The 56801-nt window shown below is 52.5% G+C and carries 59 protein-coding genes and 1 pseudogene (1 of these 60 running past the window's edge); 14 read left to right on the forward strand and 46 right to left on the reverse strand.

Annotated elements, in window-relative coordinates:
* The first annotated feature begins 438 nt into the window (after positions 1–438).
* Positions 439–1527 carry a DKNYY domain-containing protein gene (locus KK062_RS10450; RefSeq protein WP_254084239.1) on the forward strand — a complete coding sequence of 363 codons (1089 nt, stop codon included), beginning with the start codon at positions 439–441 and terminating at the stop codon, positions 1525–1527.
* A 115-nt stretch (positions 1528–1642) separates the two neighbouring features.
* On the opposite strand, the gene rpsA is transcribed toward KK062_RS10450, so the two are convergent.
* From rpsA to KK062_RS10480, 6 genes are all read right to left on the reverse strand, one after another.
* The gene (rpsA, locus tag KK062_RS10455; protein ID WP_254084240.1) at positions 1643–3661 is read right to left on the reverse strand and encodes a 30S ribosomal protein S1; all 2019 of its coding nucleotides are present in this window, start codon (positions 3659–3661) and stop codon (positions 1643–1645) included.
* A 246-nt stretch (positions 3662–3907) separates the two neighbouring features.
* Complete coding sequence (locus KK062_RS10460) at positions 3908–5263, reverse strand: TolC family protein (protein WP_254084241.1); 1356 nt, start codon at positions 5261–5263, stop codon at positions 3908–3910.
* 22 nt (positions 5264–5285) lie between these two features.
* On the reverse strand, positions 5286–5972 hold the full coding sequence (locus tag KK062_RS10465) for an ABC transporter ATP-binding protein (protein WP_254084242.1): 687 nt from the start codon (positions 5970–5972) through the stop codon (positions 5286–5288).
* A 534-nt stretch (positions 5973–6506) separates the two neighbouring features.
* On the reverse strand, positions 6507–6923 hold the full coding sequence (locus KK062_RS10470; protein WP_254084243.1) for an OmpA family protein: 417 nt from the start codon (positions 6921–6923) through the stop codon (positions 6507–6509).
* 74 nt (positions 6924–6997) lie between these two features.
* Positions 6998–8575, reverse strand: coding sequence for an ATP-dependent DNA ligase (locus KK062_RS10475; RefSeq protein WP_254084244.1), 1578 nt, complete (start codon positions 8573–8575; stop codon positions 6998–7000).
* Positions 8572–9636 carry a ligase-associated DNA damage response exonuclease gene (locus KK062_RS10480; protein ID WP_254084245.1) on the reverse strand — a complete coding sequence of 355 codons (1065 nt, stop codon included), beginning with the start codon at positions 9634–9636 and terminating at the stop codon, positions 8572–8574. Before KK062_RS10480 ends, KK062_RS10475 begins: the two co-directional genes overlap by 4 nt.
* Positions 9637–9890: 254 nt before the next feature.
* Here KK062_RS10480 and KK062_RS10485 point away from each other — a divergent pair, with 254 nt between their 5' ends.
* A complete protein-coding gene (locus KK062_RS10485; RefSeq protein ID WP_254084246.1) occupies positions 9891–10841 on the forward strand; it encodes a porin family protein in 951 nt (316 codons plus the stop codon).
* Positions 10842–10860: 19 nt separating this feature from the next.
* On the opposite strand, the gene KK062_RS10490 is transcribed toward KK062_RS10485, so the two are convergent.
* On the reverse strand, positions 10861–11481 hold the full coding sequence (locus KK062_RS10490) for a nuclear transport factor 2 family protein (protein WP_254084247.1): 621 nt from the start codon (positions 11479–11481) through the stop codon (positions 10861–10863).
* 89 nt (positions 11482–11570) lie between these two features.
* Here KK062_RS10490 and KK062_RS10495 point away from each other — a divergent pair, with 89 nt between their 5' ends.
* Complete coding sequence (locus tag KK062_RS10495; RefSeq protein WP_254084248.1) at positions 11571–12722, forward strand: tetratricopeptide repeat protein; 1152 nt, start codon at positions 11571–11573, stop codon at positions 12720–12722.
* 152 nt (positions 12723–12874) lie between these two features.
* Positions 12875–13003, forward strand: a complete 129-nt coding sequence (locus KK062_RS30715; protein WP_262899196.1) for a hypothetical protein — start codon at positions 12875–12877, stop codon at positions 13001–13003.
* 80 nt (positions 13004–13083) lie between these two features.
* Here KK062_RS30715 and KK062_RS10500 read toward each other — a convergent pair whose 3' ends face one another.
* The 13 genes from KK062_RS10500 to KK062_RS10560 form a co-directional block, all read right to left on the reverse strand.
* Entirely contained in the window at positions 13084–13638 is a 555-nt protein-coding gene (locus KK062_RS10500) for a thioredoxin family protein (protein ID WP_254084249.1), read from the reverse strand.
* Between the two features lie 24 nt (positions 13639–13662).
* Entirely contained in the window at positions 13663–14238 is a 576-nt protein-coding gene (locus KK062_RS10505) for a hypothetical protein (RefSeq protein ID WP_254084250.1), read from the reverse strand.
* A complete protein-coding gene (locus KK062_RS10510) occupies positions 14222–14794 on the reverse strand; it encodes a YkgJ family cysteine cluster protein (protein ID WP_254084251.1) in 573 nt (190 codons plus the stop codon). The genes KK062_RS10505 and KK062_RS10510 overlap by 17 nt, the downstream gene beginning before the upstream one ends.
* Before the next feature lie 89 nt (positions 14795–14883).
* Positions 14884–15348 (reverse strand): nuclear transport factor 2 family protein, encoded by a 465-nt coding sequence (locus KK062_RS10515; protein ID WP_254084252.1) that lies wholly within the window; start codon positions 15346–15348, stop codon positions 14884–14886.
* 94 nt (positions 15349–15442) lie between these two features.
* Positions 15443–15934, reverse strand: a complete 492-nt coding sequence (locus tag KK062_RS10520; protein ID WP_254084253.1) for a VOC family protein — start codon at positions 15932–15934, stop codon at positions 15443–15445.
* Between the two features lie 23 nt (positions 15935–15957).
* A complete protein-coding gene (locus KK062_RS10525; protein WP_254084254.1) occupies positions 15958–16407 on the reverse strand; it encodes a GyrI-like domain-containing protein in 450 nt (149 codons plus the stop codon).
* A gap of 80 nt (positions 16408–16487) precedes the next feature.
* On the reverse strand, positions 16488–16913 hold the full coding sequence (locus KK062_RS10530) for an SRPBCC family protein (protein WP_254084255.1): 426 nt from the start codon (positions 16911–16913) through the stop codon (positions 16488–16490).
* 61 nt (positions 16914–16974) lie between these two features.
* The gene (locus KK062_RS10535; RefSeq protein WP_254084256.1) at positions 16975–18072 is read right to left on the reverse strand and encodes an alkene reductase; all 1098 of its coding nucleotides are present in this window, start codon (positions 18070–18072) and stop codon (positions 16975–16977) included.
* Positions 18073–18237: 165 nt separating this feature from the next.
* Complete coding sequence (locus KK062_RS10540; RefSeq protein ID WP_254084257.1) at positions 18238–18522, reverse strand: ArsR/SmtB family transcription factor; 285 nt, start codon at positions 18520–18522, stop codon at positions 18238–18240.
* 153 nt (positions 18523–18675) lie between these two features.
* Positions 18676–19104, reverse strand: a complete 429-nt coding sequence (locus KK062_RS10545) for a hypothetical protein (RefSeq protein WP_254084258.1) — start codon at positions 19102–19104, stop codon at positions 18676–18678.
* Positions 19104–19616, reverse strand: coding sequence for a helix-turn-helix domain-containing protein (locus KK062_RS10550; protein ID WP_254084259.1), 513 nt, complete (start codon positions 19614–19616; stop codon positions 19104–19106). Before KK062_RS10550 ends, KK062_RS10545 begins: the two co-directional genes overlap by 1 nt.
* 17 nt (positions 19617–19633) lie before the next feature.
* Positions 19634–20176: a hypothetical protein gene (locus tag KK062_RS10555; RefSeq protein WP_254084260.1), complete on the reverse strand. Its 543-nt coding sequence runs from the start codon at positions 20174–20176 to the stop codon at positions 19634–19636.
* A gap of 134 nt (positions 20177–20310) precedes the next feature.
* Positions 20311–21690, reverse strand: a complete 1380-nt coding sequence (locus KK062_RS10560) for an ATP-binding cassette domain-containing protein (RefSeq protein WP_254084261.1) — start codon at positions 21688–21690, stop codon at positions 20311–20313.
* A gap of 160 nt (positions 21691–21850) precedes the next feature.
* Between KK062_RS10560 and KK062_RS10565 the strand changes: the two genes are divergently transcribed.
* Both KK062_RS10565 and msrB read left to right on the forward strand, forming a co-directional pair.
* Complete coding sequence (locus tag KK062_RS10565; protein ID WP_254084262.1) at positions 21851–22093, forward strand: hypothetical protein; 243 nt, start codon at positions 21851–21853, stop codon at positions 22091–22093.
* Between the two features lie 26 nt (positions 22094–22119).
* Positions 22120–22674 carry a peptide-methionine (R)-S-oxide reductase MsrB gene (gene msrB, locus KK062_RS10570; RefSeq protein ID WP_254084263.1) on the forward strand — a complete coding sequence of 185 codons (555 nt, stop codon included), beginning with the start codon at positions 22120–22122 and terminating at the stop codon, positions 22672–22674.
* A 10-nt stretch (positions 22675–22684) separates the two neighbouring features.
* Here the strand turns inward: msrB and KK062_RS10575 are convergent, their stop codons facing one another.
* Positions 22685–23773, reverse strand: a complete 1089-nt coding sequence (locus tag KK062_RS10575) for a hypothetical protein (RefSeq protein WP_254084264.1) — start codon at positions 23771–23773, stop codon at positions 22685–22687.
* Positions 23774–24044: 271 nt separating this feature from the next.
* On the opposite strand from KK062_RS10575, the gene KK062_RS10580 reads away from it, so the two are divergent.
* On the forward strand, positions 24045–24689 hold the full coding sequence (locus KK062_RS10580; RefSeq protein ID WP_254084265.1) for a GyrI-like domain-containing protein: 645 nt from the start codon (positions 24045–24047) through the stop codon (positions 24687–24689).
* A 3-nt stretch (positions 24690–24692) separates the two neighbouring features.
* Here the strand turns inward: KK062_RS10580 and KK062_RS10585 are convergent, their stop codons facing one another.
* The 3 genes from KK062_RS10585 to KK062_RS10595 all read right to left on the reverse strand — a co-directional run bounded on the left by KK062_RS10585 (position 24693) and on the right by KK062_RS10595 (position 27985).
* Positions 24693–26279: a Na+/H+ antiporter gene (locus tag KK062_RS10585; protein ID WP_254084266.1), complete on the reverse strand. Its 1587-nt coding sequence runs from the start codon at positions 26277–26279 to the stop codon at positions 24693–24695.
* 99 nt (positions 26280–26378) lie between these two features.
* Positions 26379–27302, reverse strand: a complete 924-nt coding sequence (locus KK062_RS10590; RefSeq protein WP_254084267.1) for an NAD-dependent epimerase/dehydratase family protein — start codon at positions 27300–27302, stop codon at positions 26379–26381.
* Positions 27303–27328: 26 nt separating this feature from the next.
* Positions 27329–27985 (reverse strand): phosphoadenylyl-sulfate reductase, encoded by a 657-nt coding sequence (locus KK062_RS10595; protein ID WP_254084268.1) that lies wholly within the window; start codon positions 27983–27985, stop codon positions 27329–27331.
* 438 nt (positions 27986–28423) lie between these two features.
* Between KK062_RS10595 and KK062_RS10600 the strand changes: the two genes are divergently transcribed.
* The 5 genes and pseudogenes from KK062_RS10600 to KK062_RS10620 all read left to right on the forward strand — a co-directional run bounded on the left by KK062_RS10600 (position 28424) and on the right by KK062_RS10620 (position 33768).
* Positions 28424–28834, forward strand: a complete 411-nt coding sequence (locus KK062_RS10600) for a 6-pyruvoyl trahydropterin synthase family protein (protein ID WP_254084269.1) — start codon at positions 28424–28426, stop codon at positions 28832–28834.
* On the forward strand, positions 28794–29486 hold the full coding sequence (gene folE / locus KK062_RS10605) for a GTP cyclohydrolase I FolE (protein WP_254084270.1): 693 nt from the start codon (positions 28794–28796) through the stop codon (positions 29484–29486). The genes KK062_RS10600 and folE overlap by 41 nt, the downstream gene beginning before the upstream one ends.
* A gap of 86 nt (positions 29487–29572) precedes the next feature.
* Complete coding sequence (locus KK062_RS10610; RefSeq protein ID WP_254084271.1) at positions 29573–30091, forward strand: MarR family winged helix-turn-helix transcriptional regulator; 519 nt, start codon at positions 29573–29575, stop codon at positions 30089–30091.
* 25 nt (positions 30092–30116) lie between these two features.
* Positions 30117–32369 (forward strand): annotated as a pseudogene (locus tag KK062_RS10615) (aconitate hydratase); the annotation flags it as partial.
* A 577-nt stretch (positions 32370–32946) separates the two neighbouring features.
* Positions 32947–33768, forward strand: a complete 822-nt coding sequence (locus tag KK062_RS10620) for a hypothetical protein (RefSeq protein ID WP_254084272.1) — start codon at positions 32947–32949, stop codon at positions 33766–33768.
* 3 nt (positions 33769–33771) lie between these two features.
* On the opposite strand, the gene KK062_RS10625 is transcribed toward KK062_RS10620, so the two are convergent.
* From KK062_RS10625 to KK062_RS10680, 12 genes are all read right to left on the reverse strand, one after another.
* A complete protein-coding gene (locus KK062_RS10625; protein WP_254084273.1) occupies positions 33772–35004 on the reverse strand; it encodes a PepSY-associated TM helix domain-containing protein in 1233 nt (410 codons plus the stop codon).
* Between the two features lie 156 nt (positions 35005–35160).
* Positions 35161–35922, reverse strand: coding sequence for a GntR family transcriptional regulator (locus KK062_RS10630; protein ID WP_254084274.1), 762 nt, complete (start codon positions 35920–35922; stop codon positions 35161–35163).
* Positions 35923–36008: 86 nt separating this feature from the next.
* Positions 36009–36326 (reverse strand): transcriptional repressor, encoded by a 318-nt coding sequence (locus tag KK062_RS10635; protein WP_254084275.1) that lies wholly within the window; start codon positions 36324–36326, stop codon positions 36009–36011.
* 3 nt (positions 36327–36329) lie between these two features.
* A complete protein-coding gene (locus KK062_RS10640) occupies positions 36330–36629 on the reverse strand; it encodes a cupin domain-containing protein (protein WP_254084276.1) in 300 nt (99 codons plus the stop codon).
* Positions 36626–36979: a bleomycin resistance protein gene (locus tag KK062_RS10645; protein ID WP_254084277.1), complete on the reverse strand. Its 354-nt coding sequence runs from the start codon at positions 36977–36979 to the stop codon at positions 36626–36628. The genes KK062_RS10640 and KK062_RS10645 overlap by 4 nt, the downstream gene beginning before the upstream one ends.
* A 104-nt stretch (positions 36980–37083) precedes the next feature.
* Positions 37084–38508 carry an HmuY family protein gene (locus tag KK062_RS10650; RefSeq protein WP_254084278.1) on the reverse strand — a complete coding sequence of 475 codons (1425 nt, stop codon included), beginning with the start codon at positions 38506–38508 and terminating at the stop codon, positions 37084–37086.
* Positions 38509–38545: 37 nt separating this feature from the next.
* Entirely contained in the window at positions 38546–40609 is a 2064-nt protein-coding gene (locus KK062_RS10655; RefSeq protein WP_254084279.1) for a TonB-dependent receptor plug domain-containing protein, read from the reverse strand.
* Position 40610: 1 nt separating this feature from the next.
* Complete coding sequence (locus KK062_RS10660; RefSeq protein ID WP_254084280.1) at positions 40611–41705, reverse strand: hemin-degrading factor; 1095 nt, start codon at positions 41703–41705, stop codon at positions 40611–40613.
* Positions 41706–41734: 29 nt separating this feature from the next.
* Complete coding sequence (locus KK062_RS10665) at positions 41735–42541, reverse strand: heme ABC transporter ATP-binding protein (protein WP_254084281.1); 807 nt, start codon at positions 42539–42541, stop codon at positions 41735–41737.
* Positions 42541–43608, reverse strand: coding sequence for a FecCD family ABC transporter permease (locus KK062_RS10670; protein WP_254084282.1), 1068 nt, complete (start codon positions 43606–43608; stop codon positions 42541–42543). Before KK062_RS10670 ends, KK062_RS10665 begins: the two co-directional genes overlap by 1 nt.
* 6 nt (positions 43609–43614) lie before the next feature.
* Positions 43615–44472, reverse strand: a complete 858-nt coding sequence (locus KK062_RS10675; RefSeq protein WP_254084283.1) for a heme/hemin ABC transporter substrate-binding protein — start codon at positions 44470–44472, stop codon at positions 43615–43617.
* Between the two features lie 179 nt (positions 44473–44651).
* Positions 44652–45302, reverse strand: coding sequence for a LuxR C-terminal-related transcriptional regulator (locus tag KK062_RS10680; protein WP_254084284.1), 651 nt, complete (start codon positions 45300–45302; stop codon positions 44652–44654).
* Between the two features lie 414 nt (positions 45303–45716).
* Here KK062_RS10680 and KK062_RS10685 point away from each other — a divergent pair, with 414 nt between their 5' ends.
* Positions 45717–46082, forward strand: a complete 366-nt coding sequence (locus KK062_RS10685) for a hypothetical protein (RefSeq protein WP_254084285.1) — start codon at positions 45717–45719, stop codon at positions 46080–46082.
* A gap of 121 nt (positions 46083–46203) precedes the next feature.
* Positions 46204–46731, forward strand: coding sequence for a ferritin (locus tag KK062_RS10690; RefSeq protein WP_254084286.1), 528 nt, complete (start codon positions 46204–46206; stop codon positions 46729–46731).
* 52 nt (positions 46732–46783) lie between these two features.
* On the opposite strand, the gene KK062_RS10695 is transcribed toward KK062_RS10690, so the two are convergent.
* The 10 genes from KK062_RS10695 to KK062_RS10740 form a co-directional block, all read right to left on the reverse strand.
* Entirely contained in the window at positions 46784–48373 is a 1590-nt protein-coding gene (locus KK062_RS10695) for a class I SAM-dependent methyltransferase (protein ID WP_254084287.1), read from the reverse strand.
* 17 nt (positions 48374–48390) lie between these two features.
* A complete protein-coding gene (locus KK062_RS10700) occupies positions 48391–49317 on the reverse strand; it encodes a ribose-phosphate diphosphokinase (protein ID WP_254084288.1) in 927 nt (308 codons plus the stop codon).
* Positions 49318–49329: 12 nt separating this feature from the next.
* Positions 49330–50739, reverse strand: a complete 1410-nt coding sequence (locus KK062_RS10705; RefSeq protein ID WP_254084289.1) for a nicotinate phosphoribosyltransferase — start codon at positions 50737–50739, stop codon at positions 49330–49332.
* 29 nt (positions 50740–50768) lie between these two features.
* Entirely contained in the window at positions 50769–51665 is an 897-nt protein-coding gene (locus KK062_RS10710; protein WP_254084290.1) for an NUDIX domain-containing protein, read from the reverse strand.
* A gap of 154 nt (positions 51666–51819) precedes the next feature.
* Positions 51820–52503, reverse strand: coding sequence for an NUDIX hydrolase (locus tag KK062_RS10715; protein WP_254084291.1), 684 nt, complete (start codon positions 52501–52503; stop codon positions 51820–51822).
* A gap of 54 nt (positions 52504–52557) precedes the next feature.
* Positions 52558–52911 (reverse strand): DUF6958 family protein, encoded by a 354-nt coding sequence (locus KK062_RS10720; RefSeq protein WP_254084292.1) that lies wholly within the window; start codon positions 52909–52911, stop codon positions 52558–52560.
* A gap of 261 nt (positions 52912–53172) precedes the next feature.
* Positions 53173–54900, reverse strand: a complete 1728-nt coding sequence (locus KK062_RS10725) for a methyl-accepting chemotaxis protein (protein WP_254084293.1) — start codon at positions 54898–54900, stop codon at positions 53173–53175.
* Positions 54901–54913: 13 nt separating this feature from the next.
* Positions 54914–56200, reverse strand: coding sequence for an alginate export family protein (locus tag KK062_RS10730; RefSeq protein ID WP_254084294.1), 1287 nt, complete (start codon positions 56198–56200; stop codon positions 54914–54916).
* Between the two features lie 14 nt (positions 56201–56214).
* Positions 56215–56490, reverse strand: a complete 276-nt coding sequence (locus KK062_RS10735) for a hypothetical protein (protein WP_254084295.1) — start codon at positions 56488–56490, stop codon at positions 56215–56217.
* Positions 56491–56528: 38 nt separating this feature from the next.
* Positions 56529–56801: the 3' portion of a chemotaxis protein CheD gene (locus tag KK062_RS10740; protein WP_254084296.1), read on the reverse strand. Its footprint extends 210 nt past the window's final position; only the last 273 of its 483 coding nucleotides appear in the window; its start codon lies off the right edge, out of view; its stop codon occupies positions 56529–56531.

Below are 56801 nucleotides of genomic sequence, written 5' to 3' on the forward strand. Positions count from 1 at the left end.
TTTCCTCCTACAGCGGTTCGAATCCGCTCGGGACCTCCTTAAAAGGCTGACTTATTAAAGTCGGCCTTTTCTGTTTCCAAACGGAGCTTTTGCAGAGCTCTGGCTCTGCTTAATAATTTTTCCTCCTACAGCGGTTCGAATCCGCTCGGGACCTCCTTAAAAGGCTGACTTATTAAAGTCGGCCTTTTCTGTTTCTAAACGGAGCTTTCAGAGCTCTGGCTCTGCTTAATAATTTTTCCTCCTACAGCGGTTCGAATCTGCCTGGCGGCAGACGGGTCCGCTCGGAACCTAAAAAACCCTCATACTCAACGAGTTGATGGTTTTTCATTTCTATCCATTTCCTATTGGACGCGATCGGTTACATTTCGGGGCTCACTGAAATTCAATAAACGCTCATTCCGGGCAACCCCTGGGTTAAAAGCCCCCTTCTACAGATCTATGAACAGCTCTATCAATATTATCGTCACGGTTCTTCTTATTTTCTGGGGTGGTGTTCTCATGATGTCGCCTATGATGATCGTCGCCGAGGGAATACGCGACAATCGCGGATCGCTGTTGTTTGTTATGGCCATCCTGGGGTACCCTATTGTAGTATTCGGCGTCATTAAGATCCTGGGACTGCCGTATTTTGGCATGAATGTAACGGGATGGCTGACCGCAGTAACGGCAGTCTGGCTGATTGTGATCCTGCTGTACGGTCTGCCGGGAATGTTTTGGAATGCCGGACGGGGCATATCCAATAATGGGTATTTTGCTTCCGTCGATGCCGTGTACCACGACGGTAAACGCATGCGTCATGCCGATGCCCGATCATTCAAGCTCCTGACCGACAACCGGTATGCGATTGATAAAACCACGGTTTTTTACCATGGCGATCCCGTACGAGAAGCCGACCCTGCATCCTTCGAGCCTGTCGCGGAAGCACAACCGGATACTTCCCGGATTGTTGCCGACACCGGCACGCGAATATTCTGGCGGGATAAAAATCATATTTACTACAACGGCAAGCTGATTCCCGGGTGTGATCCTGCAAGCTTCGAGCTGATGGCCGGACTGTATAGCAGAGACGCTTCACACGTCTATTACTCCGACCAGGTACTGGCGGGCGTCGATCCCCGTACGTTCCGATTTTTAGGAGAAGGTATTGCTACGGACGGAAAAGTGCTTTATATCTACCATAAACGATCGGAGACCCCTGTAGACCTTTCCAGCTTTACCGTGATAGAAGGCGAATACGAACGTTTCTGCCGCGACAACAACGGTGTGTATATGCTCTTTGTATTGCAGGATGAACCATTGGTACGTGCAGCAGGCGCTGATCCGGCGACCTTCACGACATTGGAGCGCAGCTACGGCAAGGATAAAGATCATGTCTATTTCTTCGGAAATTACCAGGGTAAGGGCCAACAATTTGTGCTGCTCGAAGGCGCCAACCCGGCGACCTTCACCATTGGCTATGACGCCGCGACAAAATCAGAAGCGCGCGACGGCAGTCGGTCTTATCTGTACGGAGAGCGTGTAGACTAATGCCGGCTTCACCCGAGCCGCCACGTGTTTTTATGCACTATACCATGTGATGCTATAAACAAAAAAAGGTGGCCCTTTTGGAGCCACCTTTTCGGTATACGTTGTTAGCGTAAGCTTATTCAGCTTTGCCTTCGCCGCCTTGCATTTTTTCTTTCAAGGCGCTCAGCGCTTCGAGGTCGCCCAGCGTAGACTTTTCGTTCTGCTGGTTGATCGACTGGATCGAAGCACCTTTTGTCGGGGCTTTCTTGTTGCCACCGCCTTGGGCACCTTGTTTGCCACCGGCTACAGGGCGTTCTTCCTCTGCAGACCAGGTTGCTTTGTGCGATAATACGATTCTTCTGTCATCTTTCGAGAACTCGAGCACTTTGAAGTCCAGTGACTCGCCAACCTCTGCCTTAGAGTTATCTTCTTTGGCCAGGTTCTTAATAGCGGCAAAGCCTTCGATACCGTACGGTAACTCGAGCACTGCGCCTTTGTCGTTCTTGTTGATGATTGTGCCTTTGTGAACTGAGCCAATCGTAAATACTGTCTCGAATGTATCCCAAGGGTTTTCTTCCAGGTGCTTGTGGCTGAGGGCCAACCGGCGGTTAGCAGCATCGAGCTCGAGCACTTGTACTTCCATGGTCTCACTTACCTTCACGAACTCAGAAGGATGTTTGATCTTCTTGGTCCAGCTCAGGTCAGATACGTGCACGAGGCCGTCGATACCTTCTTCCAGCTCGATGAACAAGCCGAAGTTGGTCAGGTTGCGCACGATGCCTTTATGCTTGGTGCCTACAGCGTACTTCGTCAGTACGTCCTGGCGTGTCCAAGGATCTTCGGTGAGTTGCTTGATGCCGAGTGACATCTTGCGTTCTTCGCGGTCGAGGGTCAGGACTACTGCTTCAACCTCGTCGCCAACTTTCATGAAGTCTTGCGGGTTGCGCAGGTGTTGTGACCAGCTCATTTCGCTTACGTGGATCAGACCTTCCACGCCGGGCTGCAGCTCGAGGAATGCGCCGTAGTCGGCTACGTTCACGATCTTGCCTTTCACTTTCGAGCCTACTTGAATTTCGGCCGGCAGTGCATCCCAAGGGTGAGGCGTGAGTTGCTTCATGCCCAGGGAAATACGTTTCTTGTCTTCGTCGAAATCCAGCACTACTACTTTTACCGTCTGGTCGAGCTTCAACACCTCTTCCGGGTGGTTGATGCGACCCCAGCTGATATCGGTAATGTGGAGCAGACCGTCTACACCACCCAGGTCGATGAATACACCGAAGTTTGTCATGTTCTTGATGACACCTTCGAGTACCTGACCTTTTTCGAGGTTGGTGAGGATCGCTGCCTTCTGTTGCTCGAGATCTTTCTCGATCAATACTTTGTGCGATACTACTACGTTGTCGTTGGTGTAGTTGATTTTCACAACTTTCACCTCGATGTTCTTATTTACATAGATATCGAAATCGCGAATAGGCTTCACGTCGATTTGCGAACCAGGCAAGAAGGCCTCGATGCCGAATACGTCGACGATCAGACCACCTTTGGTTCTGCGTTTTACAAAACCTTCGATCACCTGGTCTTTGTCCAGGGCGGTTTGTACATATTCCCAACCCTTCACGAGCTTCGCTTTTCTGCGGCTCAGTACGAGCTGACCCATGGCGTTTTCACGCTCTTCGATGAAGAGGTCAACAACATCACCAATTTTCAGGTTGGTCATTTCTTTGAATTCAGCCAGCGGCACGAGACCGTCCGACTTGAAGCCGATGTTCAGGATTACGTCGCGGTCGTTGATCCCTACGACTACACCTTGTACTACTTCACCTGTGTCCACAGAGGTCACGGTGCCAGAGTACATTTGTACCATTTCCTCGCGCTTCTCTTTCGAGTATCCTTCACCAAAGCCTTTAGAAGCAAATGCTTCGAAGTCGAATTGGCCGGGGATCTGCTTTTCGTATTTTGCTTTCTTCAGTTCGGAAAGCGGGATGGCGTCGGTACCGATATCCTCGCGTTGCGCAGAGCGGAGGTCTGCCATCGGATCTTCGTCATCAGAGTCGACTTTTGATCCTTTTGCTTTAGATGTTCCTTTCGAAGCGTCGCTGGAAGCTCCTGCAGGTTTTCTGGGGCGATCACCACCCGGGCGTTGTACTTTTGACATGCGTTTGCCCTGTTTACATGCATCCGGCGGGCGGGCGGACACACTTTTGTTTGTTTACTCTCTTCAAGCGACCGCCTGAAAGACCCGCTCTTTTGAGCAGGGCTGCAAAGATACGAAAAGGCTGAATAACAGCAAAATACATTGCCTACCGCCGTTTTAAGTAGCCGGCCCATTCGTAGGTATCAAAACATAAAGCCCCTTTCGGAATACCGAAAGGGGCTTTTATCCAACAGTATCACTGCGCTGTTACGGAATATCCTCGAATTTGAGCGTTCCAATGGCGAAGTCCAACAGAATCTTTTGGAAGGAAATTGTAAACTTCGACTGCGCAAAATCTCCCTGCGCTTTCACATAGTTCTGGTTTGCCTGGGTGTACTGCACGAGATCGGTGATACCCAGGTCATAGCGTTCTTTTTCCAGGTTATAGGACAACTCCGCGGCATGCAGCTGTACCTCGGCTGCCTGATACGCTGCAATGGCATCCTGGAAATTCAGATAAGCCCTGAGCACATCATTCTTCACCGTGTTTTCAATATTGCTCCGCGCCAGCTTCGCATTGTTATGTGCAACCCTGGATCGAACTACGCTCAGGCGATTGCTGAGGTTATTAAAGATCGGAATGTTCAGTTGAAGACCGTATTGCAGTTGGGTGTTGTCAGTAAAAAACTGGTCTTGAAAACCACGCGCGGCAGAACCTTGCAGCTTGTTATAGGCAGAGCCATAAGAGCCGAAAGCCACGAGGTTGGGATAATAGCTTCCCCGGGTTGCCCGTACTGAGTGATGGGCAGCGCTCTCGGTGTATAGCGCTCCCTGATAATCAGCACGATTTGTCATGGCCGTGGCATACAGTTGGTTCAGTTCCTGGTCCAGCGAAGCAGTAAAATTTGCGTCCCACTGCGGGTCCTCGAGCTCAAAGTCGCCGGTTGCATCGATGAGCATGGTTTGTGCCAGTAGTGCTTTGTCATTTCGCAGTGTTACCCGCGCACGCAGAAACGTAAGCTCTGCGCCTTTCGCCAACGCGTCCTGTGTAATCTGATCCACCTCGGCCTTAGCCCCCAATTCCACCTGCCCTTTTATCTGATCGAGCTGAGCTTTGAGCAACTCTATGTTTCGCTCTGCAATCTTCATCAGTTCCTGGTCAAGCAGAACCTGAAGATACTGTGAGGACACGTCGCTGATCACCTGTTGCTCGGTACGTTTCACGACGCTCGTTTGGGCCCGCAGCAAGTCGCTCGACTGACGAATGGTATTAATCCGGTTAAAGCTGTTGAAGAGCATAAGGTTGGCGTCGATACTTCCATAAATGTTATCGCGAATACCGTTTTCAACCTTACCTTCGTTCTGGTTGAACGAATTACCGTCGATTCGCAAGGCTGTCACCGTGCCACTAACCGTCGGTGCCAGGCGCGCGACACTATTGGTCCTGACCGCCTGACTTAGCTGAAGGTTGTTTTTTTCCTGGTTCAGCAGGAAATTGTTTTTGATAGCAATCTTCACTGCTTCCTTGTACGACAACCTGGTTGGCACCTGCGTCGACGCCTCCTGCGCCTGGGCTGTAATCACCAGGCAGCTAAACCAACATATTGCAACGATCCTCTTCATGTTCTTGTATAGTTCTTAAGCGTTATGCTCCTACCATCACCTTCTCGTCCGACACGATGGTACCGTCGGCTACTTTCACGATACGTTTGCCGTAGCGCGCGTTCTCTTCCGAGTGTGTTACCTGGATGATGGTGATGCCTTCTTCATTGAGCTTTTGGAATATTTCCATGATCTGCTTGCCCTGGTCGGAGTGCAGGTTACCCGTCGGCTCATCGGCCAACAGTAACTTGGGTTGTCCGACGATGGCCCGCGCGATGCCGACCAGCTGTTGCTGGCCACCGCTGAGCTGCTCGGGGAACAGGTCTTTCTTGGCGACCATGTTAAACCGGTCCAGCATTTCGGCCACCATGCTTTTTCGCTGGCTGCCGCTCACGCCTTTGTACAATAGCGGCGTCTCGATGTTTTCGTAAACCGTCAGCTCGTCGATGAGGTGATAGGCCTGGAAAATAAAGCCGATGTAGTTTTTATGCATGTCGGATTTTTGTTTCTCCTTCATGCGGTGTACGGGCTCGTCAAAGAAAAAGTACTCACCTGCAGAGGGCTCGTCGAGCATGCCGATGATGTTCATCAGCGTGGACTTCCCGGCGCCGCTGGGGCCCATGAGGGTGAGGAATTCTCCTTGTTGTACATCCAGGTTGACGCTCTTCAGAATGAAGGTGCGCTGGAAACGTGAGTCCACGTACTTGTCGATGTCGAGTAGTTTGATCATAGTGTTGTATAAAAGGTCAGAACATGTTAGAGCGGGATGATTCCACGGGCTCCTGGGCGCTATGACCGGTGTCTGGTCTTTGCCAACAATGGTGCCAATGGACTTTTTAGCGGAAGATGCACAAAAAAGGGATGTTTTCAGCATGAAGTGCGTCCGCTTGTGCAAAATGGTGTCCTAAATCGGACGGTGGACATGAACACTGTTCGTGCGTTGACGGGGAGGCGCTGGGATGGGTCTGATAGGCTGTATGTATGCCTTTAGTAGGCTGTAAGTACGGCTTTGATACGGGTATGACCTCTGCGGGGGCTCGCCAGTCGGAAGACTGGCATCATGGTAGGCACAAGTCGCCCTCCCTTCGGTCGGAAGACTGCGCCAGATCCATATGGTTAGGGCGGGTTCGCCCCGGTTGTTCCGCGAGATGACCCCGCGCTGTCCCGGTGCTTTAGCACGGGCTCATCTCGGACTATACTCGGGCTTTACTCGGAGTATACTCGGAGACATCCTCGCTTTTGGCGGGTTGCCCGGCGCCTATTTTCAATAAATAATGGGATACAGAATTACATCCACCCGCCGATTTAACTGCATGCCGTTGTAAGTCTCGTTGCTATACACGGGATTGTCAAGCCCCCAGTTTTTGACATTGATCTTGTAGGATGGGATATTTTTCTGTAGCAGCAGTTGCAGCACCGCCTCGCCCCGCATTTCAGAAAGCCATTCATTGAACGCCCGGCCGCCGATCGGATCGGTGTGGCTGATCAGCTGCAGGTGGTATTTTTCCAGCAAATCGGGGATTGAATCGAGCCAGTGGTATAGGGCGTCTGCCTGGAACTCGTCGATCTCGTAGCTGCCTCCTCCAAAGTAGATACTTCTGCGCAGCTCGTCGCGTGTTTGCTGGGCAATGGCCGGCAGCAGCGGCAACAGAAGCAGCACGGTGAGGAGCAGGCGAGCCATGGGATTATAACGTTGGGTGTCCTAATTTAATCCATCCGGCAACCGAAATACAGCCCGATCCATGCAAACGGCAATTAACGCTCGTCCAGCAGCAAGCGGAGGCTTTCGAGGGTGTCGGCCTCCGCGGCGGGCTTGTCCTGGCGCCAACGGCGAATGCGGGGAAAACGCAGGGCGATGCCCGATTTGTGCCGCGTGGATTTTGCAATGCCTTCGAAGGCAATTTCAAATACCAGCTCCGGCTTTACGCTTCGTACGGGGCCAAAACGCTCCAGTGTATTTTGTTTGATCCACCGGTCTACCGCGCGGATCTCGTCGTCGGTCAGGCCGCTGTAGGCTTTTGTGAAGGGTACGAGCTGACCTTGGTCCCATACGGCAAATGTATAGTCCGTGTAAAGGTTTGCGCGCCGGCCGGCACCGTGCATGGCGTAGATCATTACCGCGTCCACGGTCAGCGGGTCGATCTTCCACTTCCACCAGTCGCCGCGACGGCGGCCGGTGCGGTAGGACGACGTTTTGCGTTTGAGCATGATGCCTTCGCTTACCAATTCGCGGGCGCGTTGGCGTTCTGCTGCCAGGGCTTCCCATGTATCGACTGTTACCAGCGCCGACAGGCGTAGCGTGGGATGTGGTTGTGCGCAGATCGTTTCGAGTATGGCACGGCGATCGTGCATGGGGCGCTCCCGCAGGTCGGTACCCTCCCACTCCAACACGTCGTAGGCTACAAAGGCAACGGGCACTTCACGCAGCAGTTTGGTGCTAAGCGTTTTCCGGCCGATGCGTGTCTGCAGGTGGTTGAACGACAACGGACGGTCTTCGTGAAACGGTAAGATCTCGCCGTCGAGTACGGTGCCGTCGGGCAGCAGGTCGAGCATGACAGTATATTCGGGGTACTTGTCTGTTACAAGCTCTTCGCCGCGTGACCAGACAAAGAGCTGGCGGTCGCGTACGATGATCTGTCCGCGGATGCCGTCCCACTTGTGCTCGGCGTACCATTCTTCCGGTGCACCCAGGGTGGCGACGTCGTCCTCTAACGCGTAGGCCAGGTAAAACGGGTACGGTCGGGAGATGTCGTGCTGTTCTTCTTCCAGCAGCTGGGTGAAGGTGTTTTGATCGGGCGTCCAGTTGCCCATGAGCTTGTGGGCCAGTACGGTTTCGCGCGTGCCGGTATGTTTGGCCAATGCTTTCACCATCAGCTGTTGGGATACGCCCATGCGAAAGCCGCCGGTAATAAGTTTATTGAACACAAAGCGCTCGGTGTGATCGAGGCGGCTCCAGGCGTCGTAGATCTGTGCTTGTTTTTCTTCGATCGTGAGCGGTTCCAGCGCGCGGATGAACTCAATCCAATGGGTCAGTGATTCATCGGACGCGGTGCGCGGTGGTGGGAGTAGCAACGTGATGGTTTCGGCCAGGTCGCCGACGACGTGGTACGATTCTTCAAACAACCACAGGGGTAAGCCCGCTTGTGCCGAGGCCCATGTCGCGAGCAATGTTGTGTTGACGGTGCGCTTCGGGCGGCGGTGCGACAACAATGCCATGGCCCATAGCTTGTCCGCATCGGGTGCCTGGCGAAAGTAGTTTACCAGGGCATCGATCTTGCCAAGTGTTTTGGTGGTCTGGTCCAGCGCGGTAAACAGGTTGGCGAAGTTTTTCATGCCGTGGTCCCCCCCGTATTCTCCTGTTCCTCGATGGGATCGGGATTGGTCTTCTCCTCTCCTTCTACCATCTCACTCAGCTCGCCTTCGTAGTGTGTCTTCACGGCATGCGCTTCCAGCCCCTGCTCGCGCAGCCATTGGGTATAGATTTCGGTATAGCCATGGGTGACGTATACCCGCTCGGCGCCGGTCTCGCGCACGGTGGTATTCAGACTCTCCCAATCTGCGTGGTCGGACAGCGCAAAGCCGCGGTCGGCGCCGCGTCGGCGGCGTGCGCCCCGCAGGCTCATCCAGCCTGAGGCAATACCCAGCGAGTAGGGTAAAAACCGGCGAATCCACGGAGAGCCTACTGCCGACGGGGGGCAAATTACCAGGGAACCTTCGAAGTCCTGCTTTTTGTGTTGCGTCGTCACCCTTTGCGTTTTGGGCAAGACCATGCCCTGGGCGCGGAATATGTCGAGTATATTATCTACGGAGCCATGTAAAAACACGTTGCCAATGGTTGTGTCGATGTTCTTAATGATGCGCTGGCTCTTGCCGAGCGTGTAGCCCGCGATGACAGACACTTTGCCTTCTGCACGGTTTTGCCGCCACCACCCGTTGATATCGTCCATGATGGTCTGCTGCGGCTTCCACCGGTACACCGGTAATCCAAACGTTGATTCGGTAATGAACGTATGACAACGCACGAGCTCGAACGGCTCGGACACACCGTCGTTTTCGAGCTTATAGTCGCCGGTGAACACCCACACCTCGCCTTGATGCTCTACCCGGATCTGTGCCGAGCCGGGAATATGGCCGGCGGGGTGAAATGTAAAGTGTACGCCGTTAATCACCACAGGTTCGCCATACCGTACGGTCTGCAGGTTATTTTCCAGGCGCAGGCGGTAGCGGATCACGGGGGCAGCGGATTCTGTGCACAGATAGTGTGTATGGCCCGGTCGGGCGTGGTCTGCGTGGCCGTGGGTAATGAGTGCGCGGTCTACGGGCTTCCAGGGGTCGAGGTAGACGCCGGCGGGTGGGCAATAGATTCCGCGGTCCGTGAATTCCAGTAAGGGCATGCGTGTGGGTTTGTTTTGGGAAATCTAGTTAAAAACGCGTACCCGGAGGGGAGAAGAGTGTGAGTGTGAGAGCGAAGAAAGAAGAAAAAAAGAGGAGTGTGAGGGCGCGAGCGAAGAAAAAAACGGAATAAGGCTCGCACCGGTGTCTGCGTGACCTTGTAAATCAGCGAACTAGCGTATATACCCCCTGTATAAAACATTTTGTGGCTGATATTAAAATAATTAGTATACTAGCCGTTGTTATCTACTCTACCATGCTACGTTATTCTTTGTTTGTTAGCCTGATTGTGTTCGGCACAGTCGTTTCTACGCTCGCCCAACGTATTGTTGTACAGCCTAAAATGGGCGTGACGCTATCGACGATCACAAACCATGCGGGCGTTTTTGATGTCCGTCCGGGGTATTACAATCCGACGCCCATCGCGGGAGTGTTAATGCCGCACAGTGCCGCGCCCACGCCGGGCACACCGTACGGATACATTACTGGGACATCCTATAGCGGCATGCCACCTACGCAGCTGGGTTTGGAGATTCCGACGCTTGATAATACGGCTTTCCAGGAGGTGCCCCGGCAGGAGACGAAAGTTAAAACTGGTTTTACGATTGGTGTGGCTGTCAACATTGCGTTTTCAGAACGTTTTTCATTGCAGCCCGAGCTTAGCTATATCCGGAAAGGCGCACAAACTCATTATTCAACCAACAGCATACAAAGTAATCCGGAGTCGTCATCAGAAACAGTCTCCCAGTCGTGGGGGGACGGCAAAGTAACGCTGGAATACCTGGAGCTACCGATCCTGGCACGCTATAACTTCCCTTCGCAAAGTAAAATTATAACATTCTTTGTCGTGGCAGGGCCCGCCTTTAGCATGGGCGTTGGTGGCCAGGTGCGTTCTGATGCTGGCTATTCCTATTACACTCGCGCTACTGACTATACTCTGGTTGGGCCGTGGAATATTGGTGAAGGCACTTCCACGCGCCGCGGCTCGGTGGAGTTCGAAGACGGCATCTTCTCGAAAAATGGCCAGGATCTTCCTATCAATAAGAAATATGATGTCGGCGCTCAAATCGGCGGCGGCGTGACGCTCATCAAATATCTCGTGATAGATGTTCGGTATAGCCGCGGTTTTGTCAGCGTCTACGATCGCTACTCCAACGCGCGCAATCAGACACTCCAGGTGTCCCTGGGCGTGCCGCTTATCTTTTAGCTTATTGACGCGGACTTTATTACCAGCCAGTACGACCGCTATTCCAACGCTTATAACCAAACGCTCCGGGTAGTGGCAGGCTTTCTGCTGGCGTTGAATTAAGATCATACGACTTTTTTATACCGAGGTCCAGATGACCTCTGATGTGTTTGCGCTCGGTCTCTTTGGGGATGTTGCAGCCGGTTTTGCGCCGCGTGTCCGCCAGGTGAAAGATCTTCCAGGCGCCGTATTTGTCGCGGAACAGTTGAAATGCATCTACACCGCAGTGGCTAAAGGTGTCGCCGGCATAAAAGGCATAATCACACCAGGCTTGGGAAAAGTCGCCATCCAGTTGCACTTTCAGGTTCCAGACCTCTTCATACCATACTTGCGGGTGAGGTGTACCGACGGCTTTCAGAAAGTCGTCGAGGGAGGACTCGCGGCGTAGTGCCGGGGCGTCGTTTTTGTCGCGGTAGACGGTGGCCATGGTGACTTCCGGCGCGAAGGCGGCGTGTACCATGGCACTGTCGCCTTTTTCCATGCCGGTAAACAGTTGCGTTATGACGGCTTTGATGGCAGCTTCGTCGGCGGATTGGCTCCGGGCGGTGCCTGCAACGGCTAACAACAGGCAGGTAACGATCAGGATTCTGAATTTCATCATCGTGGGTTTTAGATATAGGCGAAGATCGTGAAAATGACGTTTATAACCACTCCCAAATATTTACTACTTTTAGCCGTATTTTACTGCTTATGTTCCACAAGATTTTGCTGGCCCTGGTCGTCGTTACCTGTATGTTTTCTTCCACTCCTGCGTTTACTGCAGGCCCTGACAGCCTCCTGGCCATTTTAGATACCGTACCCCGCAACGAGGCTAAAGTAAAAACGCTGAACGAGTTGTTTCGCGCACACTTGCAAACCAATCCTGTCAAGGCAGTGGGCTTTGCCCGCGAGGCCCTGAACCTGGCCACGGAGATCAACGACCGCAAGGGTCTGGCCGCGGCCTACAACAACCTGGGCGTGGCCTATAAAACCCAGGGCGCCCTGGATAAGGCCCTCGAGTATTACCTCACCTCCCTGCACTTGTACGAGGCGCTGCAAAACAAAGAAGGCATCGCCACGACGCGCAACAACATCGCGACGATCTATTCGATGAAGAAGGATTACGGCCAGGCTATGAAATACCTGCAGGAGTCCTACAAGCTTTTTATCGAGTTGCAGGACGAAGACAAGATCATCGGCTCCATGAACAACCTGGGCAACCTGCACAGCGAGATTCAGCTGTATGAAAAGGCGATGGACTATTTCTCGCAGGCATACCAGCTAAGCGAAAAGAAAGGCCAGGCCTTTGCCGATCCCCTCACCAACATCGGCAATCTATACTTCCGTCAGAATAACTATCAACGTGCCGTCGAGAATTATGAAAAGGCACTCCAGCTCGAGCGCCAGAACAACAACACGTTGGGCGCCCTGAACATTCTCATCAACCTCGGCATTACGTACACCAAGGCCAAACAACCCAAGCCCGCGCAGGTGTACCTGGACGAGGCGGCCAGACTCTGCCAGGAACTGCAGGCCTTCTCGTACTTACCGTCCATTTACAAGACGACATCTGAAAACTATAGCAACCAGGGCAAGTGGAAAGAAGCGTACGATACGTATGTGAAGTACGACGAGGCCCGGGAAAAGATCTATGGCGAAGAGAGCAGCCGCAAGATCGCCCAGATGGAGATGCTGATAGACTTCCAGGAAAAAGAAAAAGAGCTCGACTTGCTGAAGTCGGAGGATGAGATCACGCGGTTGGAGCTGCGCAGCACGCAGTTGGTGGTGGTGCTGATCATTCTGGGGGTGCTGACGGTGTTAGGCGGGCTGAATTTGTTCCTGCGCAAAAAGATGCTGAAGTAGGTATGGTGTAGCCGTTGCGAGGGAAACGATTGCACCTGACAGATAACACAGAAGTACCAAAACAGCGAAATTTTACAGTTTTTTTAACGCTAAATCCTTTTACGGTTTACACGCATGCCATACCTTTGTTTCTGTAAACAACCACTAGAACCATGTTTCAACAGTTTATTGGAGACGGAGCAAACATTTTTATCGCCATTGTAGCAGTGCTGGTAGGCTTTGCCACAGCGTTGGGCTATGTTGATTTCCTGAAGGTTAAAAAGGACGAGAAGAAAGACTAATTGCACATCAATCGCTATAAAGAAAAAGCCTTGATGCTGCTGCACCAAGGCTTTTTTATTTAGCCGTTGTCTATCTCTTATTAATATGGCGACTGGTAGCTCTTTTCCCAGTCTTTCCACGTCATACCTTTCTTGTGTTGATTTTCGCCAAAGTACTGGGCGATCATGTGAAACTCGGGCGCCTTACGGTAGCCGGGTACAGGTTGGATCATATTAAAGTTCTCATCCAGAAATACCACAGTAGGATAGCTTAGCTGATTGTTCAGCAACGCGGCGGCCAGCTCGTGGTAGCCACTGCGGCCGCTGGCCACGTACTTGTATGTAGTTCCGTTTAAGACCACGTCTTCCTTCTGCTCGCCATTAAATTTTACGGGATAGAATTTTTCATTCAGCAGCTGGGCTACCTTGGGGTCGCTGAACGTTTCGCGATCCATTACTTTGCACCATCCGCACCAGTCGGTGTAGACGTCGACAAAGATGGGGCGTTTTTCCTTTTCGGCTTTCTTTATAGCCTCCGCTAGCGTGAGCCATTGTACGTCGCCTTCGGCCGGTTTGGCGGGGCGATCGATCATTGTCATAGCCGTTACTGCCAGCACACCGGCGAGGGCCATTGCAGAAAATAGTAGTCGTTTCATAACGTTAGAGATCTGGTACAAAAATCAGCGTACCCGGCGAGGGGCACCCTTCAGGTTAAAGTAATCGCGGTTTAGATTGAATACCAGGGAGAAGCGATTGCGGTAGATGGTGGTGATCTCCTTGTCGGACAGGGGTATCTGGTATCCATAGAACAGGTCTGCAAACCCCAGGATAGTCAATCCGATCTTGGGTGTCGCTACCAACGAGCGGCGGTTGCTTCCTTCGCTGTCGTAGTTGTGGTCGATGAAGTAGGTCAGGTCTACTGCCGTGCCGATGATGCCTGCCGTAAACTCGTAGCCCAGCTTGGGGCCGAGCAGCAGGTTGTTATCATCGACAAAGACATCGACGGTGCAATAGGCGCCCTTGGTAAATAGTGTCAGGGGATGTTTGTAGATGCTCTGCCATTGTACGCCACCTTCAAAGAAGGCCCGGTCCTGGGCGCCGACACCGATCTTTGGAATGATGCGCGAACGGGTCCAGAAGCGATCAAAAGGTCCGGTACGGGCAGAATCGCTCTGCGCATAGGTGCTTGTCGCTGTTATGATAAGCAATACGGCTCCCAAAAATCTTACGGCCAATGCTTTATTCCCTGTACGCATAATAATGCAATATAACCTCAATTGCCCTCTTTATGGCTTCGTTTATCGGGAAAAATTCGCGAGTCAACTCAAAATCAATACCGTGCAACTGCATGTAGTATTGGTTCATGACCGGCAGGCCTCCCTCCTCGCCTACTGTTTGCTGCGCCGCCTCGTATTGAGCGGCTTGTTCTGTTTTGATAACCTGACAGGTGACCAGCTCTTTTCGTCCGTACTTGTTAGTTCGGGCGGAGTAGCCAAACAGCCTGCAGATAAGTCCGCGATGTTTGTATTCCGAGCACAGCCCGGCACCTGCCTGCGTTGGGTTCAAAATAACACAAAGCGACGTATCGCGGTCGCGGAGTGTATCATACCAATCGTGTGCCAGGTTTTGCTGGTAGAGATGGTAGGCAAAGGGCAGGAATTCCAAGGGGGTGGCCTCGATGTCGGCCTTGTAACAACACTTGCCGCATCCCCAGGCGCAATGCAGTCCCGACCAGGCCTGGAAAGAGGCTATTTCCTGGTCGAGCTTTTCAAACACACCCTCTACAGCAGTAATTTTTTCCTCTAAGCTCACAGTACAAAGGTACAGCTTATCGGCGAACGAATTTACGTGGGCCGGTCGGGTAACAAGTTTTTAACAGGATATGGGGAAAGAATGGTGCGTTATCGCCTGGCGGCCAGGAAGGCATCGAGACCGCGTCGTGCCGTCTGGCGTACCTTGTTGCGCACCATCGGACTCCACCCCAGCAGCCATCCGGCGGCGCCTAATGCCTGACGCGACCAGCGCCAGAAATCAAAGCGGTCGGTGTGCCGGTAGATCTTGCCGTCGCGGAATTCAAAGGTAGCCTGTACGATGTTGTGTACCAGGCGTCCGGTCCTGGAGAAAGTATAGCATGCTTCCCAGGTGCAGCTGCCCCGGTTGCCGGTTGTTTGGATCGTGTGGGCTTTCACCGCCAGGTCGCGTGAAGCCGTTAGCAGCATTTGCCACATGGCCTTTACTTCGGCCGTATCGAGCTGTTGAAAGACGGGGTCGTAGAAGGTCGCTTGCGGATGGTACAGTGCCTGCATGGCGGCGTAGTCCTTCCGGTTAAAAGCAGTATAGAAGTCGCGGATGATGGCCTCGTGCATGGTCGTCGGTGAAAGGTGGAAAGCTAGCGGCTATTACCGACTTGTCCAAGCACGGGCTTCCTGCCTACCGGCTTTCCTCCACCTCATGCCGAGGCTACTGACCGGCCGGTTTTGTATACTTTACCAGGTCGATGCCAACCCCGTTGGGGTCGACAATGGCAAAGTGCCGGTCGCCCCACGGCTCGTCGCGCAGGGCAATGGCAATGGGCACACCCAACGCTTTGATGCGGTTATATTCAGCATCGACATCGGTCACCTCGATCGTAAAGAAGATACCTTTCCCTGCAAAGGCTGGTTGAAAGAGTGGTTGCTGCGAGGCATGGCCGGGTAACATAAATGCCACTTCTGCCTGGTGGCCGGGCGTGTGCATCAGCAAATAGAATTCGTTCTCGAACGTCACGCCGAAGTTTAACACGCGGGTATAGAAGTCGCGCGATTCTTTGAGCTTAGGAGTAATGATACCGGCATTCAGTTTCATAGGGTGCGTGTTTTTAGGTTGCGTCTGTGCTGAGGAGGTATAAGCCACCAGCATGCCGGCGATGCCGATGACAATACCAATGATGATGATGAGCTTTTTCATGGTCATAGGGTGAGGTTAGTTTACAAGGGTTATGCAATGCCGATTTGGATCTCCGAAGTATTGCCTTCGGGGTGGGCCATGTCGACGTTAATGTATAGCTCGCGATTGACAGCCAAGGGTGACAGCTTATGCTCGGTGATGTATTCCATCATCTTACCGTAGCTCTGGGGCATCCGATCCCACGGACCTTCGTGCACGTAAGAGACACAGCGGAACGGGCTTGTGCGTTTATATTGAAATTGCCCGTCGTATTCTTTCGGGATCTCCCGCACCGGTAAGGCTATCTCCAGCGTAAAGGGTTTTGTCACATCGGTAAAACCGATGTAGTGCCAATGCACCGGGCCGGCAACGAAGTGGCCACGCGCCACGGCTTCGGCAAAAAGCTGTTGCCCGACGGGTAAGAACTGTTGCAGCTCGCCGAGGGTAGTTTCCACCCGGTGGAACAGAAAGTTAATGGGATGTACTTCTTTGACTTGCATAGGGATCTTTGGTTTTTGTTGTGACAAAGCAACATCGCGGTCCTGACAGCAGTGTGTCAGGAGCATCTCTGCTGCTGAAATTAATTTTCGGTTTCGAGAATTTGTTTGAGGCGCGGCAGATCGTATGCTGCCAGCAATTTGCCGGCATACCAGGGCGCCATCAGGCTCCAGGGCCCATTGAACGATACCGATACGCGCAGCAGCGTTCGCTCACCGCGCGGTTCGAATTCCATATTGTAGGTGGGTTGGAGCCAGGCGTTGCGGCGTGTAACGGAACGCCTGTGATATGGCGTGTGCTCTGTGACTTCGTAGGTGACGGGGCGTGCACGGCCGGGCTGTAAACACGTGTAACGTGCGCCGGTACAGTAGTGATCGATGGCCGTCCACTCGGCCTGGTCTACCTGGGCTTGCCAGGTGGCGTTGTTATGGATATCGCATACATAATTGAACAAGGCCCGGATCGGCCAGTCAATTTCAATCTGTTGTTCGACGGTCTGCTTCTTCATACACCGTAAGGTTTGGTACGAAGAAACAGACCGCGAGTGACAGCCCTATGGCAGCAGGATTTCAGGCATTCACAAGTTCCTGATCAAATACGGGGTAGTCGATCAGTCCTTTTGCGCCCGGTGTGTATAATGTGCGGGCATCGACCATAATGTTCAACGGCAACTTCTTACGCAGGCGTGGCACCAGGTCGGGATTGCTAATGAACGGTTTGCCAAAGGCCACCAGGTCGGCAAAGCCCGACGCCAGGTCTTCTTCGGCTTGAAAGACTGTATACCCGCCGGCCAGGATCAGTGTCCCCTTGAACTGCTCGCGGATCATGCGCCACACGGGTAGCGGTCCGCCTGCAGGTGTTATGTCTACGTTGGCCAAGTGCAAGTAGCCAATGTTGAGATCATTCAGGCGTGCCGCCAGATACGTGTACGTTTCGTCCACCTCCGCATACGGGGCCATGTCGTTTTCTGTGCCATGGGGCGACAACCGTACGCCTACTTTATCGGCGCCAATCGCATCGCTGATCTCTTGCGTCAGCTCTAACAAAAAGCGACTGCGGTTTTCGATGTTGCCACCGTATAGATCCGTGCGCTGATTGGTATGCGGCGACAGGAATTGTTCGGGCAGGTAGCCACCCGCGGCGTGTAGCTCCACCCCGTCAAAGCCTGCGTCGATCGCATTTTGAGCAGCCCGCACATACTCATATTTTGTTTGCTGCACTTCGATGGCCGTCATGGCATACGGCACGGTGTGTGCCTGCGGGCCTTTCTGATCGGTCATTATCTGACCGGCAGCACCCACGGCAGACGGCGCCACCACTTTCGCTCCGCGGGGCAGGTTTAGCGCGTGCGCAATGCGGCCGGTGTGCATTAGTTGCATAAAGATCTTGCCGCCTGCTTCGCGCACACCGTAGGTCACTTTTTTCCAGGCATTTACCTGGTCGTTGGTGTAGATGCCCGGCATGCGCGGATAGCCCAGGCCATTGGACGACGGCGATACACCTTCGGTAATGATGAGTCCCGCCGACGCACGCTGCTTGTAATACGCGGCCATGAGGTCGTTGGGTATATTGTTAATGGCCCGGTGGCGTGCCATGGGAGCCATGGTAAATCGGTTTTCCAGGGAGATGTTTCCAAGTCTGTAGGGCGTAAAGGCTGTTCTGGTCATGCTCGGCGAACGTTTATATGATACATTTAAATACTTCGATGCGTTGGGTTGAAAAAAATCCCCATTCCGGGGTTGTAATGCTTTAGACGCACGCCAGGGCTTTTTAGTTCATAGACACATTGAAATATTTCAATATATTCTCTCAAAAAAAATCCCTCTGGGATTTTAGGCGAACTTCAGCAGGGTCACGGCACTGGTGTATTCCTTTAATACGGCGTCGTTTAGGGTGTATTTTTGGTTTCTTCCCTCCTTTTCGGCGTCGATCAGACCCGCTTCGATGAGTACTTTAAGGTGGTGGCTTACGGAAGGCTGTGCCAGGGGGCTTTCTTCCTGGATCTCCGAACAAAAACCGCAACCACCCTTTTTGGCGATGTGCTGCAGGATCTTGAGGCGGTTGGCATCTCCGAGCGCCTTGGAGATCTTTTCGATTTGCTTGGTATTCAGCGACATACTCGTTTTTGACAGATGCACCCGTCTTATTGACAAATGCAAATGTATTGATTCATTTTAAATACATAAAGCAGTCGGCAAAAGTTCAGGGGGAGTATTTCACGCCACGCCAGGATCGTTGGCTGATAAACCGGTTATAAAAAGGCCGGCTGCTTATTGGGTCAGGTCAACCGTGAAATCCTCTTTCACGGTATCCGTTAGGTTTATCGTGGGCAATAGGTATTGGTTAAAACGGGAGCTTTCAGTTTTTGTATGTAAAACGCCGCGGGTAGTACCCACCGAGATGGTTAGAAGATGCACCATAAAGCCTTTTTCGATCACCATCTTGTTGCCATTTTTAAACTGGTCCCAGGAATCTTCTTTCATTTTAAAATGACATCCTACCTCAATAACCAGAAACGGTTTATCGCTGTGTTGAAATCGAAATTGAGAAAACGCGGATATGACTTTATCTTTTTGAATAAGCGCAAATCTAAATTCACCTACTAACGCTACTTCCTTCTCGGGGAAGTAATAGTCGTCAATCATTGCAAATTGTTCCGTCGTTATTTTAGCAATTGAAAATTCAACACTTTTGTCCATCAGGCTACCATTTCTTCAGGTGATTCAACATCAGCATTTTTATAGACACCAAATACTTTCTCGCTATTGCTGTATACGATAATCCTGGAGGTCTGGATCTCTTTTTTCGTTTGAGATTCCAGGGCATTTCCTATTCCATAGCTCATATATACTATCTCCAACTGTTGACCTTCCCAAACAATTGTTCCGAGTTCCCTGACGAACGTATTATAGCGGGATATAGCCAAAAATAGATCTACGGACAACGCATCTTCTAATGCTGAAATTGTCTCCAAAGACAGATTCTCAGATCCCTTCACTATTTTACTAATGTATTGAGGGGAAACATTCATTCTTTCTGCCAGTTCCTTCTGCGTCATATTTTTTTCTCGCAAGGTGCGCAACACCTTCAATGCAACTTTAAAGGAAACATCTTTCCAACGTTCTTCCTTTTTTCGTTGCTCTGCTTTTTCAATCCATTTAGATGGCTCTGAAGCAGTCAGGCTATCTAATTTTTTCAGGTTGCCTGTCATAACGTTGAATTCAATCTTTACAAATCCAATTCTTTAGCGCCTTCAACATCGACAATGCCCTCTTCCTCAAAAAAGGAAAAACATCGTTGCATCTTTTGAAGCTCGCGACTTGTATGCACCCGATCTTGCATCGCTTTTGTAAGCTTTATAGCACCCCCTGTTACATAATAGCGATGTGCAATCCTGATGGCATAAATTCTAAACCAGCTTTTGTAACATAGCCCATAAACTTTTTGCCTTGGGAAAGGCCACCGGTCTTCATTTTCACTCAAAGGCCTGAAAACGTTATGCAATGGTTGATGTTGATGCTGCACTACATCCCTCAAAAGCTTTTCCAGTCGTTTTGCTTCTGCCTTTGTTATTAAAATCGCTTGCTCAACGGTGGGGATAGGATCAAAAAAGCCGCTTTGAAGATCATTTTTGTTTGCCTCAAAGAATTGCTCCAGGAACTCAGGATCCTGACAGGCATCAAACAGTCGCTCGAATTCGTCTGCCCCATCACTGTCGTCTCGATAATTAAACGCATACAACCGATCCTCAAAGATACACACAATATTCATTATATCAACCTATAGGTTTATAACAACGTACTTCAGTTCACAACTTTATTTAGCCAAGATAGCAATGGCCCAGGAAAAACATTTACCCATGTCACACCAAAAAATCGGGTTTTTCCCAACATTTAAGCGTCAAATTACAAGCTCAGTCGCTGTTGCGTCCAGCGTGCGATGTCCTCTTCATAATGGGTAATGAGCACCAGCGTTGTGTCGGCGTGCAGATGCTCCTGCAGGTAGGCATTCAGACGCTCTTTATTGATGGGATCGAGAAACTGGTAGGGCTCATCGAGCAGTAACAGCTCCCGGCCGGATACCAGGCTGCTGATAATGAGCATGATCTGCAACTGACCCGAGGAGAGTGTTTTTACCGGGCGGTCGATAAAGCCCTGGGCTTGAAAATGTTCGATGGTATGGGCCAGGGCTTGTTGGTTCAGCTGCCGATGTTGCTGCGCAATCCAGGTGCGGGCTGTTTCGGGGCGGTACTGCGGGGCTAAATAGCTGATCAGCTCCGGGCCGAAGTAGTTAATGCGGTTTTTAATGTCCCAGATAGACTCGCCGCTGCCGCGCCGTTGGCCAAACAAGAAGACGGGCTGGCTGTAGGCCATGGGGTGGTCGGCAAAGATAAGACTGAACAACGTCGTTTTGCCCGAGCCGTTACGGCCGGTCAACGCCCAGCGCTCGCCCCGCCGGATGGTCCAATAAAAGTCTTCGAGTATGGTGCGGCTGCCGTACCGGATGGCGATGCCCTTCATTTCTACGATGGGTGTCCCGTCTTGCAACGGCTTTGCCGTCGTGTATACCGAGGGTGCCGGCGAGGGTGCTGCCTGTATCGTTTCAACGGACTTTACGGCTCCATCGGCCAGCACAAGGCGTCGGTTGATCGACTCGGGCAAGTGGTGGCTGTGGTCGGTCATAATGAGGGTGATACCATGGTGGCGGGCCAGGTGATCCAGGAAGGCGGCGAGGTCGACACGGCTGGCATGGTCCAGGCCTTCAAAGGGATAGTCAAACAGCAAGACGCTGGGCAGCCCGCGCACCAGGTTCTGCAGAATCATGACTTTTTTCAACTGTCCGTTCGACAGCCGCGTCACCTCGACGTCCAACAGTGTCGCCACGTTGAACGTGGCCGGCATGTCCAGGGTATTAAATGCGCCGGCCTCCACACCGAGGATGTCTTTGACGCGAGGTACGCGCTCGTCACCCATGGAGTAATAACGCTGCTGGTAGAACATTCCATGCTGGTGCAGAAAGACTTGCAGCGCGTGCGCGGGGATGTAGTGTATATGTTTCTTGCGCAGAGCAGACCGTTCGTCCCAGGTGGCGCCCTGGACAAAGTCGTATACCACTTCGCCGGCGGTGGCGTGCACATTTCCCGCCAGCAGGTCGAGCAGCCAGGTTTTGCCGCTGCCATTGGCCCCGGTGATAACCCAATGTTCGCCGGCGGCGATGCGCCAGGTTATGTCCTTTAGCAACGGTGCTTCCACCCGCTGCACACGCACGTGCTTCAACTCGATCATGCCGCAAGAAAACAAAAAGTATACAGCCGGCCGGTGCCGATGCTGTAACAATTCCTTACGAACACCTGTATTTCCGATTGTGTAAAAGGGATTTTTCCCCCTGGTATCATATTCTCAAAAAATAGTACCTTGCTGTATAATGCCGTTATCGGAATGTTTTATGGAACAAGAAAAACTAGAATTTTTTAAGCTGGACGAGATCGACCGTAAGGTGTTGTTGTGGCTATTGTCGCACGTCCCAAAAAAATCTGTTATCGCCTGGCTGGAGTACACCGCCGTTCAATACAAGCAGGAAAATTCTATCGAGCTGGACCTTGACAAGATCCGCGCCGAAATCGAAGAGTCTATGGGGAACCAGGAGTCTGCCGGGAATCAAAAACCAAACGAGCGTGTTTTAACGTAGATCCAGTACGTTTAAACCAGCACGCTATGCACACTTTTGCTTTTGTTCTGCTTACGGCTACCACGCTGGTAGCCTGTCACTCCGCCTCCGAGCGCCCGGAAACCTCCACCGCCGTATTGACATCGGCGGCCACATTACAAGACACCACGGGCAAAGTCGTCCGCACCGACGCCGAGTGGAAGGCTATACTCACGCCCGAGCAGTACAGCGTACTGCGCAAGAAGGGAACCGACATGCCGTTTACGGGCAAGTATACCAACACCCGTGAAAAAGGCACATATTACTGCTCTGGCTGCGGGCAAGCACTCTTTTCGTCAGATATGAAGTTTCCGTCCGAGTGCGGCTGGCCCAGTTTTGACCGCGAGCTTGCCGGCGACCGCATTACTACGATTGTAGACCGTACCCACGGGATGGTACGTACCGAAATTTTGTGTGCACGTTGTGGTTCACACCTGGGCCACTTGTTTGACGATGGGCCGACCATTACCGGCCAGCGTTATTGCGTGAACTCTACCTCCCTGGAATTCAGGAAGGCCGACGAATCCAAAGACAAAGAAGCTGCCAAATCGAAAAAACCCTAACGTTCAAGATCTACTCGCGGGCGGCTTCGAGGCCGCCTTCGGGTGAGTATGTAAAGGTATAGCTGCGCAGTGCCGCCAGCGGCGCTCTTCCCTCCTGGGACGCCTCCATTTCGTATTGCACGGTCAGCTCGATGGTGTATTCGTCTTCTTCCTGGTGAAGCCAATCCATGCGCACGATGTGGCTGGAGGTAATCTCCCGCGACGATAACGGCATGGGAATGGTCCAGCTTTCGGCCACTAACGTATTGCCATCGCCCATCGGGCTGTGCAGCATAAACAATGTATAGTCGGCTACACCCGACATGCCCAGGGCCAGGTATATTTTCTGACCGCCTACCGTTTTTTCATCGAGGTAGTCTTTATCGAGCGGATCGACGAAGATGGCCTTTTCGATGGCCGCCAGCACCGGCTTGCCGGTCTCGACAGTCACAATCGACTCCGCATACTCCAATGGAACTTCTTCGGTATAATTTCCTTCCTGGCCATTCACCCGGTTCAGGTTGCTCAGAATGAGCGCAAAGGCGCCGGATTCGGTCACCCGGCAGGTGGCTTTATATTCCATTTCTTCCTCCATTCCCAAGCCCGCGACTTCCTTCATACCAAACTCCGCCGGGCTCTCGATCCAGTATGCCCGGTGATGATGTTCATCGTCGACACCTATCATGAGGTTGTCAATCAGTCTACCGTGGTGGTCTACGGTAAATAAAACGTCATATTGGTCGGGGTTATCGTCGTCACCGTTAAGCTCTTCGCGCAGTATATAAAGCGCGTAGCGTGTGGTGCTGTCGATCCGCATGATAAAGGTATTGGCATGTTTCGGGGAAGAATAGTATACGAGGGTGTCGTGCTGAAGCGGCATCATGGGCGCATAGGCCGGATCTATGGCAACCGGAAGTTTCCATGGGCCTTTGTCAAACAAACTCGTCAGGCAGGAATGTTGATCGTTGGCGCTTGCCTCATCCGTGAATTCGACTTCTTCGCCGTGGACGGGCCACACGAGCGCCGGATAACGCGTCTCGGAAAGACAACGGGCCTGCCATTCGCAGGCACATAACAGCATAGCGGCCAAGACCACCCATACCGGCAGAGGTCCATTCATACGTTTAGGTTTCGACACTAAGATAGAAGTTATCGCGTTTTTTTAACTTCCTCTCAGACCTTTTTTATTTGTGTTCGTTACCGGCAACACTTCATCCAACTCCCCCTTTATGGGGGATTGATAATTATATATTCCAGGCGTGCGAAACACGAAAATTGCCTGGCGTAGAAAAAAAACGATTTCTGATCTGTTTTTTACAACTTCTGCTGACATAGGGTTGACGGCCAAGTGTCGCACTTTTGGGTACACCTTATTAACTGATAAGAACCCGATGACAATCACTTCTACGAAAACTTCCTCCAAGCTCGACCTGGTCAAGCACTATAAGTCGTATTATTCGGCCAGCAATACACCCGAGGTGCTCACGCTGGAAGAAGCGCATTATCTTTCACTGACCGGCCAGGGCGACCCTAACGGCGCAGACTTCAAAGCCGGTATACAAGCTCTGTTTCCCGTGGCCTATGGTATCAAGTTTCTGTGTAAATCACGTGGAAAGGATTTTACGGTACCCAAGCTGGAAGCCCAATGGTGGTTCGACAAACGTTACGCCGGTCTGTCCATGGCCGAAGCGCCGCGGCAAATACCGCGCGCAGACTGGCAGTGGCGCTTGCTGATTCGCTTGCCTGACTTTGTCAGCGCCGAAGTCGTGGCGTCTGTGCGCAAAGCGGTATTGGATAAAAAGAAGGTGGCGCTGATTGGTGACGTGAGCTGCGTTACCCTGACGGAAGGCAAGGTAGTACAAATGCTACACCATGGTCCGTTTGATCGCGAGCCCGAAAGCCTGCAAATCATGCAGGAGTTTATGACCCTCCATAACTTAAAGCATGCCGGGCATCACCACGAAATTTACTTGTCTGACTTTAACAAGGTCGCCCCTGCAAAACTGAAAACGATCTTGCGCGAGCCGGTTCAATAATGCTTACGCCAGGTCGCGATCGAGAATGAGACGGGTCTCTTCCAGGTCGAGCTCGTATTCCATCTTGCGTAACACCTCGTCGCTGATATTGCCGTCGCGTCGCAGCCGAATGATGTCGCGCCGCTCCTTCTCCAACAGCTCCTGCTGAATGCGGTGGAATTCACGAATCTGATCTTCGCTCATGCGGCGCTGGGGTTCGTCCTTACGTAACCGCTCGATGCGGATCTCGTATTTCGACTTCACCTGACTGAGTACCTCGTCGCTCAATTCCAGGGCATAGTTTTCTTCGATGTGCTCAATGACCGATGCGGCAATCGCCAGGCGTGCGCGTTGCTCGTCCTCATAGTCTTTTCCATCGGCCTTGAGGCCAAACACCTTGATCATCGGCCGCAACGTCAGGCCCTGCAATACCAGCGTGGAGAAGATCACGCAAAAGGTGAGGAAAATGATCAGGTTGCGATGGGGAAAGGCCACGCCGTTGCCAATCGTTAACGGCAGCGCCAGGGCGGCGGCCAGCGACACAACGCCACGCATACCAGACCAGGCAATGACGGTGGTCAGGCGCACATCGGGCTTCTCTTCCCGTGCACGGAGTTTTTTGGAAAGCATACGCGGAATGTAGGTGCTGGGGTATACCCAGATAATGCGGCCGACGATTACGGCCACGCTAATCACCACGGCATACTTCCACGCCCAGAATGCATAGTCGCCCATCGACCTGATGATCTCCGGCAGCTGTAAGCCGATCAGAATAAAAATGATACCATTCAGAATAAACAGCACGGTATTCCACGAGCTGTTGGCCTGCATGCGTGTTTGCTGGGAGAAGATCTCACTGGAGCTGCGTCCTAACATCAATCCGGCTGTTACCACCGACAGTACGCCCGACACGTGCACGGCTTCCGCCAGCAGGTATGCTACGAAGGGTGCGAGGAATGTCAGTACGGTGTCGTTCGTAGGATTGCTGGGGGTGATGTTGTGGATCCATTTAAAGAGCCATCCCAGTGCAAGGCCTAACCCAATCCCACCCGCGGCCACCAGCAAAAACTGAAAGCCGGCTTCCCACAGGCTAAACGCGCCCGTGGCGACGGCGACGGTGGCATAGCGATAGGCGATCAGACCGGTGGCGTCGTTCACCAGGCTTTCACCTTCCAGGATCGTAACCACGCGTTTGGGAATGGCGAGGCCTTTGGTGGCGGCAGTGGCCGCTACGGCATCTGGTGGTGAAATAATAGCGCCCAGCACAAAACCTTCCGCCCAGCCAAAGCCGGGGATAAACGTATGCGCTACCCAGGCCACGGCACAGGTGGTGAAGATCACGCAGCCGATGGCCAGCAGTGTAATGGGTCGCTTGGCCGCTTTAAACTCAGGCCATGAAGTATTCCAGGCAGCGGCAAACAGCACCGGCGGAAGGAAGATCAGAAACGCCACGTCGGGGTCGAGCGACAGGACCGGCAGTCCGGGCACAAGGCCGATGCCGATGCCGGCGAGCACCAATAGAATAGGATACGGTACCCGGATCTTATCGGTCACTTCCGCCAGGGCGGTGACGACGGCAAGCAAAATGATGACGGTAGCGATGTTTTGCATGCTGGAGAATACGTTTTCTTACCGAACTGTCCATCCTACGGTTAAAAACAGCCGTGGAGGGACCAATCCGGTACCTTAGATAAAAAATTTGTATTGAATTTAAAAGCTGAATTTCGACAGAAATTCTTCCAGCTCGGCTTTTAAGGGTTTTTCTTCACCAATTCCCAGGGTTGCGTTGACCTGGGCGTTTGCCTGAATGTTCAGCTCATGCAGCCGCAGGTGCTGGTTGATAAAGATAAACTCCAGCGGGGGCACCAGTTCTTTCAGGGCGTCGACGATGTCAAACACCCGCAAGGTGCGGTCTACCAGGTTATAGGTGCCACTGGCCAACTGTGTCGATGCCAGGTTGGCCAGGGCATGGGCGACCTTGTCGATGTGTATGAATGTACGCGACTGCTTGCCGTCGCCCTGCACCGTAACACGTTTATCGAAGTTGGCCTCGAATACAAATTTATTAATGACCGAATCAAACCGCATGCTTTTGCTATAACCATACACATTGCCGCAGCGCATGATATACGTGTCCATGCGCGATGCCAGCCGGCGCACGTGCTCTTCGCCACGAATTTTGGAGACGGCATAGAGTGAATGTGGTGCGGGGGCGGCGCTTTCGTCTACCGGCTGGCCCGTCGACGGGCCATAGATGCCTGTGCTGCTGGTATAGACAAAACGTTTGACGGCACTTTCCTCTACGGCGTATACCAGCTCGGCAGTGCCCCAGTGGTTCACTTGCTCGTATACATGCGCATCGGTATTGGCCAGCGGTGTAGTGACCTTCGCGGCCAGGTGGTATACGACGTCGACGCCCTTCAACACTTTGCGCAGCCCGCGTGAATCGAGCAGCTCGCCTTTGACAAACGATACCTTGGAGTGATTCTGTAACCGCAGGCCGAGGAATACATTGTAGTTGGGTCTGCTCAGGTTGTCGTAAACAATAACTTTCTCAACTTCGGGCTTGGTTATGAGGGCACTGATCAACTCCGTGCCGATATACCCGGCACCGCCGGTAATTAATACTTTCATTAGGCTAGATACTGTGGTGATAGAGGTTATTTGCTGATCAGGTCTGTGTGCAGGCCGCATTCTACTTTGTTCATGCCGAACCAACGCGCCTCGCGCTCCTGCATTTCAGGATCTAATTTACGGGTACAAGGCTCACACCCAATGCTGACATATCCTTTTTCTTCCAGGGGGTGTTTGGGCAGCTTGTGTTCTTTCTGATACTGCCAGATCATCTTGGCATTCCAGTCCAGCATGGGATGGAAGCGTACACAACCGTGCCTGGCGGGCTGCTCTACTTTCATTGCGGCACGCACCGCACTTTGGTCGGCACGTACGCCGTTAATCCACACATCGTGTGCCATCAGGATGGCGTCTGTGGGCTGAGTCTTGTTGAGGTAGCAGCAATGATCCGGATCAGAGGTAAAGAGCAGGCGCCCTTCGGAGTCGCGCTGCATGAACTTGGGCACGTCGGACTTCAAGTCAACGATGTTGAGGCCGAACTGCTCGCCGATGTAGTCACGAAACGATACCGTTTCGGGGAAATGGAAGCCGGTGTTAATGAAATAAACCGGTATGTTTTTATCGATGCGGCTCAGAATGTGCAGCAGCACGAGGCTGTGCGACTGAAACGATGATGTGGTGAACAACTTCTTTCCGTCTGCCTGATACGCCTCGATCCTGGTTTTTATATCCTCAAAGTTCATGGCATTCTATCCGTTCAAATAATCCATTTAACTATTTAACAATCAATTCATCAACTGAATAGTAGTGAATAAAAGCTTCATGATTATATTCACTGTCAGTTACGAACCCTAACCCCCACGCGTCTTGAATTCGAAATATCGTGTTCTTTTGGCACTATTGCTCAGTTTACTGGCAATTTGTGGCCAGGCTGTATTTGGTCAAACCATCAATCCCACCCAAATAGTTCATCCTGACACCGCGCATCATGTCGCGCATACACTTCCCTCGCAGCCCTAACAAGTGATCGCTTCGCGGGCGGGAGACCGCTTACGTCTGTGCTTGTTTACAAGCAATAGGGTATACTATAAAGTGCTACAGGAAGCGCGTAGCCAGGGCGATAGGGTATGTTTTACACATCCGATTGAACCATTCTTCGGGAATCCTGTTTACCTTTACGCATGAAGATAAAGGTATCGCGCAAAGAACACTTTAACGCAGCACACCGTCTTTTCAACGCGGCCTGGTCAGATGAACAAAATCAACGGGTCTTCGGCAAATGCAACAACCCGAACTATCACGGTCATAACTACGAGCTGGTAGTAAGCCTGGTGGGTGAGCCCGACCCTGACACCGGTTACGTATATGACCTGAAAGAGCTGAGCGACCTGATCCAGGAACATGTGCTGCGCAAGTTTGATCACCGCAACCTCAACCTGGACCTAGCCGAGTTTAAGGGCGTTAATCCCACCGCTGAAAATATTGCCCTCGTTATCTGGAAGATTCTGCGTGCCCAAATAGATTCTAAATTTGATCTGAAAATTACCTTGTATGAGACCGAACGAAACTTCGTTGAATTCCCAGCCGAATAAGGCAGGCGACGACGACATTGGCGACGACCACGTGGCATCTTCTTCTTTTGAAACGCCGATGCGCGCCGATGCCTTCGACCTGGACGACGAAGAGAAGATCGGGCGTATCGAAGAACACTTCCGCGAGATCATGAACATCCTCGGCCTCGACCTGACTGACGACAGCCTGCAAGGCACGCCGCGTCGCGTCGCCAAGATGTATGTCAAAGAGGTCTTTGCCGGTCTCAACCCCAAGAACCGACCGCATGCCCGGCTCTTTGAAAACAAGTATAACTACGACCAAATGCTGGTCGAAAAAGATATTACATTCTACTCGCACTGCGAGCATCACTTTGTGCCCATTTATGGCAAGGCTCATGTGGCCTACTTCTCGCAAGGCAAAGTGATCGGACTCTCGAAGATCAACCGTATTGTGCAATACTTTTCCAAGCGGCCACAGGTGCAGGAGCGCTTAACGGTACAGATCGGCAAGGAGATCGAGCGTGTGCTGCACACCCAGGATGTGGGCGTGGTGATCGATGCCAACCACATGTGTGTGGCTTCCCGGGGCGTGGGCGACACCAACAGCAAGACCGGCACGGCCTACTTTTCGGGCAAATTCAAGGACGAAAACATAAAAAGAGAGTTTCTAAATTACATTAATAGCAAGTGATCGCACCCCGATTATTCGGGTAACATGCACGTCATAATAAATAAATGGCTAATTTGGCACCGCAAACCAGATCGGCTATTTGGCTTATGTCCCTTGAACAAGACATCCATCAAAAGGACTTCCGAAGCGAATATCACAAGGCTGTTCTTAATTTGATGTATACTCATAACTACCTGTTGGACGGTATGAATGGCGTGTTCAAAAAACATGACATCACCCGGCAGCAGTACAACGTACTGCGTATCCTGCGCGGCCAACATCCCGGGCATGCATCGATCAACCTCATCAAAGACCGGATGATCGACAAGATGCCCGACACCTCCCGCATTGTTGAACGCCTCCGCCTGAAGGGATATCTTACACGTGTATACTGTGCCACGGACAAGCGTAGCGTAGAGGTGACGATCACGCAGGAAGGCCTCGATGCGCTGACGCGAATGCAGGACGAGGTCATCGCCATCGAAAATCTGTTGAACACTCTTACCGAAGACGAAACCCGTCAACTGAATATGTTGTTAGAGAAGGCGCGGACCCCTAATACACCTCCGCAAACGAGTGCAGCAGCCTCTGATGCCCCCTCTGACAAGAAAATATTATTACTTTAGCGTCTCTTTTTAACCTTTTAACAATATGGTATTCGATTTAGACATGATCAAAGCCTTGTACGACAAGATGCCTTCGCGCATTACCAAGGCCCGAAAAGTTGTAAACCGCCCGCTCACCCTCTCCGAAAAGATACTCTACTCCCACCTTCACGACGATCAAAAGTTGGAAAATTTCGGACGGGGCAAGTCGTACGTAGACTTTGCGCCAGACCGTGTAGCCATGCAAGATGCCACCGCCCAAATGGCACTGTTGCAATTTATGTCTGCCGGCCGGCCAAAAGTAGCGGTTCCCTCCACGGTACACTGTGATCACCTAATCGTCGCGAAAACAGGCGCGGCAGAAGACCTTACTATTGCTAATACTGAAAGCGCGGAAGTATTCAATTTCCTTTCGTCTGTCTCTACTAAATATGGCATCGGCTTTTGGCGGCCGGGCGCGGGTATCATTCACCAGGTGGTATTGGAAAACTATGCCTTCCCGGGCGGTATGATGATCGGTACCGACTCTCACACGGTAAACGCCGGCGGCCTTGGCATGGTGGCGATCGGTGTAGGCGGTGCGGATGCCGTAGACGTTATGTCGGGCATGGCCTGGGAATTGAAATTCCCCAAGCTGATCGGTATAAAACTGACCGGTAAACTGAGCGGCTGGGCTTCTGCCAAAGATATTATTCTGAAAGTGGCCGGTATCCTGACCGTAAAAGGCGGTACGGGTGCGATCGTCGAGTACTTCGGCGAAGGCGCCACATCCCTGAGCTGTACGGGTAAAGGTACAATCTGTAACATGGGTGCTGAGATCGGTGCTACGACGTCTACGTTCGGATACGACGAGTCGATGGAGCGCTACCTCATCTCTACCGGCCGTTCTGAAGTCGCCAAACTGGCCAATAAAGTAAAAGAACACCTCACTGCCGACGCAGAAGTATATGCCAACCCTGAGCAATACTTCGACCAGGTGGTAGAGATCAACCTGTCGGAGCTTGAGCCGCACCTTAACGGTCCGTTTACGCCCGACCTGGCTACCCCCATTTCGAAGATCAAAGAAGAAGCAGCCAAGAACGGCTGGCCTACCAAAGTAGAAGTAGGTCTGATCGGTTCTTGTACCAACTCTTCGTATGAAGATATTTCCCGCGCGGCCAGCCTGGCCCGTCAGGTGGCGGCCAAAGGCCTGAGGACGAAAGCTGAGTTCACCATCACACCGGGTTCGGAAGTGGTACGCTATACCATCGACCGCGATGGCTTTATCGATGCCTTCGACAAGATCGGCGCCAAAGTATTTGCTAACGCCTGTGGTCCTTGCATCGGCATGTGGAACCGCGTGGGTGCGGAGAAAAAAGAGAAGAACACGATCGTTCACTCCTTCAACCGTAACTTCCAGTCGCGTAACGACGGCAACCCCAACACGTTTGCGTTCGTAGCGTCGCCCGAGCTGACAACGGCACTGGCCATTGCCGGTGACCTGACCTTTAACCCGGCTACCGATTACCTCACCAACGAGCGTGGCGAGCAAGTGAAGCTGGACCCTCCTACCGGTGACGAGCTGCCGAAGAGAGGCTTCGACGCAGAAGATCCGGGCTTTACCGCGCCGGCAAAAGACGGCAGCAAAGTAGTAGTGAAAGTAAGCGATACGTCTGATCGCCTGCAGCTGCTGGCTCCGTTCAAGGCTTGGGAAGGTACCGACCTGAAAGGTCTGCGCCTGCTGATCAAAGCAAAAGGCAAGTGTACAACCGACCACATCTCGATGGCCGGCAAGTGGCTGAAATACCGCGGTCACCTCGACAACATCTCGAACAACTTGCTGATCGGCGCTACCAATTTCTACAACGAGAAGACTAACAGCGTGAAGAACGCCCTCACTGGTTCTTACGACGAAGTACCCAACGTACAACGTGCTTACAAAGCACAAGGCCTGGGCTCGATCGTAGTCGGCGACGAAAACTATGGCGAAGGCTCATCCCGCGAGCACGCTGCCATGGAGCCGCGCCACCTGGGCGTGCGCGCCATCCTGGTGAAGTCGTTTGCCCGTATCCACGAAACCAACCTGAAGAAGCAAGGTATGCTTGGACTTACCTTCGCGAACAAGGAAGACTATAACAAGATCAAGGAAGACGACACGTTCGATATCGTGGGTCTGACGTCGTTTGCTCCGGAGGTGCCGCTCACGCTGGTGATCCGTCACAGCGATGGCACCGAAGAGTCGATCCAGGTGAACCATACCTACAACGCCGGCCAGATCGAGTGGTTCAAAGCTGGTTCAGCCCTGAACCTGATGGCGGCGAAGTTTGCGAAAGAAGCAAAGACTGCGGCTCCGAAAAAAGCGGCAGCTCCTGCGAAGAAGGCAGCTCCTGCGAAAGCGGTAAAAGCCGTTGCCAAAGTGGTAAAAGGCGTAAAGAAAGTTGTTAAGACTGTCGCTAAGGTTGTGAAGGGTGTAGTGAAGGCTGCGCCTAAAAAGGCCGTCAAGACGGTAGCGAAGAAAGCTGCACCGAAGAAAGCGGTGAAAGCCGTTGCCAAAAAGGTAGCGAAAAAGGCCGCGCCGAAGAAGGCGGTAAAGGCCGTTGCTAAGAAGGTGGTGAAGAAAACCGCTCCTAAAAAAGTGGTAAAGAAAGTAGCCCCGAAAAAAGTAGTCGCTAAAAAGGCTGTTAAAAGCGCCCCAAAAAAAGCGGCTAAGAAAGTAGCGAAGAAGAAGAAGCGGTAATCCCGTTTATCCTTTTGATATGAAGCGGCTGTCCCACCAGGGCAGTCGCTTTTGTTTTATAGACACTTCTTGAAAAGATCATTTAGGATACTAATCTTACGTAGACAACCCTTTGTGCAAGGGATTTATTTTCTTTATCGTGTATACTATAGTTGACCCTATGCCATTCCGTATCTTCTCCTTCCTGCTTTTGCTGATCATTCCCACGGCGTGTAACCTCTTTGCTCCCGGCATCGAACAAACGTGGCACATCGTCAAGATGGAGCTAGCAGAAAACGATCATGAAAGCGAGACGATCTACTACGATGCGTTCCTTTCCTTCTATGACGACGGCAGCACGTCGTTCTTCAACAAGTACGAGCACGAAGACGAAGAGCCTACGGTTGCGCATCAACCGCTTTACCGCGCGGGCCAATGGCGTCGCCACGGCAAGGAGCTTGTCATTACGTTGAGGAACACTGAGAACAGTACAAAATTTATGATCAACAGTATAGACAGTAAGTGGCTGGTGCTCGAGATCGTCGACGGACCGAAAGAGACACTCGGCACGATCTTAAAATGCCAGGTTTCCGAGGAGTATAAAAGTAAATCGTTCGACCTGCTGGCGCCGCAATCTAACCAGTGGCGGACAAAGCCCGATCATAAGGAGGCCCGGGCCGAGCTCAATACACGTGTATTGGCCCATGTAGATTTCCTCCTTTCCTACTTTCAAATGATCAACGACAATGACCAGGGTTACTTCGAGCCACGCGTTCTGCAGACGCCGTTCCAGTTCTTCTCCAACGGTATCGGTCTGCGCGATGACTTTGAGAAAGACGAGCCGTGGGTATCTGGTTTCTACGACGACGATAATGCCGAGCAAGGGGGCAAAATGTTGATCAACGGACTGCGAAGCATCGAGGACTATCCGGGTGGCGGCAAGAACTTTACAGAAGGGTATCAGAAGGCCCTGCTGTTGATTAAAGAATACCTGGAGAAATAAACGCTATTTATTGGCTGCGACGACAGGTCTGCGCATCACAGGCGCCGGACGTTTGACGGCGGCAGGCTTACATGCAGGTTGTATGTTTGCTTCGTCTTCCAGCTCACTGCCTTTCTTCTTGCGGCGACCCCACCAGATATAGAACCCGGTAACGGGCAGACTGGCGCATAGGAGGCTGGCGCAGAAGGCCAGTATTTTGCCGGGTAAGCCCAGCACGGCGCCGACGTGAATGTCGTAGTTCATCCGCATGAGCTTGTCGGCCGCGGCAGCGTCTTTAAACCGGCCATAGACATGGTCTACGGAAAGCTCTTTCAACGTATACTGATCGAAGTAGATGTTATCGTTTTGCCAGTACGTGCCGTCGTCGGGGTTCACACCGACGGCAATGGGTGACGAGGCTGTTTCAGGGCTATGTACTTCCAGCACGGCGGCATTTGGATATTCAGCTGTCATCCGGCGCCAGATCTTATCCATGACGGGCTCGTCAAACGACGCCACCTGCGTGGTGTCAGACACCGGCTCCGTATACATAACCGACTTTTTACCACCGGTTACAGCATAGAGTCCTTCGGCAAACCAGGTAAAGCCCCACACCAATCCGGTGATGGCAAAAATGATCGCGATCCACGATACGTAGAAGCCCAGCACGTTGTGCAGGTCGTAGTTCTTCCGGCGCCAGCGCGCGCTCCACTTGATGCTAAACCGTTGTTTGGCAGCAGCCTTGTTCCGCGGCCACCACAGGACGATGCCCGAGATGAGCATAAAGAAAAATACCAGCGTAGCGGATGCCACAATGGGCTGACCGATTTCGTTGGGCAGCCAGAGGTAAAAATGTCCGTCGAGAATGAACGGGAAAAAACCCGCTTCTTCGTCTGATAGCTTCAGTATTTCACCTGTATACGGATTGAGGTATGCTACATAATAATCTACCGGGTCCGGGTGATAAAAGATCACTTCCGCAGCCTTTCCGGGCTTCCCATATAACACGGCATGCAGATGTTTGCCGGGCAGGGCTGCCATGGCAATGTCTTTCAACCGTGACGGCGGTAAATAGGCCTTGTTTTGCACCTCCACAAACCGGTGGCCTTCGGTGAGGTTGCGGATCTCCGCCTGGAAGGCATAGAGGCAGCCGGTTACGGCAATGATAAAAACGATGATGCCCGAAGTAAGGCCTAACCACAAGTGAAGCTTGCCGATGACTTTTTTGAACAGTGTCGAAAGCTTCTTTTCTGCCATATTCCGCGGTCTAAATACTGAATAACCGCAAAGCTAGGTTGGGAACGTGTATTGTCCTATCACCCTGGAGGGTTAAAAATGTCTACCCTTAAAAGGGTAGACGGAGCGTGAGCGTGAATACAGACGGTTTTTTCGCTCTCACACTCACCCTGGCTCTCAGCGCCGGATGTCGATTTCATAGGTGAAGCTGTCGCCGCGATAGTAGCCGAGGTTGTATTCCACCGGCCGGTTGCCCGGATCGCACACGATGCGTTTTCGGAACAGCACGGCGTCACCTTTCTTCAGACCCAGTTTTTTGGCAATTTCTGTTTTTGCCGATACCGCACTGATTTTCTCCCTGGAGATGGTGGGAATGGTGTGATAATCATGTTCCATGATCTCGTACAAGTGTCGGGAAAAGTCTTCTTTGCCGGTGAACCCCACGCGCGGGTGGAAGTATGAGATGAAGTATACAAACGGACCGTTGCCGGTGCCCCGCAGGCGCTCCAGCCGCAGCACGCGTTTATCTTGCTCAATGCCGAGACTCAGGGCTACTTCTTCGTCCGCGTTGACCCAGGAGACCTTGATGCTATGGTTGATGGACTCTACGCCCTGGTTGTGCATCTCGTCGCTGAAGCTCAACCAATTATCCAGGCGTGTGCTGACGGTCTTCTTGACGACGGTTGTACCAACCCCTTTCTTCCGCACCAAGAGGTTTTCGTGTTGCAGTTTGTTGGTTGCCTGACGGATCGTATTACGCGAAATGCCCAGCCGCTTGGCCAGCTCTACTTCTTTGGGCAGTAGCTTTCCATTTTGAAAATGCGGGCTTTCAATCAATTTCCGCAGCTCGTTCTCTACTTGAATGTGCAACGGTATAGGGCTGCTGTGGTCGATCTTAAAATCGCCGGGATCTTTCTCGGATTTATCCTTTACGGCCATGGTACATGAGGGTCACAAGCCGCAAATTAGACATGTGTGAACATAAAAACAACGTTACGCGTGAGGTATCGTAATGATTATGGATTTTAAGGCTGCCCACGTGTTAAAAGTGTGATGCTCTGGCATTGCAAATGGTATATCTGAAGCTTCCGCTGTGGGTCATGGCTGATTATCAGCAGTCCCACGCGCACCAGCACCGCCAGGGTATTGTATACTGTCGACCGGCTGACACACCGGCCCTGGTTACACAGACGCAGGTATACCGATTCGGCGTCGAAGGAGCCATGGCCGTTGAGGATTTCTTCCAGAATACGCTTTTTCTTTGCCGTCAGGGTAATATCCTGACTGGCCAGTGTGCTTTCGGCCAACGCTACAAAATACTGGGCGGACTTTTCACTCAGCATATCTTATTCGTCTGCAAAGGTTGTAACAACGGACGGCCCCATGACCGAGATCACTTCAAAGCTCGTCATTGCGCGCAAGCCATACGGCTGCCCGGCCGGCACCACCAGCGTCTTGCCACGCGATAATTCGTGATCGGTACCATTGAGGTGTATAATCAAGCGGCCTTTCTTGACTATCATGAACTGCTCCCCCGTGGCATACCGCGTACGCAACCGTTGGCGTTCAGCACCCGCCAGCTGCACAACCTTAAAGAGGTCATTCTGATACAGCGCCCGCTCTTCAATGTGCAACGGCATGTTCATTGGACGCCAAAAGAAGGTTGACCAAATTTCAACACGTTACCGTCGGGATCGCCCACGTAGAATTCTTTCACACCCCAGGGCCGATCCTCCAGGTGGAGACGCACAATGCCCTTCCGCTCACAATGCTCATACAGTTCCTCAATATCTCCCGACACGCGAAAGTACAGGCTGGAGTTTTGTGGAATAGCCGGATCGGTGCAATGCCACAAATGGATTTCAATATCATCGCGTTTGAGGATGATCAGGTCTTCGTACTGACGATGCAATACAAAGTCCAGCTTGCGTTCATAAAAGTCGCGCGAGCGCGCCAGGTCGAGCGACGGAAGCTGTGGGATAGCTTGGCGGATCATAACATTATTATCAGAATAACAGAAAAAAGAGAGCGGTCTTAGGCTTGTTACCTACAGCAGCCGGGACAGCTGTTGTCCCGGCCCGTGTAGGTTTAAAAGAACTATTATCCCTTCACAACAAGTTTGTATTCAATCAACGGCTTACCACGCGTGCCACCATCTGCCGCGTGGAAGTTTATAAACCGTAGCTTGTAAACGTTTTCATACGTATCCTTTACCACATAGTACCGGTCAGTCCGTACACCGACCACATCGGTGCTGCCCGGAGGCGCAGACGTTACGCGCCAGCCAGAGCCGATCACATCGCGTTGGCCATCAAACTTCAGGCTTGCTACATGGCTGGCCGCGAATTGGTCGTATGATACTGTGGTTTCCAGCACCTGCACGGCTGATACACCGCCGCGACTGTTGATGAACACCAGATCCGAATAGGCATACGGAATACCCTGCGGTGCTTTGTAGATGCTATACGTCCACTCGATGTCCCACTTCTCGCGTGCAGGTGCCACGTTTACAACGCCACCCGTGGTAAACGACACGTACGTAAAGTCATTCGTAGCGGACTTCGTTATTTCGATCTCGGTAAACTCACTTGACGTCAGCGGAGCGTATTGCACTTTGTAGCCCGCTCCGTTGCGGAGCACACGAAGTTTGATGAGGTTCTCCGGCGCATCAACAATGCCAAAACCACCTGTGCGGTTGATCACATATACTTTGTTATCCGCTTCGGTAGCCGAGATTTCTTTAATGGCGGTTTTAGTCAGGTCACCGGTTACATCGTCAATGATATCGAACGTGCCGGCACCCTGACCCAGGGCCAGGCCTTCTGTGTTAACATTCTCTGCTGTAACGTCAACTAAATCCGTCGCATCGACAGCGATCACCGACGCCGCGGTGGTGTTGTTAATAATAACCCAGAACTCGTCACCACTATAAAAACCGAGATCCCATGACTTGCGGGCTACACCCGTCTGCTGGTTGCTGCTAAAATCTACAAACACCGAGTTACCTGCGCTCGAGCCCAGCTCATCGCTAATGATGCCGTTCAGCGTCATCTGCTGTCCTTCCGATACGATGGGCGAGAACGACACCGTCACGGTCGACTTCTCTCCTATCACCGCGTTTTGTGCTGCGGTGCCAACAGTGAAGATGATGGAAGCATCACCGTCCAGAAACACGTCGCTCTTGCGCAGCACCTTAAACGACACTGTGCTGGAAGCCGTCGGTACCGATACCGTCAGCTTACCATCCGTCGCAGCCGGTTCAGTCGTGAAGTGGGTGCCATACTGTACGCCCGTAGCGACAAAGCTCACGGTAAAGTCGGTGGCCACATCTACGGCACGCGACAGGTTTAGTTTTATTTCGGCTTCTTCCTGGCCATCTTCCAGACCTAATGTAGTGGCCTCGAAGTCTGCCTCGTTGGCCGGAAGTGGGGGATCATCATCGCTACATGCGTTGATCACAAGCACTAAGAGTACAATACTACACGCGGTAGCAGCCAACTTCAGAAATCTGTTCAAGCTATTCATAAGAATTTAGATTATGTAAAAATTATAGGTGCTCATGTTATTTGGTAAGGTGAAAGTACAGGGACAGGAAGTAGGAGCGGCCGTAGCTCATCGGTACATCTCCCCCACCGCTGTGCGCGTTGCCAACATCCAGGGACGTATTGCGCAGCGTCGTCACGTCCAGCAGGTTTCGTACTCCCAGTGTCAGGTCCAGCATCCGGTTGATTCGTTGGGCCACGGTGAAATCCGCCCATTGAAAGTTTTCGCGGGTGGCCAGGCGTGTGATGGGCTCGGTGCTTCCTTCCGGCGTAACGGTCTCGTAGTTGGAGCTCTTGCCGGTGTATTTGTAGTACAGGCTCACCGTAGTAGCCGGCTTGCTCCAGGTATAGGCCACGTTGGTACGCACCTCTGGCGACCAGAGCAACTCCAGATCACCTTCCGCAGCCTTCACCGGGTCAGACACGCCGATATACGAAAAGCCCAGGGAAACCTGCAGACCACCGTACTGGTAGTTGTTGTCCAGTGTTGTACCGATTGTACGCGACTTTGTAATGTTCTCATACCGCGAAATCCTACCCGATGGCACCGATGGGTCGGCCACCGTAGCGAGAATGATCTGATCTTTAAAGGTGTTGTAGAAACCGGCCAGTGTTGAATTCAACTGAGACTTGTTTCCCGTGTACGCCTGCCAGGCCAGCGAGCCGATAAAGCTGTTAGAGTACTCGGCCTTCAGATTCTCATTGCCGTAGACGTCGTGGCTGGCGTCGTGAAAGCTGAAGTATAATTCACGCAACGCCGGCGAGCGAAAGCCATACGCATAGGCCCATCGTAGATCCAGTCGCGACGAGAGCTGAAACTTGGTGTTCACGGAAGGTACTACAGGTGGGGCATCGTATGCCGAGTTGTGAATAAACCGTACGCCGGGCCGAATGTTCAGGGACGACGTAGGCTTGAACTCCGCCGTGGCAAAAACAGCATAGTCGTTTATCTCTCGTTCGCGGTCTATGCGGTCGCCGGCACCTTTGCTGAGGTTGATGTCATAGCCGGGTTGCAGAGAGATGCGATCCGACAACCGGTATAGGAACGTGCCGCGGCTCATGGCCATGCTAAAGTTCGTCTCGTCTTGTGTACCCGCCCCGGGTGAGAGCCAGGTTGCGCCCGTCGCCATGTCGTACAGCACCGTGCGGGTGCGGCGCGAATAATCCTGGTAGCTGGCCACGCCGTTGTATACCAGTCGCTCAGTGAGGTTCCAATCCGCTTGCACCTGGTGATTGTACCGATGCGTGATATATTCCTTGTCGACGGCCTGCCCCACCCGCGGGTTATACGTCCCCAGGCTGTTTATGGTCTCGTCTGTATAGTTCAATCTATAGCGCAGCGTGAGCTTGCCGGTGGAAAATCCTACGTTGCCCATGCCGAGCCACTGCTCTTTGGGGTGCCACCGCATGGGCTGTGCCGGCAGGTCGCTGGGATAGTGTCCTTCGTTCCAGCCACCGGAGTTGTTACGCGTGACCGAACCACCCGCCGACCATTTACCACGTTGCCAATGGGCGCCCACACTTTCATTATGCACACCTTTGTCGGTAAAAGGATCGTACTCGTCCCCCGCGGTCTCTTCCAGCACGCGTGCTTCGAGGTTCCAATGGCCATCGTATTTTTTAGTAATGATGTTGAGCACACCGGCCAGGGCGTCGGTGCCATACATCACCGACATTGGTCCCTCCACGATCTCGATGTGATCCACGGTATTGATATCGATCTGATTCAGGGCTTCGCGGCTTTCGCCGCGCTCCAGTAACGGCACACCGTCCAGCAGAATCTTCACAGCCTGTCCACCCATGCCCATCAACCGGATATCGCTCGTACCCAGGGCCAGGTCGTTCGTAAAACGAACTCCCAGCTCCGTCGCGAGCACACTCTGCAGATCGGTAGCGCCTCGTCGCACGATCTGTGCGTATGAGATGGTGCGCACCTGGTATACGGACTGCCGGATCGACTGCGGCTCGAACTGGCCAGTGACTACCACGTTCTGCAGCTGCGTCGTACGAAGCGAATCCTGTGCGTATAGCAACGGCCCTTGCCAGGCCAGCAATACACTGGCGATTGCCAATCGGTATTTCATATTACAGGGCTGGTAAGTTTTCGACGATGCTGCGCCACTCGAGCTTTTCGGGTATGCCCGGTTTGCGCAAGCCAAAGAATTGGGCAACCAGGTTGCGCTGTTTGTTAAACAGCTCCACCGACGTAACAAACCCTTCCGTTGTATTTTTCTTTACAACCCATGCCGTATCCACCAGGTCCATGCGCAGGTGCATGTTGAAGTCGGGATCGAGTACATTCAGCCACGGCTCGGGACCATTGTGGCCGCGTTCCAGCAACCGAATGGTGCGCACCTTGCCCTGGTGTATCTGCAAGTTGCCGCGGTTGCCGGCGAAGATCATGATGGGAAGCTTTTGCGCGGCGGCCTGTTCCAGAATGACCTGGGGTGTAGCCTTGGCATTAAGCTGGTAGGTATATTTTCCCCGTGCGACTTCCAGCGCATGGTAGCGGTCCACTTTGTGACGACGCAGCATGCCAAAGAATTCGTGCGTGTCTTTCAACTCACTCCACTCTTGCAGAAAAGCCGCTTCGTTTTCGGGTCCTTGCAGTACTTCTGCTGCGTAGACCGACACCGGTTGCTCCGGGCTTTGGTCGGGCGAACGGAAGTCTTCGATCAGGCGCGCATAGGCTTCTTCATCGCTCTTCTCTTGCAGGTATATTTTGGTGATGGCTTCGCCCGAGCGATCAAACACCTGAATGCTCTTCAGCACCCGGTCGGTTTTCTCTTCGGTGGCGGCGAAGGCTACGTGCCAGGCGTGGAAGAACACACGGCTTTCGATGGGACCAATGACCGTCGCCATCGACCGTGGACCGGCATCAATAATATCGATCTCCTGAAAGAGTCCTTTATGTTCCAGGATACAGGCGTCGTTGCGTGTAAGCGACATGACACGACCGAGTGTCGTAAACCGTCGCAGCAGCTCCGGCCAGGGCCCTTGCAAGCGCACTACCTGCGGACCGATCTTCGTGGCGAGCAGCTCGGCCTCGCTGGCTCCCAAGGCCCGGGCTGCTTCCCGAATGCGAATACCGGGCTTCGTTTGTTGCAGTGATTCCCAGGCTTCGGCCAGCGCGTTTGCGCCAGCAGCTGCAGATGTTTTAGTTTGAGTTGAAGTTTCCACGTGTTATTCTTTTTGTCTTGCGTTATAGATTATTTACCCACCGCGATAAACCGTTCAGCAGGATCGCTGGCCGGAATGATATACGGGTGGCCGGTGACCGGGTCGCGGTATAAATTGACGCGACATCGGAACGTTTCTTCAATATTACTTTTTGTAAATACCTCGCCGGCGGGGCCGTTTGCTACCACCTGGCCATCGCGTAGAAAGTATAGCGTGTCGGCATACTGCACCGCCTGGTTGAGGTCGTGCACGATCGCCATTACGCCGATGTTGCGACGGCAGACCGTACGGGCCAGGTGAAAGATGTATTGCTGTTGGGCAATGTCCAGGCTGCTGGTGGGCTCATCGAGTAGAATGTACCGCGGGTATACCGTTTCGTCCCACATCTGCGCCAGCACACGCGCCAGTTGTACGCGTTGTTTCTCTCCGCCCGACAGGGTTTGATATTGACGATCGCGAAAAGCCAGCGTACCGGTTACGGTCATGACCGCTTCACAAACGGCCCTGTCTTCTGTGGGCAATGCCCGGCGGCCGTGACGGCCCAGGGCTACTACCTGCTCCACGGTAAAGGTAAATTGAACGGTAGTGCTCTGCGGCAACACGGCACGTACATGCGCCAGCTCACGCGGTGTATATGAACCAATATCCTGTCCATTAATACTCACTGTTCCCTGGCTGGAGCGGTGCTCGTGCGCCATAACCTTCAGCAGTGTGCTTTTGCCGGCACCATTCGGGCCAACAATCGCCGTAAAGGCACCGGGCATCACCTGCAGGGATATACCATCCAGGATCGTTTTTCCCTGGGTGCGAAACGCTATTTGATTGGCTTCGTACATTATAGCTCGTGTCTCTTTTTTGCGTTTAATAAAAGGGCCACAAAGAAGGGTGCGCCGATCAACGCCGTCACGACACCAATCGGCAGTTCTGACGGGCTGACTACCGTGCGTGCGATAACATCGGCCAGCACCAACAGCAACGCACCGCCCAACACCGAGGCCGGTAACACCAGCCGGTTATCCGCCTGAAACGACAGCCGGATAACGTGAGGAACTACGAGTCCGATAAAGCCGATCATGCCCGCCAGCGATACACTTACACCCACCGCCAGTGCGGCAAAAAGTATGATTAGTTTTTTAGTGCGTTCTACATCTACACCGATGTGATAAGCCTCGGCCTCTCCCAGCGCGAGCGCATTCAGCGAGCGTGCAAAGAAGAGCAGCGCCCCCGTTGATCCGATCAGAAAGGGCGCCGCGAAGCCTAGCTTTTGCCATGTAGCGCCACCCAGATCACCGAGTGTCCAAAAGGTAAATGTGCGCAGTTGATTGTCGTCGGCATAGAAGATTGCCAGGCCGATGACCGCTTCCGCGAGCGCATTCAGCGCAACGCCTGTCAGGATCAACACCGCCACATTGGTGCGCCCCAGCTCGCTGCTCAGGCGTAACACCAGGAAGGTAGCCGAAAGCCCGCCCGCAAAGGCAACGATGGGCAAGAGCGAATCATACACCCACGCCGCGAGGTATAGCGACAACGGACCACCAAAAACAATAAGCACGACCACCGCGGCCGCTGAGCCACCCGATACACCGATCAGGCTGGGCTCTACCAAAGGATTCCGGAAGAGTCCCTGTAATGCCGCGCCGCTCACGCCCAACGCACCACCGATCAGAATTGTCATGACAATGCGCGGTATCCGGATCGACGACAATACCACGGTATGCATTTCATCCACCGCCGTGCTGTGAAAAAGACCAAGCTTCTGCAGCAGGATCACCACCACATCGCCGGCCGGTATCGATACGGCGCCAATGGTGAGCGAGAATATAGTCGCCACCAATAAGCTGCCACCGAGGCCCGCCAGGACAACCGTGGTACGATAATCGCGCAAAGTCACTGCACCGTTCATGCTTCGTTATTTGGTTTGTAGCTCGGGGTGCAGTAATACAACCAATGCCTTCACGGCTTCACCGAAGCGCGGGCCAAAGTTGGTCAACATCAAACTGTCGAGGGAGACGATCTGTTTCTTCTTGCCAGCCGTCGTTTGTGCGATACCGGGCACTTTTAGCACGCCTTCAACACCCCCCAGGCTTTGTACACCGGCGTCGATCATCACCAGGTAGTCAGGGTTAGCTGCAATGAGCGCCTCTGTATTTAGCGGCTTATATCCTTCTATATCTTTCACCGCGCTGGTCGCGCCGGCATAGGGCAATATCTCACCAAAGGTGTTGGTACCTGCTACACTGACTGTCGCGGTGCCTCTATTGTAAATACAAATCGCCGTCGGTGTTGCCGTCGCGCGTTTCAACATCGCTTTCGCCTCGGCCAGCTCACCTTCGATCTTGGCAATCAACTTTTTACCTTCGGCCTCGCGGTGCAGCGCCGTCGCGATCTGTTGTATGAACTTGCGCGTATCGTCAAAAGTATATTTTCGGTCTACGACCACGAGCTTCACGCCACTGCCGGCAAGTTGTTGCAGCACTGCATCGTCTACATAATCTTTCTCCGCTATAATTAAGGTCGGCTTCAATCCCAAAATACCTTCAGCGTTAATGCTGCTGCGGTAACCAATGGAAGGCAACTTCTGAATCTCTGCCGGGTACAGGCTCGTACGATCCGAAGCAATGATCTTATCACAATCTCCCAGGGCGCATACCGTCTCGGTTAACGCACTGCCTGCGGTAATAATGCGAAGCTGCTGTGCAGAAGAAGAGAACGATATACCTATAATAAGGAGAAATAGAACAATGCGGTAGGCGCTAGATTTACTCATTCTGTTTAGATTAATTCTAAACAAAAGTAGAACAGCATGTCATCCCGCGTCAATCGCTTGCAGCGGGCATTTTTGATTTACCTTGTGGGGGTTAGTGTGTATGCGGCGGGTGTATCACCTGGGAGCTATATATCTTCATACATCCAGGCTAGGCGCATACCTTCTACAGGTGATGACTGTTACCTCGGTTTAATGAGACCGAAGTCAATTGCATAGATCACAAACTCCGTGGGCGACTTAATGCTGAGCTTGCGGATGATACTCTTGCGATGTGTTTGCACTGTATGCGGGCTCAGGTGCAAATCGTCTGCAATTTTCTGGGTGGAGTTACCCATGGCCAACAACTTGAGGATTTCGGTTTCGCGGGTGGTGAGAACATTGACGGCTGCCTGTGGTATCTCGGCACCGAAATGTTTCTCCATAATGATATCGAGTATCTTGTGGCAATAGAACTTCTCGCCCCGGGACACTGACTGGATCGCCATCATGATCTCTTCACGGCTACACTCTTTTGTCAAATAGCCTTTTACCCCTGATTGTAGCACGTCGAGAATGTTGCTCTTATTATCATCCGATGAAATGATGAGCACCTGTGTCTGCGGAGAAATGTTCTTTACAGCATGAATATCCTGCCGGGTAATAAAGCCACTCAGGTTGTAATCAGCAATGAGTAAGTCGGGGGTGTGTTTACGAAGCAGGGGTTCCAGCAGCTCACGTTTCGTTACCTCATCAATGATGTTGGCATTGTCGTTGGCACCAAGAAATTGCGTGAGTCCTGCGGCGGTTAGAGGCTGGTTGTCGGCTAATAGAATACGAATGGGATCCCTCATGGACGTGGTTTGTTAGTAACCAACCTATTTAGACTAATTCCAAACAAAAGTAGACACGAATTCGTTCAGAATCAAGGTTTCTTTCACTAAAAGAGGGTACTAGCTTCCATGACGAGAGAAGGAAGAAGGCAGCAAAGCGCTTTGCAACGCCCTAAAATCAGGGAAAAGTGTATCAACCGATCAACGGCCGATCCTGGCCTGCAGGGTTACGTAGATTCCCCCATCGGCGGGGATGATCCCCGGCCCGGAGTAGCTCTCAGCGACGAGGGCTCGGATAGCCTAAAAGGAGGCCGGTTTTCCGGTTGTTGTTTTTAATGAATTGACTAACAGATAGATGTGTAATTATCCTTATTTAGATTTTTTCTACGGAAAGGTGTATTGGAATACAAACTTGTCGCTACATTTGCTCTCGAAATGCACGCTTTGGAAAATCAGGTGACCGATACGCTCTTACTTACGCTCTCACGCGCCGGAAGCAGATTTGCGTTGGTGGTGGGCGAGAAAACGTTTCAGCAGAACATCTGTGAGTTCATGCTCACGTTTTCGTCCATGCAAGGGAAAAACATGGATGAGTACCTGAACAACCTGGCAACCGAGTTCGATCAGGTGCGTGTGCCCCTTTCCGGCTGCGGCAGATCCGTTACACTGTCACTTTCTGATTTTGCCCGGCTTCGTTCGCTGTACGGGCAGCAGATGTTTGATCTCAAGTTGGAAGATATGCTCATGCGCCAGGGAATCTCCACGCACGAAACTGCCCTCCGGCAGACAGTCTGTATATAGACTTGTTTTAAATAATACTCATTTCGCGTCGTTTCTTAGATCGTGTTATCTAACGCGGTATTTTTGTTTAATGAACACTGAGTCCTGCTATTTAGGCGACCTGTGATAAACAAAAAAGAACATGCAAACTACTTCAATACTCCGTCAGAAAACCTCTCTTCAGGAGAGTGTTTTGGACATCCTGAATCAACAAATGGGTGTAGAAGCCCATTCATCAGCCTTATATCTTTCCATGTCGGCCTGGTGTTATGCGCAAGGTCTTCGCGGCTGTGGCGAATTCTTCAGAAAGCAATCTGACGAAGAGCGCGAGCACATGATGAAGATCTTCCACTACATTACCCATGCTGGGGCATTGGCGCTATCGCCGGAAGTCGGCAAGGTAGAACGCAATTTTGAAGATCTGCGCTCGGTCCTGGTAGCAGCACTCGACCAGGAAATCCAGATCACTGAGAACTTCAATAAGATGACCGAGCACTGTCAGAAAGCTCGTGATTTTCAAACAGCACGGTTCCTTCAATGGTACCTGGATGAGCAATTAGAGGAAGAGCGTCAGGCACGCCGTTGCATCGAAATATTCGACCTCATGAATGCGAAAGATGCATTGTATGATATCGATCGCGAAATCCACGATCTCAAAAAAGGCGAGTAAATTCGATTTACCATCGTACTCTATAGAAGAGGCTGCCCCACAGGGCAGCCTCTTATTTTTTCTCCGCCAGCAGCAGCATGTTGGTGACCGGATAGGCCAGCGGCATCAGCTCCCCTCCGTGCACTGTGAATAGCGCTACTTTGCCCACAAGCCTGTTGTCGACAATCCATTCGTTGACATAAGCCTTTGAAGCCGGCACCACGGTAAAGCCCACTTCTTCCAACGCGTGCTTCCAATCGGCAAAGCTCCAGAACGTAAACGTCTCGTGCATCTCGCTCTCCCAGTTGTCGGTATAATCCTTGCGGCTCATGAACTCGCACGCATCACCGAGCGACAGTCGAACATAACGCGCTCCTTGGTGCTCCACGTCCTCATACGCCAGCGTGTATCCTTCTTTTCTCCGGAAGTCCCGGGCAAAGCGACGGAAGCGTGCTGCGGTAGAAAGTCCCTCGAGGTGCTGCGCCAGCGCTTCCCGCGTTTCAGCGGCTTTGAAAACATCATCATCGCTTCCGTCCGTTTCATTTAACTTCATCAACACCGACTGGTGTTTGTTTTCCGGGCCTACTACGTCGCGGTTTATCCAGACGCCACCCGAACGAAGCTCCGCGTAGCGATTGCGAATAAAGACAAGCAGGTCGGCACGGCTGCCGTAGGATTCGATCTCGTGCGTAAGCGACGACGTATGGATCGTGTCCATCGAGTTCGGCTCGAAGGCCAGGCCCGTCACGGCGTTGCGTTGGGAGAAGAATACAAAAGGATTCTTAAACTCACCGTTGTGTTTTCGTTGTTGGCAGATGTCAAAAAGGTGGCGCGCTACTTCGATGCCGTAGAAGTCCGACTCGCGCAGCCGCACGTCATCGCACGCAAGCTTAATCCATGAACCTACGGCACAGCCAATGTCGCCTACACGCCCCGGACGGATGTACGGTGCGGTATCGGTATACTTCAATGCGGCGATGGTGTCCATCTGGCGCACGTAGGTGTTGTAGTCGCGAGTGGTGGTGATATCACCGTCGTCACCAATCATGGTATCGCGGAATAGCAACTGCACCTTGCTCGCCAGGCGATACTGTTGCCACAGTGCGCGTGACGAAGGATGCATGTGATCGTGTATATAGCGGTCATCCTCCCACGCACCGCTTGTGGCAATCTTTTCAACAACGTCCCACGGCAGGGCGGTATTGTGTTGCCAGGTGCGGCGGTCGGTCAGCTCGGCCGGCAAGATGGGAAAGCCGAGCGGCTCATACATTTCCAATACAGGCGTTGAACAGATTACCGCGGTATTGCCTGCGTGCAGGTCCAGCTGGCCGTCGCTTTCGTGACGAATGCGTTTTAAGGTGTAGGTGGCGAAGTTGCTCAGGCTGCCCACGTCGTCGATGCCATAGATATATACCGGCACACCCAGCGTGGCCGTGAACTCGCGAATGGCCAGTGCGCGCAAATAAAACGGCAGCGGATTGCGGCGGGTATTGCTGTGGTTGGCCGACGTCACGGCGAACACGATCGCGTCGATGTCACCGGCGGGCAACGCCTTTCCGTGGATGTCACGCGCGGTGTGCAGACCGTTGGACAACAGACCCAATAGGTAATGAAACTGGAAGTTGGTCAGGAGCTGGTGGCGTCCGGGAAAGAGCAGGTACATGCTCAAAGATAACGCTTTTAGCCCATCTGGCTAAGGCTTTTGTTGGTCACCAGGTGCTCGATGGCGCGGGCCAGCAGCTCGGCGCACGTCACGATCTCGACCTTCGGGTGATCCAGCTCGGCCACAACGGTGTCGGCCATGTACAGTTTCTCCAACCGCGAGTTCGTGAGGTTGTCCAGTGCAGGGCCGCTCAACACACCGTGCGTACAGTATGCACGGACCGACCGGGCGCCGTGCTCCATCAGCAGATCAGCCGCCTTACACAACGTACCGGCCGTATCCACCAGATCGTCCACGATAATGATGTTCTTGCCCGTCACGTCGCCAATGATCTCCATGTGCGCTACCTGGTTGGCTTTGAGGCGCTCTTTGTTGATCACCACCATGTCGGCGTCCACGTGCTTTTTGTATTGCTTGATGCGCTTGATGCCGCCAAAGTCGGGGCTGCACAGACAAAGGTCGGGCAGGTTGAGGCTTTTGATGTGGCCCACAAACAGCTTGAGCGACGAGAGCGGGTCAAGCGGTATTTTGTAAAAGCCCTCGATGGCGTTGGTGTGCAGGTCGAGGGTAATGATGCGGTCAGCGCCCATTTGCTGGATGATGTCGGCAATGATGCGCGAGGAGATGGAGGTGCGCTGGTTGTCCCGCCGCTCCTGGCGGCTGTGCGGCAGGTACGGCAACACCAGCACGACCTCGCGGGCCGAAGAACGACGGGCAGCATCAACGGTCAGCAGCAGCTCAAAGATGTTCTCATACGGCATGTTGATCTTGGCGATGAGAAAGACGGTCTGGCCCCGGACGCTTTCGTTGAAGCGTACAAAGAGCTCGCCGTCCGAAAATTTCTCGCAGTGGATGTGGTGCAGCGGCATGCCCAGGTGGGAGGCAATGCGTTCGCTGAGAACCCGTGCGGTCGAGGTACTGTAGATCTTGATGTTGTTTTCCATAAAAGCGTCGTACTAGGCTTGGTTGCGTATGGATGCAAAGGTATACTCTTTCTTGATCTCTCCATTCTCGAAGACCGTTTCTAAAATGTCGGGCAGCCCTGCCTCCGCTCCTTCCGCCACCGTGCGGAAGCCGGCGCTGTCGCGCACAAGCTTCAAACGGCCTGCTTTGGAAGTTTTGAACGACTGCACCAGGTTGCCGTTTTCGTCCATCTCCTTCGGTGACTTCTGCACCATGACCGGACGACCGTCTACTTCTGCATATGAGCACTTCAAGGCAAACTTCTGGGTATCGCGATTCACCTTTTGCAGCAACGCACCGCCCATACCCAACACCAGGTTCTCGGCCGATATGCCGTCTTTCTTTAGTGCTTCATAGATGGTCTGGATAGAATCGTAGTCTACACCGTCACCCTGTATAACACGGATCTGCGGCGGCAGCACCCGGTAGCCCTTGCTGTTTACGGTAAAGCCAAACTTTTCAAACATGAGCTGGAAGATCGTCTTCAGGGTCATGACGGGGTCGCCGCTGTCAGGACGCACTACCAACCGGCCGTTGCGCGCCAGGATGCGGTCTTTAAATACACCACCCCACAGGTTGCTCACGGCGTGAAACACGTCGTAGGAGTCCGATACACACGCGAGTATACCTTCGGGATATGCGTTCAGCACATGGTCAAAAACTTTCTCTTCGCCACCCTGGCCGAGCAATGTCATGATGGAGTGCTCTGTCGCCGGTACCGACAGACCGTATACTTTGTCGGCTTTGTAATACTGCTGGGCGAACACCGATGCATACACCGTGTCGCTCCCCCTGAAGCTGAGCAAATGTGCCGAACCGCCAAGCCCCGCACTCTCCACAGAGCTCACACCGCGAAAACCAAAGTCGTTCAGAACGAAGTCAATGCCACCGTGTGCTGCTGCATCAACGGTATCATCGTAGTAACGTTTTACGACCTTGCGCACCTGGTGTGACAGTGTGGCCACTGTGCTGGGGTACCATACCTGCATCAGCAGCGTTTCCAGGAAGTTCGTTAACCAGTAGCAATTCGGGTCGGTGTTTTCAATCGTCATTAACACCTGGCGCACGGGCACGGCCATACCTTCGGGCACGGCCTTGATGCGCACGGGCAACCGGCCGCCGTGTTTGTTTAGTATGTAGTCAAAATTCTCGCGCTTAAAAACACCCTTACGGCCAAAGACCTGCTCCATGAGCTGTTCAGCAGCGTCTACATCTGCACGGGTAAACGTCTCACCTTGCAGGTATTCTTTCAGAAAATATTGCAGTCCATAAAAGACGGTTTCATCAAACATGCCGCCGCGGCTTTCCAGGTAGGAGTATATTTTTTCAGTGCCGGGATAATATAAGGCGTGATGGGAATATTTATACGCGTCAGCCAGTAGAAGGAGATTGTTCGTTTTCATACCGATGGTATTTTAAAAGTGAGCGTCTATTATTTGTAGTAGGTGTTGAGTACGGCGGTCAGCTGCGGTGTGTGCTCGGGGGCCGTCTGCCCGTTGGCCATGAGCGCGGCAATGTCTGCCAACGTAAACCAGGCCACTTCGGCAATATCGTCGCTGCCGATCGGCGTGCCGTCGAGGAAGTCTGCGGCAAAGAGCGTGGTAATGATCTTGTCTTCGTCGCGTCTATACCGCCAGTCATCCATGCGGAAGGAAGCCATGTATTGTAAGGCAGAGATTTCCAGTTCACCACATTCTTCGCGCAGCTCACGCGCTGCAGCCTCCTCGTAGCTGGCATCCGTCGGATCGCAGAAACCACCCGGCACGCGCCATTTATTGTCGATGTCTTTCCGCCCCAGCAGCAATTCCGTACGACTGTTCCGGAACAGGGCCACGTCTACGGTAGGGTATACTTTCGAATACGTGTTAGCATACGCGTAGATAATGCCCGTGCGGAACTCCTGCGAATCGAGTACTTTATCGCTGATCTTCTCGCGGATGAGCGTCGAATTATGGCCGCCGGTTTCCGGTAGCTCCACCGTTTCATGCCCACCACTGTAATAAGTCTTAAAGCTGTCGCGGCTGCCGTAGAGCATAAACTGCCCTCCGGGAAAGGCCGACGCCAGCAGCGTGTCGAGCTGTTGCGACCACCGCGTGTCCAGCGGGTGGTCCGACAGCGGCAGCACGACGACGTCGGGAAATTCTTTTTTGATCATCCGCTCGCGCGTAGGAAAATCGAGTGGATTACGGCGGCTACCACGTACTGGCGATACGCCCAGCACGATGACCACCTGGTTGTGCCGCTCCTGCACCGAGGTGATCAGCGCCTTGTGGCCTTCGTGCAGGTAAGGCGACTGGAAGCGGGCGATGATAACTCCTGTTTTACTCATATGAATGTTTGTTACTATTTGTGTAGTATTTACGCAAATGTAGTATTACAAGTTTTACCTTTCACAAACAATTTGCGTGTTTTTTACAATAACTATCCCCTACCCTGTTTGCAATCGGTGGAACCGCATGCTTTCATGCAGCATAGCCCTCCGGTTACAGGAAGAGATCGAAGTTGTAGCCTTTTGTTTTCAGCTCGTCGTATTTCTTTTTGTTGAAGCGATAAAGGTGTGCAGGGCGGCCGGCTTTGCGCTGGATGGTCTCGTCCAGCTCTTCGAGAAAGCCGTAGCCAATAATCTTCTTTTTAAAATTCCGCCGGTCAATCTCGCGCCCCAGCAGTGTCTGGTACAGATTTTCGAGATCCGAGAACGGAAACTTCTTATCCAACAGCTCAAAGCCTACGGGCTCATAGGCAATCTTGCCGCGCAGGCGGGTTATGGCCAGGTCGATAATGGCTTTGTGATCAAAGGCAAGCTTGGGAATTTGGTCGATGCTGTGCCAGGCAACGTCTTCAGCATCGGTCTGTGCGGACAGTTGATAGTCGGACGGGCGCACCAGGCCGAAATAAGCCACCGTCACCACGCGGTTGCGCGGATCGCGGTCAGGTTTTCCAAACGAATATAGTTGCTCGAGATAATTGACGTCTACGCCCGATTCTTCCCGCAATTCACGACGCACGGCATCTTCCAGCGACTCTCCATTGGCCACCAGGCCGCCGGGAAGCGCCCAAACTTTCTGAAACGGCTCATACTTGCGCCGGATTAATAGGATGGAAATACCTTTCTCAGGGTCGTAGCCAAAGACGACAGCGTCTACGGCAACTTTGATAGACTGCTTCATGAAAAGTAAATGAAGCAAATTTTACGGGGTGATCCGAAGATCGATGCTAAAAAATCAGTCCTCGCGCAGCTCTGACAGCGCCTTCTGGTTCCGCAGCTGCCTGGCACCCTGGCGGGTGAGCTTCAACAGGAACAGGCGTTTTTTATAGGGGGGTGTCACGACCTTGATCAGGCCCTGGGCTTCCAGGTCGAGCTTTACCTGCAGCACGTACCAGCTCACGTCGCTATCGATCATGTCGGACAGGCCCGATTGCGCACGTTCCAGCAGCGCATGCAGCGTAAAGGTTTCTTCTTCGGTATCCAGGACAGAGAGCACAAACGTACAGATCTCGTCGTAGTGATGCTTGAGCATAACGACACCCTTCTTCCCATCCGGCCTCAATGTCACAATTGTCTCAGTCCCACTCATGCCTGCCATATCAATTTACGTGTAAAGTTAACCTCTCTAACGTAGAACTTGCTTACCGGATATATCAGGTATCTACCTTTTTTCAAAAAAAACGTTGCCGGTCGGGTAAAATTTTATCGTGTGCAGCACGGTAAACTAAAAAAAAGACAGGTTATAGAGCCTCCTATAACCTGTTTTTGAATATACTTTACTCTTTGTAAACCCGCTTCTCCCCCATACAGGGTAGGCGGGGCAGGGTATATATAACGCTATCGCTAGGTGCTAATAGGGAGCAAATTCTTCATCGCTCACGGTGTCATCCAGCGTTACCGTGACGCCTTTTTTGGCGCGCCCCTTGTCAGCCCGGGCGGCTTCTTTTTTACCGTTACCGTTTGCATGCGTTGTATACTGCGGTGCCCACTGCTGGAACTTGCGTACGGTATAGTCTTCCACCGCGCGATCTTTCTTCTCGTCTTCGATCTTAAAAAACGACACCAGGTCTTTCAGGCTTTCGGCCTGGGCCGCGAGCTCTTCCGAGCTGCTGGCCATTTCTTCGGCATTGGCTGCGTTTTGCTGTACAATCTGGTTAAGTTGTTGCAACGCGGTGCTCACCTGGTTCGCGGAATCGCTTTGTTCTTGCGAGCTGGCGGCGATTTCCTGTACAAGGCCCGACGTGCGCTGTATATCGGGAACGATTGAAACGAGCAGTTTGCCCGAATGCTCCGCTACGTCCACACTGTTCTTGGATAGGTCGTCGATCTCGGAAGCGGCGTTGTGGCTACGCTCGGCGAGCTTACGCACTTCGGCCGCCACCACGGCAAAGCCGCGTCCGTGTTCACCGGCACGCGCCGCTTCTACCGCCGCGTTCAGCGCAAGAATGTTGGTCTGGCGTGCAATCTCACCAATGATCTTGATCTTGTCCGCGATCGTCTTCATCGATGTTACCGTTTGGGCTACCGAACGATTACCTTCGGCGATATCGGTTGCAGCCTTCACCGAGATGCGCTCGGTTTGCAGCGCGTTGTCTGTATTCTGTTGGATCGACGCCGTCATTTCCTCCATTGACGAAGCAACCTCTTCGGCAGACGCTGCCTGTTCGTTCGCGCCTTGCGAGATCTGCTGCGAACCCGAAGAGAGCTGACCGGACGCGATGGCCAGGTTGTCAGAAATGACCGCGATGTTTTGAATTACATTCCGCAATTTCTCCACCATCGCTTTCAGGTCTTTGTAGAGACCCACTTCCTTGCCTTTGTCAAATGTGACACGCAGGTTACCCTTCGCCAGGTTGCGGGCAATCTCCGCAGCTTCAAACGGCTCGCAACCCAGCTGGTTTACGATGCTGCGCGTCAGCAACACTCCGGCCAGGATCAGGATGGCCAATACAGCACCGAAGAAAATAAAGGCGAGCAGCGTTATAGACGATGCCGCCGCCATGCTTTCTGCATACTCCGCTTCGGTTTGTTTTGAGCTGATCTCCGTCAGGTCGTTGATGGCGTTGCGCATGGTTTCAAAATGCGTGGAGTAAGGACCAAAGTATAACGCACGGGCATCTCTCAACTTGCCGTCGGCAATGAGTTTTTGGAGTGTCATGGAGCCTTCTTTTACCAGGGCAAAATGTTCGTCAAACGTTTTGAACGAAGCATTGTCTTGTCCACCGGTAGAAAGGAAGGTCTTACGGAAGCTGTCAAAGCGACCGCTGAGCTGGTCGAGGTTTTCATCAATGTCTTTAAACTCCATCGCCAGATCTTCCGCACGGCGCGTGCGAGTATTACCGGCTTCTGCGCGGTTGATGGCCTCGCTGATCGAGATCTTCGACTGGTAACCGTCGCGATCGGCCTCCAGCAGGGCCGTGATGCTCAGCAACCGGTTTTTATAAATGCTGGTAACATTCTCCGTGATGTTTCCCAGGCTGACCAGGTTATAGGCAATGTTGCCGACATAGAAGGCGATGATAACGATAAAGGTTATCATGACCCGCTGCCCCACTTTCAAATTGGATAAGGCTTTCATAACTGTATGGCGTTTATTGTTTCTCGGTTTTTGAATACTTAAAGAAGTTGGGCGTCGCCGTGATCACCGCATAGAGCATCTGGCTCTCCTGAATCTTGCGACCGCCAAAGAGCTGGTCCAGTGTACGGGTACCAAAGATGATCGAGTGGCCCAGGCTCGCCTTGAACGACGACGAGAGTTTATAATTTACCAACAGGTCATTCTCAAAGCCCAGGTTGTGGTGCATGGACTTCCCATCATGTTCGGGGTCGTTCAGCACCGCCGACGTGGCAAAGCTGTGTATGTGGTCTTCAATCGACAGCTTCTTGGTGGCATTCACTTTGGTCTTTACATAATAGTCATGTACACCCGGTGTGGTCGGATTGTTTACATAGAAGTAATCGATGTACCCGAAGTGGCCGTGGATCAAACCATAGTGACGATCGAAGTAATGGCTTTTGCGGTTATTGGAATTCTCTTCGTCGGTCTGGTCGTTACCCGAGCCGGCGTCTACCCCCACGTTAAAGCTCAACACCTTGTTGACTTCGTATTGTACCTGGAGCGAGTAGAAGTATGCGTTTACATGACGGTCTTGTATGTCACGACCAATCTGATAATAATATACCCCTACCAGGGATATTTTATCGCTAAGCTTCAGCTCGGAGTCTGTGCCGAACGTTTGCATATAGTATACTGTAGAGGTCGTATCGCCGCGCTCCATGCCACGATTCAGGAAGATCAGCGATGCCTCGAGCTTACCGATCTTTTTATGGCCCCAGAGAAACTGCATGTTCTGATAATAGTTGTATTCATAGGGCTCACGCTTAAAGCTCTGCCCATTGGCATTGTAGGCTGCTGCCAGGTGTAGCTCCAATCCGTTTTTCTGATACTTGAGCAGCGCCGCATCGTGCGCGCGCGTTCCGACCCAGTTGGGTTCGCCCAACAGGTATTGATTGCCATAGACAAAGCCCTGTCTGCCCAGTCGCAGCGACAGGTTGGGGTTGAAGTATTTTTCTACCCACGCGCGAAACACCGACATGTTTGCTACATCCGAGCGGTCGTCCTGATCACCCCAGAAACGACGGTCCTGCATAATGAACTCGGCATCCAGGTCGTTCTCTTTGTGATAGTTTAAGATGAGGCGTGTGCGCTGCATGGTATAGAAGCCCGCTTTGTCGCCCTTGTACATCGGCTCCCGGAAACCGCGCGAGTAAACCGGGTTGATGCGGTACTCACCGTCGACGCTGATGTCCTGTGCGCCGGCCACGTGGGCCAACGTCAGTAGCAGTGCCAGGATGGACAGTCGTATACAGTGTTTCATTTCTATCGTTTAGTTTACAGTTGTTCTCTTCCCTCTATCAGCTGCTGGATGCGTGCTTCGTGCTCTTTCAGCATGCGGGCCATGGTGCTGCTGGCTTGTTCCATCTGCTCCACTTCACCCTGCAGTATCTCCAGCAGTTTTTGTTGCCCGGCAGGCCACGATTCTTTCTTGAACAGCTGCAGCATGCCTTTTACCCGAAACAGCGGACCGCGCAGCATCTGGTCGTTGTGAAACGCATAGTGCCGCGTTTGCTCATAGACCCATTGCAGTATATCCCCTTCTCTTTCCATCACACATTCCGTTTATTTCCTCTGTATCATCAGTGCGTTTATTTGGCCGCACCTTTGATATACTTCATCATCACAATACCGCTGGACGTATCGAAGCGGATGTTCATGCCGTATTCACCGCAGACATTTTCCGCCACGATCGGGATGCCGTACTCCTTCAGCATTTGGCGCGCGATCTGCGCATTCCGCAGCCCGATGTTATAGGCTACTATATTGCCATCGCTCTGCGCCCGGCCGCCAAATATTTTCGCGACCATGTTCCGGCGCTCAGCACCCGTATACTCCAGTTTCTCCACCAGCTTCTCGATGGC

It is taken from the genome of Dawidia cretensis (assembly GCF_018598175.1).
In the GTDB taxonomy this organism is placed as follows: Bacteria; Bacteroidota; Bacteroidia; order Cytophagales; family Cyclobacteriaceae; genus Ohtaekwangia; species Ohtaekwangia cretensis.

Coding starts and splice junctions, on each gene's coding strand:
- KK062_RS10590 (WP_254084267.1), bottom strand. CDS start 27,302: ATGAAAGTATTAATTACCGGCGGTGCCGGGTATATCGGCACGGAGTTG.
- KK062_RS10450 (WP_254084239.1), top strand. CDS start 439: ATGAACAGCTCTATCAATATTATCGTCACGGTTCTTCTTATTTTCTGG.
- KK062_RS10700 (WP_254084288.1), bottom strand. CDS start 49,317: ATGGAAAACAACATCAAGATCTACAGTACCTCGACCGCACGGGTTCTC.
- KK062_RS10575 (WP_254084264.1), bottom strand. CDS start 23,773: ATGAATGGACCTCTGCCGGTATGGGTGGTCTTGGCCGCTATGCTGTTA.
- KK062_RS10620 (WP_254084272.1), top strand. CDS start 32,947: ATGCCATTCCGTATCTTCTCCTTCCTGCTTTTGCTGATCATTCCCACG.
- KK062_RS10565 (WP_254084262.1), top strand. CDS start 21,851: ATGGAACAAGAAAAACTAGAATTTTTTAAGCTGGACGAGATCGACCGT.
- KK062_RS10585 (WP_254084266.1), bottom strand. CDS start 26,279: ATGCAAAACATCGCTACCGTCATCATTTTGCTTGCCGTCGTCACCGCC.
- KK062_RS10520 (WP_254084253.1), bottom strand. CDS start 15,934: ATGACCATGAAAAAGCTCATCATCATCATTGGTATTGTCATCGGCATC.
- KK062_RS10665 (WP_254084281.1), bottom strand. CDS start 42,541: ATGTACGAAGCCAATCAAATAGCGTTTCGCACCCAGGGAAAAACGATC.
- KK062_RS10495 (WP_254084248.1), top strand. CDS start 11,571: ATGTTCCACAAGATTTTGCTGGCCCTGGTCGTCGTTACCTGTATGTTT.
- KK062_RS10580 (WP_254084265.1), top strand. CDS start 24,045: ATGACAATCACTTCTACGAAAACTTCCTCCAAGCTCGACCTGGTCAAG.
- KK062_RS10635 (WP_254084275.1), bottom strand. CDS start 36,326: ATGCTGAGTGAAAAGTCCGCCCAGTATTTTGTAGCGTTGGCCGAAAGC.
- KK062_RS10560 (WP_254084261.1), bottom strand. CDS start 21,690: ATGATCGAGTTGAAGCACGTGCGTGTGCAGCGGGTGGAAGCACCGTTG.
- msrB (WP_254084263.1), top strand. CDS start 22,120: ATGCACACTTTTGCTTTTGTTCTGCTTACGGCTACCACGCTGGTAGCC.
- KK062_RS10645 (WP_254084277.1), bottom strand. CDS start 36,979: ATGATCCGCCAAGCTATCCCACAGCTTCCGTCGCTCGACCTGGCGCGC.
- KK062_RS10610 (WP_254084271.1), top strand. CDS start 29,573: ATGTCCCTTGAACAAGACATCCATCAAAAGGACTTCCGAAGCGAATAT.
- KK062_RS10540 (WP_254084257.1), bottom strand. CDS start 18,522: ATGTCGCTGAATACCAAGCAAATCGAAAAGATCTCCAAGGCGCTCGGA.
- KK062_RS10705 (WP_254084289.1), bottom strand. CDS start 50,739: ATGAAAACGAACAATCTCCTTCTACTGGCTGACGCGTATAAATATTCC.
- KK062_RS10655 (WP_254084279.1), bottom strand. CDS start 40,609: ATGAAATACCGATTGGCAATCGCCAGTGTATTGCTGGCCTGGCAAGGG.
- folE (WP_254084270.1), top strand. CDS start 28,794: ATGAGACCGAACGAAACTTCGTTGAATTCCCAGCCGAATAAGGCAGGC.
- KK062_RS30715 (WP_262899196.1), top strand. CDS start 12,875: ATGTTTCAACAGTTTATTGGAGACGGAGCAAACATTTTTATCGCCATT.
- KK062_RS10460 (WP_254084241.1), bottom strand. CDS start 5,263: ATGAAGAGGATCGTTGCAATATGTTGGTTTAGCTGCCTGGTGATTACA.
- KK062_RS10595 (WP_254084268.1), bottom strand. CDS start 27,985: ATGAACTTTGAGGATATAAAAACCAGGATCGAGGCGTATCAGGCAGAC.
- KK062_RS10650 (WP_254084278.1), bottom strand. CDS start 38,508: ATGAATAGCTTGAACAGATTTCTGAAGTTGGCTGCTACCGCGTGTAGT.
- KK062_RS10725 (WP_254084293.1), bottom strand. CDS start 54,900: ATGAAAGCCTTATCCAATTTGAAAGTGGGGCAGCGGGTCATGATAACC.
- KK062_RS10505 (WP_254084250.1), bottom strand. CDS start 14,238: ATGCGTACAGGGAATAAAGCATTGGCCGTAAGATTTTTGGGAGCCGTA.
- KK062_RS10675 (WP_254084283.1), bottom strand. CDS start 44,472: ATGAGTAAATCTAGCGCCTACCGCATTGTTCTATTTCTCCTTATTATA.
- KK062_RS10555 (WP_254084260.1), bottom strand. CDS start 20,176: ATGAATATTGTGTGTATCTTTGAGGATCGGTTGTATGCGTTTAATTAT.
- KK062_RS10545 (WP_254084258.1), bottom strand. CDS start 19,104: ATGGACAAAAGTGTTGAATTTTCAATTGCTAAAATAACGACGGAACAA.
- KK062_RS10625 (WP_254084273.1), bottom strand. CDS start 35,004: ATGGCAGAAAAGAAGCTTTCGACACTGTTCAAAAAAGTCATCGGCAAG.
- KK062_RS10695 (WP_254084287.1), bottom strand. CDS start 48,373: ATGTACCTGCTCTTTCCCGGACGCCACCAGCTCCTGACCAACTTCCAG.
- KK062_RS10470 (WP_254084243.1), bottom strand. CDS start 6,923: ATGGCTCGCCTGCTCCTCACCGTGCTGCTTCTGTTGCCGCTGCTGCCG.
- KK062_RS10690 (WP_254084286.1), top strand. CDS start 46,204: ATGCAAACTACTTCAATACTCCGTCAGAAAACCTCTCTTCAGGAGAGT.
- KK062_RS10730 (WP_254084294.1), bottom strand. CDS start 56,200: ATGAAACACTGTATACGACTGTCCATCCTGGCACTGCTACTGACGTTG.
- KK062_RS10530 (WP_254084255.1), bottom strand. CDS start 16,913: ATGAAGAAGCAGACCGTCGAACAACAGATTGAAATTGACTGGCCGATC.
- KK062_RS10550 (WP_254084259.1), bottom strand. CDS start 19,616: ATGACAGGCAACCTGAAAAAATTAGATAGCCTGACTGCTTCAGAGCCA.
- KK062_RS10490 (WP_254084247.1), bottom strand. CDS start 11,481: ATGATGAAATTCAGAATCCTGATCGTTACCTGCCTGTTGTTAGCCGTT.
- KK062_RS10525 (WP_254084254.1), bottom strand. CDS start 16,407: ATGCAAGTCAAAGAAGTACATCCCATTAACTTTCTGTTCCACCGGGTG.
- KK062_RS10465 (WP_254084242.1), bottom strand. CDS start 5,972: ATGATCAAACTACTCGACATCGACAAGTACGTGGACTCACGTTTCCAG.
- KK062_RS10600 (WP_254084269.1), top strand. CDS start 28,424: ATGAAGATAAAGGTATCGCGCAAAGAACACTTTAACGCAGCACACCGT.
- KK062_RS10685 (WP_254084285.1), top strand. CDS start 45,717: ATGCACGCTTTGGAAAATCAGGTGACCGATACGCTCTTACTTACGCTC.
- rpsA (WP_254084240.1), bottom strand. CDS start 3,661: ATGTCAAAAGTACAACGCCCGGGTGGTGATCGCCCCAGAAAACCTGCA.
- KK062_RS10535 (WP_254084256.1), bottom strand. CDS start 18,072: ATGACCAGAACAGCCTTTACGCCCTACAGACTTGGAAACATCTCCCTG.
- KK062_RS10735 (WP_254084295.1), bottom strand. CDS start 56,490: ATGGAAAGAGAAGGGGATATACTGCAATGGGTCTATGAGCAAACGCGG.
- KK062_RS10670 (WP_254084282.1), bottom strand. CDS start 43,608: ATGAACGGTGCAGTGACTTTGCGCGATTATCGTACCACGGTTGTCCTG.
- KK062_RS10640 (WP_254084276.1), bottom strand. CDS start 36,629: ATGAACATGCCGTTGCACATTGAAGAGCGGGCGCTGTATCAGAATGAC.
- KK062_RS10500 (WP_254084249.1), bottom strand. CDS start 13,638: ATGAAACGACTACTATTTTCTGCAATGGCCCTCGCCGGTGTGCTGGCA.
- KK062_RS10485 (WP_254084246.1), top strand. CDS start 9,891: ATGCTACGTTATTCTTTGTTTGTTAGCCTGATTGTGTTCGGCACAGTC.
- KK062_RS10630 (WP_254084274.1), bottom strand. CDS start 35,922: ATGGCCGTAAAGGATAAATCCGAGAAAGATCCCGGCGATTTTAAGATC.
- KK062_RS10480 (WP_254084245.1), bottom strand. CDS start 9,636: ATGCCCTTACTGGAATTCACGGACCGCGGAATCTATTGCCCACCCGCC.
- KK062_RS10715 (WP_254084291.1), bottom strand. CDS start 52,503: ATGAAGCAGTCTATCAAAGTTGCCGTAGACGCTGTCGTCTTTGGCTAC.
- KK062_RS10475 (WP_254084244.1), bottom strand. CDS start 8,575: ATGAAAAACTTCGCCAACCTGTTTACCGCGCTGGACCAGACCACCAAA.
- KK062_RS10515 (WP_254084252.1), bottom strand. CDS start 15,348: ATGCACGAGGCCATCATCCGCGACTTCTATACTGCTTTTAACCGGAAG.
- KK062_RS10720 (WP_254084292.1), bottom strand. CDS start 52,911: ATGAGTGGGACTGAGACAATTGTGACATTGAGGCCGGATGGGAAGAAG.
- KK062_RS10680 (WP_254084284.1), bottom strand. CDS start 45,302: ATGAGGGATCCCATTCGTATTCTATTAGCCGACAACCAGCCTCTAACC.
- KK062_RS10710 (WP_254084290.1), bottom strand. CDS start 51,665: ATGAGTAAAACAGGAGTTATCATCGCCCGCTTCCAGTCGCCTTACCTG.